Here is a 56873-nt window from a genome sequence, read left to right on the forward strand (position 1 = left end):
GGCGGTGATAGTGGATGATGCCACCGAGAGCGAGTTGACCGATCTCCTGGAGCACTTCCTGAAAGCCGCGTAAAAAGGGCCTGTCACGGCGTTTGTCGCCCACCGGCCATCTGTGTAAAATAACGTCCCCCCTCTGTCCCGGTTTCTTTTGTTGGCCGGGCTGCCGGTGTAACTTGTTGTTTTCAATTGATATTCTGGACTGACTATGAGCGCAGGCCTATTTAGACCTGAAGAGTTCCGCGACAACTGCGGATTCGGACTGATTGCCCACACTTCCGGTGACGCCAGTCACCGTCTGCTGGAGACGGCTATCGAGTCATTGACGTGCATGACACACCGCGGAGGAATCGCTGCGGATGGCAAGACTGGCGACGGTTGCGGCCTGCTTATGCAGATGCCTGCGAGCTTCATGCGCACGCTGGCTGACGAGTGTTTCAACACCCGGCTTGAAGACAGCTTTGCCGTGGGCCAGATGTTTCTTAGCACCGACGAAAGCAAGGCCGAAGCTGCCCGCAAGGCCACGGAAGTCGCGCTAACAGACCAGGGGCTCACCGTGCTGGGTTGGCGTGTGGTGCCTACGGATGACTCCGTCTGTGGTGAAATCGCGCTGCAGACCCTGCCGCGTATTGAGCAGGTATTTGTAAATGCGCCGGGGCTGACAGAGGTTGAGTTGAGTACCAGGCTTCTGGTAGCGCGCCGCAAAGCTGAAATAGCTTGTGAAGCAGACAAGGAGTACTACATCGCCAGCCTTTCCGGCCGGGTGATCTCCTATAAAGGGCTGGTGATGCCGGTTGACCTGCCGCAGTTTTACCTGGACCTCGCTGATCAGCGCCTGGAAACAGCGATTTGTGTTTTTCACCAGCGTTTTTCTACCAACACCATGCCGCTGTGGCCGCTGGCTCAGCCGTTCCGCCTGCTGGCCCACAACGGCGAAATCAATACCATTGCGGGGAACCGCAACTGGGCTGAGGCCCGCACGGCTGGTTTTAAAACGGACTTGCTGCCCAATATCAAGGATATTGCGCCACTGGTTAACCGCACCGGCTCTGATTCATCCAGCCTGGACAACATGCTCGACGTGCTGCTGACAGGCGGCGTTGATATGGCCCGCGCGTTGCGCATGCTGGTTCCACCCGCCTGGCAGAACATGGAGTTGATGGATCCTGATCTCAAGGCATTCTATGAATATCACTCCATGCATATGGAGCCCTGGGATGGCCCCGCGGGTATCGTGCTCACCGATGGGCGCTATGCTGTCTGCATGCTCGACCGCAATGGCCTGCGCCCCGCGCGCTGGGTCAGGACCAAGGACGGGTTCATTACCCTGGCCTCCGAGATCGGCACCTATGATTACAGGCCGGAGGACGTGGTCGCCAAAGGCCGGGTTGGCCCCGGTCAGATGATCATGGTGGACACCCATACGGGTGAGTTGTTGCAGACTGAGGACATTGACCAACGCCTGAAATCGCGACAACCCTATAAGCGCTGGCTGAAGGAGAAGGCCAGCCGAATTGAGGGTACGTTTGGCAGTGAAATGATTTCCGGCATCGAACGGGATCAGTTGGATGCCTATATGAAAATGTTCCAGGTCAGCTTTGAAGAACGCGACCAGGTCCTGCGACCGCTGGCTGAATCCGGGAATGAGGCAGTCGGCTCAATGGGCGATGACACGCCAATGGCGGTGCTGTCACGCAAAGAGCGATCGCTATACGATTATTTTCGGCAAAAATTTGCCCAGGTTACCAATCCGCCTATAGATCCCTTACGGGAAACCATTGTTATGTCGCTGGAGACTCACCTGGGCGGGGAGAAGAACCTGTTCGAGGAGGGGCCTGAGCACGCAGATCGGGTGATCCTTTCCTCGCCGGTTTTGTCACAGGGTAAGTTCACCAGCCTGCTCGCCCTTGAGCGACCCGGGTATACGGTGCACAAGATCGATTGTACTTACGACACGGCGACCACCCATCTGCAGGAAGGTATTGCGGCGGTGGTATCCGCTGCGGAGGAGGCGGTGCGCGGCGGTGCGGCCATCCTGGTGTTGTCTGATCGCGGCGTTGAAAACGGGCGTCTGCCGGTTCACAGCCTGTTGGCAACCGGCGCCGTCCATCACCATCTCATCAAAGCGGGCCTGAGGACGGAGGCCAATATTGTTGTTGAGTCTGCCAGTGCCAGGGACTCACACCAGATTGCCTGTCTCATCGGGTTTGGGGCGACGGCCGTCTATCCCTATCTCGCCTACAGTGTTCTGGAGGAACTGATTCGCTGTGGTGAAGTGCTGGGTGAACCCAGCACCTGTTACAAGAACTATCGCAAGGGCATTAACAAGGGCCTGCTGAAAATCATGTCCAAGATGGGCATCTCTGCGGTGAGCTCTTATCGAGGTGCACAGCTTTTTGAAGCGGTTGGCCTGTCCAGTGAGGTGGTTGATGTTGCCTTCTGTGGCGTCGCCTCGCGTATTGAAGGAAGCGGTTTTGCCGAGCTCGAGCGGGAACAGCAGGCGCTGTCTGCCCGCGCCTGGTCTGCTCGCAAGGGAATCGAGCAGGGCGGTTTGCTGAAATATGTTCACGGTCAGGAGTACCACGCATTCAACCCTGATGTTGTCATGACCCTGCAACAGGCAGTAGCCAGCGGCGACTATAGTGACTACCAGCGCTACGCGACGCTGGTCAATGAGCGCCCAGCAGCGACCTTGCGCGATCTGCTGAAACCTGTGGAGCAGGGCAGTATCAGCCTCGATGAAGTGGAGCCGATAGAGAGCATTCTGCCGCGCTTTGACTCGGCCGGTATGTCACTGGGTGCGCTTAGCCCCGAAGCTCATGAATCCCTGGCCGCAGCAATGAACCGCATCGGCGCGCGCTCCAATTCTGGAGAAGGTGGCGAAGACCCGGAGCGTTTCGGTACCGAGCGGGTATCCAAGATCAAGCAAATTGCCTCGGGAAGGTTTGGTGTGACCCCTCACTACCTGGTCAACGCAGAGGTACTGCAAATCAAGGTCGCCCAGGGAGCGAAGCCTGGCGAGGGCGGCCAGTTGCCCGGGGGTAAAGTGAACGGGTTGATTGCGCGCCTGCGTTACTCTGTTCCCGGTGTCACCCTGATTTCACCGCCCCCGCACCACGATATCTATTCCATCGAGGATCTGGCGCAGCTTATTTTCGATCTCAAGCAGGTTAATCCGCAAGCTCTGGTTTCAGTAAAGCTGGTTTCGGAGCCCGGTGTCGGTACCATCGCCGCCGGCGTGGCCAAGGCCTATGCTGACCTGATTACTATATCCGGCTACGACGGCGGCACTGCAGCAAGTCCTTTGACGTCGATACGCTACGCGGGCTCGCCCTTTGAGCTTGGCCTGGCTGAAGTGCAGCAGACCTTGCGCGGCAATAGCCTTCGCGGCGCTATTCGCCTGCAGGCCGATGGCGGTTTGAAAACCGGCCTGGATGTGGTCAAGGCGGCAATACTTGGAGCCGAGAGTTTTGGTTTTGGCACGGCGCCTATGGTGGCCCTGGGCTGTAAGTATCTGCGTATCTGCCACTTGAATAATTGTGCTACCGGCGTCGCGACACAGCATGAGAAACTTCGTGAGGACCACTTCAACGGCACCGTGCAGATGGTGGTCAACTTCTTTACCTTTATTGCTACCGAGACCAGGGAGTGGCTGGCCAGGCTGGGTGTGCGCTCCCTGGAAGAGTTGATAGGCCGAACCGACCTGTTGGAGGTGCTGCCTGGTACCACCGACAAGCAGGCTCGCCTGGACCTTTCCCCCATCCTGCACAAGGATGAGTCTGCGCAGGGCCAACCGGAGTTTTGCCAGGTGTCGTCCAACGACCCCTTCGACAAAGGGGAGAAGGCCGAAGAGATGGTCTCGGCAACGCTGGCTGCCATTGAATCCCAGTCGGGCGGCGAGTATGAATTTACTGTGTGCAATTGTGATCGCTCTATCGGTGCGCGTTTGTCGGGAGAGATTGCTCGACGCTATGGCAACCACGGCATGGATGCGAATCCGCTGGTTCTGCGCCTGACCGGCACAGCGGGACAGAGCTTTGGTGTGTGGAACGCCGGTGGCCTTCATATGTATCTGGAAGGTGACTCCAATGACTACGTCGGTAAAGGTATGGCCGGCGGCAAGCTGGTGATCTACCCGCCCAGGGTCAGTGAGTTCAAGTCCCAGGACACATCGATTATCGGCAACACATGCCTCTATGGCGCAACCGGCGGTCGTCTGTTTGCCGCGGGCATAGCAGGTGAGCGTTTCGCGGTCCGTAACTCCGGCGCACACGCTGTTGTGGAGGGTGCAGGTGATCACTGCTGTGAGTATATGACCGGCGGTAACATCACAGTGCTCGGCCCCACTGGAGTCAACTTTGGCGCTGGCATGACCGGTGGTTTTGCCTACGTGCTGGATCTGGACCGCACCTTTATCGACAAATATAACAGTGAGTTGGTGGAGATCCATCGTGTCAGCTCCGAATATATGGAGCCCTATCGCAACCACTTGCGCAGTAATATGCGCGAGTATGTCGAGGAGACCGGGTCCGAGTGGGGTGCGTACCTGCTGGAAAATTTCGAGGACTATGTCGGCAAGTTCTGGCTGGTCAAGCCCAAGGCAGCAGAGTTCGATCGTCTGCTTTCACGTCTGCGCAACACCGATTGATGCGGGTGCAGGAGTAAGTTATGAGCAATCGTCTGGCAAATACTTTTCAGTTTATTGATGTCGGTCGGAATGACCCGGACAAGAACACCATTCAATCGCGCAGAAGCGATTATGTGGAAATCTATAAGCCGTTCACCAAGGACCAGGTAGCGGAGCAGTCTCACCGCTGCCTGTCCTGTGGCAACCCTTATTGCGAATGGAAGTGCCCGGTGCACAATTTCATTCCTGACTGGTTGAAACTGGTCACCGAGGGCAACCTGTTCGAGGCCGCCGAACTCAGCCACCAGACCAATACGCTGCCGGAGGTTTGTGGCAGGGTCTGTCCTCAGGACCGCCTTTGTGAGGGTGCCTGTACGCTTAATGACGGGTTTGGGGCGGTGACGATAGGCGCTTCAGAGAAGTACATTACTGACACCGCACTGGCCATGGGCTGGCGCCCGGACCTGTCACGAGTTGTAAAGACTGATAAAAAGGTCGCAATAATCGGTGCGGGACCTGCGGGTCTTGGGTGTGCTGATATTCTGACGCGCAGCGGCGTGAAGGCAGTGGTCTTTGATCGCTACCCGGAAATTGGCGGTCTGCTGACCTTTGGTATCCCGGAATTCAAGCTCGAAAAGCAGGTCATGGTGCGCCGCCGCGAAGTCTTCGAGGGCATGGGTATAGAGTTTCGCCTGAACACAGATATTGGCAGGGATGTGCAGATCGGTGAGTTGCTGGAGCAGTATGATGCCGTGTTCATGGGCATGGGCACCTACACTGCAATGAAGGGTAACTTCCCCGGAGAGGACTTGCCTGGTGTATATGAGGCGCTGCCCTATCTTGTTGGCAATGTGAATCACAACCTGGGTTTTGAGCAGGACGCTGAGGCCTATGTGAACCTCAAAGGCAAGCGGGTCATTGTGCTGGGCGGTGGAGACACGGCCATGGACTGCGTTCGAACCGCCGTGAGACAGGGAGCGGACAAGGTGATTTGTGCCTATCGTCGGGATGAGGAGAACATGCCCGGATCGCGTCGCGAGGTGCAGAATGCCCTCGAGGAGGGTGTAGAGTTTCTGTTCAACCGGCAGCCGGTTGAGGTGGTGGAATATTTTGGTCAGGCCTGCGGTATCAAGGTGATTGAAACCGAACTGGGTGAGCCGGATGCCGGAGGCCGCCGTCGCCCGCAGCCCATTCCTGGCAGCGAGGAAGTGCTGGAAGCAGATGCGGTCATAATTGCCTTCGGTTTTCAGCCCAGTCCCCCGCGCTGGCTGGAAGAGGTCGGGGTGCAAACCAACGACTGGCAGGGTGTTGTTGCGGAAGAAGAACAAACCTATAAGTTCCAGACCAGTAATCCGAAAATCTTTGCCGGCGGCGATATGGTGCGTGGCTCTGACCTGGTAGTGACAGCTATCTGGGAAGGACGCCAGGCAGCCGAGGGAATACTTGACTACCTTGAAGTCTGATCCGGAGCCAGTACCCATGACTGAATTGAAGAACGACCGTTTCCTGCGCGCATTGCAGCGCCAGCCTGTTGATCGCACGCCTATCTGGATGATGCGCCAGGCAGGGCGCTATCTGCCCGAGTATCGGGCCACCCGTAAACAGGCGGGATCGTTTCTGGATCTGTGCAAAAATGCGGAGCTGGCATGCGAAGTGACCATGCAGCCGCTGCGACGTTATCCAATGGATGCAGCCATCCTGTTTTCGGATATTCTCACTGTTCCCGATGCCCTGGGTCTTGGACTGTACTTTGAGGAAGGCGAAGGGCCCAAGTTTCGCAAGACCGTGCGCAGCGAAGCGGATCTTGCGGCGCTGAACAGCATCAAGGCGGATGATGACCTGGCCTATGTGATGAATGCAGTGCGCACGATTCGCGCCGAGCTGAATGGAGAGGTTCCCCTGATCGGCTTTACCGGCAGCCCATGGACGCTGGCCACCTACATGGTGGAAGGCGGAGCATCCAAGGATTTCGCCAACGTCAAGGGTATGGCCTACGACAAGCCTGAACTGATGCACGGCCTCCTCTCATTGCTCGCTGATGCGGTGGCAGACTACCTGGCAGCACAGATTCGCGCGGGTGCGCAAGCCATACAGATTTTTGATACCTGGGGCGGCAGTCTTTCTGCGGCCGGGTATAAAGAATTCTCTTTGAAGTACATGCAGCGAATCATCTCGCGGTTGCAGGCTGATTCCGACACACAGAACATTCCGGTGATTGTCTTCACCAAGGGCGGTGGTCAATGGTTAAGTGCGATCGCTGGCTGCGGTGCGCAGGCCGTGGGCATAGACTGGACAACAGATATCGGTGTGGCCCGCGGACAGATTGGTGACAGCGTTTGCCTGCAGGGTAATATGGACCCGAGTATGCTGTTTGCTTCGCCGACAAGGATTCGCGAAGAAGTTGCGGCGATTCTGGCCGGATTTGGCCATGGCAGCGGGCACGTGTTCAATCTGGGTCACGGGATCACCCCCGGGGTCAACCCGGATCACGTTACCGCGTTTGTTGACGCAGTGCAGGAACTGTCGCCGCAGTATCACCAGGCCGACTGAGCCGCTGTGTCATTTGCGGTACTCTCTTGCTGCGGCTGGTGGCGTTAGCCCCCCGGTTCAGCTGGCCGCAGATACATCGTTTCCGTCGCAACAAAAATCGTGATCCATATCCAGGGCCGGCGATTCCGAGGTCGGCCGGCCGACAACCCTGGCGGGGACCCCTGCCACGGTAGTGTGAGGCGGAACATCTTCCAGTACCACGCTGCCGGCGCCGACTTTGGCGCCCTCGCCAACGCGTATGTTGCCCAGGATCTTGGCCCCTGCGCTGATCAGTACACCGTCACCGATCTTTGGATGACGATCTCCATCTTCCTTGCCGGTACCGCCCAGCGTCACAGATTGTAGGATGGAAACGTTGTTGCCGACGACGGCTGTTTCACCGATGACCAGACCGGTAGCATGGTCCAGCATGATGCCCCTTCCCATACGCGCAGCGGGATGGATGTCCACGCCGAACTTTACCGAGACACGGTTCTGGAAGAACAGGGCCATGGAGCGTCTTTCATTATTCCATAGCCAGTGTCCTATGCGGTGACTTTGCAGCGAGTGATAGCCCTTGTAGTAGAGGAAGGGGATGTACAGCTCATGGGAGGCAGAATCGCGATCCACCACTGCCAGTAAGTCTTCTCGAGCCGCCGCTGCGATGGCCGGATCTGCACGCATGGCATGCAACATCACTTCGCGCAGCAACAGTGATGTTACGGTGGGGCTGTCCAGTTGACTGGCCAGGTGAAAGCTCAGCGCACATTCCAGGCTGTCATGATTGAGGATGGTGGAGTGCAGGAAGCTGGCCAGTACAGGCTCTTCCTGAGCGTGTATTTCAGTTTCCGTGCGGATGCGATCCCATACCGGGTCTTGCTGCTTGGGCATGAATGTAACTCCTTATCGACCGAGGACTGTAGCCTATAAACCGTGATTCGTCACGGCAGGTCACAGCGAAATTGCCATAGGGAATGGCCGCTGCGCTGATATTTTTCTTCGAACAGAGTCAGGGGTGCGGCCTTGGCGATAAGTGAGATGCAGCCGCGCCGTCCCGCATGGTGCATGGCAAGACCGAACTCCTCCACATACAGTTGCCAGTTGCTGCGCAATTCGACGCCACCGCCCAGGGCGAGAAGCCAGGCGAAGCCAGGATGGCCGTGGATGCGTCGCTGCAGGTGTTTGCTCTTTGGCCAGGGGTTGGGGTAGAGCAGGTAGTGGTGTGCCAGTCGATAGCCGTCCTGCAGCAGTAGTTGCCAGATATCCTCTGCCTGGGCACGCAGCAGCAGATAGTTGTCTGTGGCCAGCGGCACATGCTTGTCGAGGCGATGCTCTGATTGGTCGATGCCCGCTACCAGGCAATCCGGGTGTTTCCTGGCGAGCAGCGCTGTGCTCATTCCGGTGCCGCAGAAGGAGTCCAGCACCAGTGGTCGCTGTTCGTGGCGGAGCCTGTCCCTGAGCACCGTATAGGCGTTGTGGGAGTGTTCTGCCACCGGCCGCCTGAAGTCGCTTTCAAGGTGCCTGGTGACGACTTCCAGCAGTCGCGGATGCAGCCCCGGCTGATTGCTGCTGACCTCGCGCGACTGGTTTTTTTCGTCATTCATCATCGGTGTTCCGGGCTTATCCATTGATGTTCATCACTGGCATTGCCATGATAACGCACCCCTGGCAATAAACACGGCGGACAAGACCCGGACATGCGTGAAGACCTGCGACCCTGGTGGCTGAAAAAATCATACCTGCGTTTCCGTCACTGGTACGCAGAATACTTCCTGCGCCCTGAATGTGAGGCGCTGGGCCCCTATCACACCATTATGAAGCCCTGGTACGTCAATATCTCTGGCAACAACATTCGTATCGGCCGCTCCTTTACCGCTATCGGTGAGCCCATGCACCAGGTAGAGATCGGCGTATGGGGTCGGGAGCAGGGTCATGGCCGGGTTGATATTGGTGATTGCGTGTTGATGAGTCCCGGTTCGCGGATCAGTGCCAGTGATGAGGTTGTGATCGGGGATGGCACCATGTTTGCAAACGGTGCCTATGTTACCGATTCAGACTGGCACATGATTTACGACCGTACCGAGCGAGACCCGCGGCCCACGCCGGTGCACATAGGCCGTAATGTCTGGCTTGGCGATGGGTCCTGTGTGCTCAAGGGGGTGACCATCGGTGACAATTCGGTGGTGGCGGCCCGCGCCGTGGTCACACGGGATGTACCGGCTAATGTGGTAGTGGCCGGCAACCCGGCGAAAGTGGTGAAGGAGCTGGATCCGGAACGCGGCTTCGTTACGCGTATGGACTATTTTGCCGACCCTGAGGCAATTGAACGCTTTTTCGATGCGATCAACGCGGAGGTGCTGGCGGGCAACAGCTTGTGGCGCTGGCTCTGGGCTGTGATCTATCCGCCTTCGAAGCGACACTAGCCGCGCCTATTCCGCGGACAGCGTCTGCACTCCTTCGCTGCTTCCCAGGAGCAGCACATCGGCGGGTTTGAGAGCGAACAAACCGTTGGTGACAACGCCGGTGATGCCATTTATCTTCGCTTCCGTGGCGAGTGGTTGTGGAATAGAGAAGTTATAGACGTCGAGGATGATATTACCGTTATCGGTAACCACGCCCTCCCTGTACACTGGATCGCCGCCCAGCTTAACCAGTTCACGCGCCACGTGACTCCTGGCCATGGGGATGACTTCCACGGGCAGCGGAAATGCGCCCAGCGTATGAACAAGCTTGGATTCGTCGGCGATACAGATGAATTCCCGGGCCACCGCAGTGACAATTTTTTCCCGTGTCAGCGCTGCTCCGCCACCCTTGATCAGCTGCAGTGAGCGATTGCACTCGTCTGCCCCATCTATATAGAAGTCGACCTGATCCACTGCATTCAGGTCGTAAACTGGAATGCCGTGTTTTTTCAGCCGCTGCGCGGTTGCTTCGGAGCTGGCGACAGTAGCGTTGATGTGGCCGCGAATTTCTGCCAGACAATCAATGAACAGATTGGCGGTAGAGCCGGTACCAATTCCGAGCACCGTATCATCGTCGATCTTTGGTTTGATATAGGCCAGGGCGGCCTCTGCTACTGCTTGTTTCAGCTCGTCCTGATTCATGTTTGCTGCTCCGGCTGTTAGGCGAGGTGGCATTATAGGCCACCCTCATATGGCGGACAGCATTATTACAGTGCCGCGGGGGTGGAATTCTTGCGGTGCTTCATTAACATGGCCGATTCGCCCGAACAGTGGATTACAAGCCCATGCCAGAGTCCTATATCAAGCGTATCCTCGACGCGCGCGTCTACGACGTCGCGAAGGAGACGCCCGTGGACCGCGCCGAGTTGATGTCGCGGCGCCTGGGGAACAATGTCTGGCTCAAGCGTGAAGACCTCCAGCCCGTTTTTTCCTTCAAGCTGCGCGGCGCCTATAACAAGATGAATCGTCTCAGCGAAGCGCAGCGTGCACTGGGCGTGGTGGCGGCATCCGCGGGGAATCATGCGCAGGGCCTGGCCATGGCGGCGCAAAAATTGAATGTCAAAGCGACCATCGTCATGCCCAGGACCACGCCGCAGATCAAGGTAGACGCGGTGCGCCGCCGTGGGGCACGGGTAGTACTGAGGGGGGATTCCTACGATGAAGCCGCAGACTATGCCCAGCAACTGGTGGCTGAAAAGGGCATGACCTATGTCCATCCTTTTGATGATCCCGATGTGATTGCCGGACAGGGCACTGTGGGTATGGAAATTGTGCGCCAGCACCAGAAGCCACTGGACGCTATTTTCGTTCCTGTCGGCGGTGGCGGTTTGCTTGCCGGGGTGGCTGCCTATGTGAAGTATGTCTGGCCGCAGACCCGGGTGATCGGTGTCGAACCGGAGGATGCGGCATGCCTCAAACTGGCGCTGGAACGCGGTCGGCGTGCAGTATTGCCTGAGGTGGGGCTATTTGCCGATGGCTGTGCTGTCGCCCAGATCGGCAAGGAGACCTTCAGGGTTGTGCGCAATCTGGTGGATGAAGTGATTACCGTGGGCACAGACGAGATGTGTGCGGCGATCAAGGATATTTTTGAGGATACGCGCAGCATCGCTGAGCCCGCAGGTGCGCTTGCCCTGGCTGGACTTAAGCTGTACGCGGATCGGGAGGGGATTGAGGGTGCCGACTTGCTGGCCATTGTCAGCGGTGCCAACACCAATTTCGATCGCCTGCGCTACATATCCGAACGTACCGAGATCGGCGAGCAGCGCGAGGCTGTCTTGTCGGTTACGATCCCGGAGAAACCCGGCAGCTTCCGCACGTTTTGTAACGCGCTGGGTAGACGCAACATTACCGAATTTAACTACCGCTTCGCCGATGCTGCGAGTGCCCAGGTTTTCGTGGGCCTGTCCGTGGTGCCCGGCGGTGATGACCTGGCTGAATTGCTGGCAGGCCTGGCACGCAAGGGCTACGACGTCGTCGACCTCACCGATAACGAAGTCGCCAAGCTCCATGTGCGTTATATGGTGGGTGGTCACGTCCCGGGAACGATAGAAAATGAGCGCGTTTACCGTGTTGAGTTTCCCGAGCGCCCTGGAGCGTTGGCTAAATTCCTGTCCGCTCTGGGGCAGCGCTGGAGTATCTCGATGTTTCATTACCGCAACCATGGCGCGGCATATGGGCGCATTTTGGTCGGTGTGGGGGTGGCGCCGTCAGAGAAGAAGGCGTTTACGGCAGCCCTTGAGGAAATCGGTTACCGCTTCTGGGACGAGTCCGACAACGTGGCATATCAGTTGTACCTCGGTCGTCGCGACGGTTAAGGCGCTCTTATTGGCTAAAAATGGCAGAAAACGTCAGTTTTCCGTCGTTGCCAGTAGACATTTCCTGCTTTTGTGAAATAATCCGCAAAGTTAGTGGTTGTTTTCAGCTAACAATAACAACGGCAAGGGCTTCCCAGAATAGCCCGGCCCCCAAGCGAGAAATCGCAAGTTTAAGAGAGTGATGAAAAGTGAAGCGTAAACCAGACCTGATGGTAGTGCTCATGGCCGTTTTTGGTATTAGCGTGGTCGTGACCTTGATGCTGCCCATGGCAGCCAACGACACAGTAGCCGCACCTGCGTCCGGACTGCAGGCAGGCGTGATCATCAACCAGTAGCTGCGTTCAGAGCCAGGAGGCCCGACTCCGTCAATACGTAGTCCAGTCGCACGTCCCAGTCTTCTCCCGGCAGGGAGCGTACTTCCTGCAGGTCATAGGCCAGGCCTATCTTTATGACGTTTTGTGCCTTTTCCAGGCTGCGGTCATAGAATCCGCCCCCCATTCCCAGCCGCTGCCCGGTTCCGTCCCAGCCGACCAGTGGCAGCAATATCGCGTCCATTTCGCGGGCCGATCGCAGCGCTGCACCTGACTCAGGCTCGCCAATGCCGAATTGATTGGGCAGCAGAGGCTCCCCTTTTACCCACGGAGCGAAGCACAGGCTGCTATCTTGTTGTATTACCGGCAGGTAAATATGCTTCCCCTGCTCCCGCAGTTTGTCTATACCGGTGCTCGGGTCGATCTCTGCATCTGCAGCGAGATAAGTGGCGATGTGGAGTGTGTCTGCGAGAATTGGCAGCGTGGCGAGTGTTTCACCCAGAGCCGTCGCGGCCCGGGCCCTGGTTTGCGCATCCAGCCCCTGCCGCATGCGTCGCAACTGTCGTCGCAAATTGCACTTGCTGTGCTCGGTTGAAAGCATGGTGAGAGATTCCCGGCGTACCGCTGACAGCGCTGCCCTTGAACCCGACGGTTCAAGGTGGAGACACCTGCACTGTATAAGGCTTTCCGGTCATGCCGGACATGCACACCAACAGCAACGAGAGGCCCCCGGATATAACATTATCGGCTCGAGGACTGTCTGCCTGGCGAATACGCCAGGGATCAGCGCATAGTATAACGCAGGGTCGGGGGGGAGTTCGCCCTTGAAATTTGGCCGAAATTAGGAGTGGGTTAGCCGATCTCGAGCTGGCGCAGTTGGTAGAGCGCGTCATCAAGCTTGCGAGTCAGGGATTCCACGGCGCCAGGGTCGGGTGTTGAACGGTCCGTCTCGCCATGCTCAGAGGCCTGTAACAGCTCGTAGCTGATGTTGAGCGCGGCCATCACTGCGATGCGCTCCAGGCCTATGACCTTGCCGGTTTCGCGAATGCCCCGCATCTGTTTGTCGAGATATTTGGCCGACACGACCAGCTCGGCCTCCTGCTCTTCAGGGCAGGCGACCTGGTAGTCCTTGTCGAGAATTTTCACCGTGACGGTATTGGCTTGGCTCACCGGGTTACTCCATTGTCCGCAGGCGGTTGATCATGGCTTCCACTTTTGAGCGGGCCAGCTCGTTCTTATCAATCAGGTCCTGACGTTCCTGTTGCCAGCCAGCGTTCTCCGCCTTGAGCAGTTGGTTTTCCCTGTTCAGCTCGTTACACAGCCCGATCAACTGGTCGATCTTCTGTTCCAGAGTCTGCAGTTGCTTGTCTGCCATGGAGTTTTACTGGTGTTAGTCTGATAGGGACTTTACTATAAGGGCGCTTCCGTTTTAGGTCAACGGAACAAAAGCAATGTAAATCAAAGGCCTGCCATACTTTGTTAGTCTGCGTTGTAGCTGCCGCAAAAGCAGGCCGTAATTCAGGAAAATGCCATGCTTGATCACCCCGGTGACGAGGTCGATGTATTTGACTTTGAGGAACTGGCCAACCACCTGCTGGAGCAGGGACATGACACCTCTCCCTCAACACTGCACGGCTGCCTGTGCGGCTTGCTCGCGGCCGGAGCGCCGCACCAGGCGGAAGCAGGGCTGGCCCTGCTGGCCCAGGCTCTGGAGCTTTCCGTTTATGGAGAGCTGGCTGGCCAGTTGCTGCAGTTATACCAGGTGTCTGCCGCCGCGCTGCTGGACGAGGAGTTTGATTTTCACCCGTTGCTGCCTGATGACGAGGTGGACATAGCGACGCGCACCGAATCCCTCGCCGCCTGGGCCAGTGGTTTTCTCAGTGGTTTCGCCCAGGTAAACCGAACCCAGGTGAGCCAGGACAGCAGCGAGATTCTCAAGGACTTTGCCGCTATCGCCGAGGCCGTCATTGATGATGACGCAGAGGAAGAAGAGTCCGAGAGCAGCTTTGTGGAGGTCGCCGAGTATCTGCGCTTCGCCTCGCTGAATGTGTTCATGGACAGCCGTGCCAACCTGGAGGACGGGCAAACTCCGTCCGTTCATTAAGCCACCCGTGCTCGCACTCAGCCTGGTTAACGACCGTTTCGCCAATGAAAATCAGTAATACGGAATATGCCCGCCGTCGCCGCAACCTCATGGCGATGATGGAGGCCAATAGCATCGCCATCATCCCCTCTGCCCGCGAGGTACAGCGCAGCCGCGACACCGAATACCCCTTCCGTCAGAACAGTGACTTCTATTACCTTAGCGGCTTCGTCGAGCCCGACTCGGTACTTGTTCTGGTTCCCGGGCGTGTGCATGGCGAGTTTGTCATGTTTTGCCGGGAGCGGGACCCGTCCACGGAGCTCTGGCACGGCAGTCGCGCCGGTCCTGACGGTGCCTGTGACCAGTTTGGTGCCGATGATGCATTCCCTATCGGGGATGTGGACGAAATACTGCCCGGCCTGATTGAGGGGAGGGAGCGTGTCTACTACTCCATGGGCCGAAGCTCCCGCTTCGACAGGGAGATTATGGAGTGGGTTAATACCATCCGCAGCAAGGAGGCGACAGGCGCTGTACCACCGGGTGAGTTCACCGATCTTGATCATATGCTGCACGACCTGCGGCTGATAAAAAGTGCAGCAGAGCAAAAACTCATGCGCAGGGCGGGAGAAATTACTGCGGGAGCGCATCGACACATTATGCGTAGCTGTGAGCCGGGTATGTATGAGTACCAGTTGGAAGGTGAACTCCATCACCAGTTTGTGCTGGGCGGCGCTCGATACCCCGCCTACCTGAGCATTGTTGGCAGCGGACGCAATGCCTGCACACTGCACTATGTGGAGAACAATGCCCGGATGCGGGACGGCGACCTGGTGTTGGTTGATGCCGGCTGCGAGTTCGAGTATTACGCGGCAGATGTTACCCGCACCTTCCCCGTAAACGGTCGTTTCAATCCTGAGCAGCGTGCGCTTTATGAGGTGGTGCTTGCCGCGCACGAGGCAGCGGTTGAGCAGGTTCGTGCGGGTAACCACTGGAACCAGCCTCACGATGCCAGCGTGCGCGTGATCACCGCTGGCCTGTTGGAACTGGGGTTGCTGGAAGGGGAGGTGGATGAGTTGATCGAAACTCAGGCCTACCGGGATTTCTACATGCACCGCGTGGGTCACTGGCTGGGCCTGGACGTACACGATGTAGGCGACTACCGGGTGGGCGACGAATGGCGACTGCTTGAAGCGGGCATGGTAATGACCATTGAACCCGGAATCTATGTGGCACCGAACAACAAGTCGGTAGCGCGGAAGTGGCGAGGTATTGGCGTACGTATTGAAGACGATGTGCTGATAACGCGCGATGGCTGCGACATACTCACTGCTGATGCGCCACGTACGGTGGAGGAAATAGAAGCCACAATGGCAGCCTGACTATGGAAGATTACAGAGATATTGTTATCGCCGGCGGAGGCATGGTCGGCATCAGCCTCGCGCTCTACCTGGCGGAAGTGCTGCCAGCGGAAACACGAATTTGCCTGGTAGAGGGCTACCCCTTTCCCGCGCCGTTGCCCGGGCATAAGCCCGATTACCACCCTGCATTCGATGCGCGTTCCACTGCGCTGAGCTATAGCAGCAAACTGATTTATGAGCGCCTTGGGATATGGGACAACCTGCAGCAATGGTTGTGCCCTATCGCCAGTATTCATGTATCCAACCGCGGGCACTTCGGCAGCACGCTGCTGCAGGCTGAGGATCACGGATGGCCGGCACTTGGCTATGTAGTTGAGAACGCCTGGCTGGGCAACAGCCTGGTGCAGGCCCTGCACCGTCAGGGCAGGGTGGAACTCATCAGCCCCGCCCGCGTGGTTGACGCGCGCTGCGCAGATGACGGGGTAAGGCTTTCTCTCGAAGGGGATGCATTGGCAGGTCTGCACACCGGCCTGCTGGTGGTGGCCGACGGCGCCGCTTCGGGACTACGCCAGAAACTGGGCTTTGCTGTCAGTGAAAAACCCTATGGACAGCATGCGCTGGTGGCCAATGTGGCGTTTGCCAAGCCTCATGCCGGCTGTGCCTTCGAGCGATTTACAGAGCATGGTCCGGTGGCCTTGCTACCCCTGCTGGGCGTAAGCGATGCCCGGCACCGCAGCGGTCTGGTGTGGACTGTTTCGCCCTCCGAGGGCGAGCAACTGATGCAGTGTTCGGAGCAGGACTTCCTGGTCGCTTTGCAGGAGCGATTTGGCTATCGCCTGGGCCGTATGCAGCATGTAGGTGAGCGCCACAGTTATCCGCTTTCACTGGTCAAATCCACAGAACAAGTGCGCCAGGGGGTGGTGGTGATGGGCAATGCAGCGCACGCCCTGCATCCGGTAGCCGGGCAGGGATATAACCTGGCCCTGCGTGACGTGGCTGAACTCGCCACGGTGCTTGCGACTGCTGTCGAGCGAGGCGAGCGCCCGGGTGATATAGCGGTATTGCAACGCTATGAGCAGCGCCAGCAGGGCGACCAGCAGCGTACTATCGAATTCAGTGACCGCCTGCCCTCCCTGTTTATGGGTGGCGACCCGGTACTCGGGCTCGCGCGTGACCTGGCGCTTGCGGGCCTGGATATAGCGCCTGCGCTGAAGCGCGGCTTTGTCAATTACGCGGCGGGTGTCGCAGCTATGGGAGATTAGCCTTGCCACAGGAGTGTACTTTTGACGTGGTCGTCATCGGCGCTGGCATAGCCGGCAGTGCACTGGCCCTGGCGCTGAGCGGGAATGGCCTCGCGATCGCCGTTGTCGAGGCGCAACCCATGGTTCGCAAGCCGCTTCCCCGGGAGCCGGGCCTGGGCGCTTTTGACGCAAGGGTAAGTGCGTTGACCCCAAAGTCGGTCTCCCTGTTGCAGGGCCTGGATGCCTGGGAAGCAATAGCCGCCTACCGGCATTGCGCCTACCGGCATATGAATGTCTGGGACGCTGAGGGCACCGGTCGAATCGAGTTTGATTGTGACGAACTGGATGTGCCTGTACTGGGACACATTGTAGAAAACCGCGCCATTGTCGACAGTCTCCTGGAGCGTATCGAGGCCGCCACCGATATCCGGCGTTGCAGTCCTGACAAGCTGGAGGCCTGCGACCGCAACCACGATGGCACGCTCAACGTGACGCTGAGCAGTGGTGAACAACTGCAGACTCGCCTGGTGGTAGGTGCCGATGGGGCGTTGTCGAGAGTTCGGGAAATGTTTGCGTTCCAGACGCGTGAGTGGGACTACGGTCATCAGGCGCTGGTGTGCACCGTGCAGGTATCCCGGGATCACCAGTCAACGGCCTGGCAGCGCTTTTTGCCCACCGGGCCGTTGGCGTTTCTGCCCCTGCCGGGCACGGAGCGTGAGCATTACTGCTCCATTGTCTGGTCTGTGCAGGATGAGGTCGCCGAAAAATTGCTGGCCCTGGACGAGCGCGAATTTTGTGATGAGATTGCCAGTGCGATTGAGCATTGCCTTGGCGACGTGGTGGCTGCCAGTCCACGTTTTGCTTTTCCATTACGCCAGCGTCATGCTGTCGATTACGTGCAGCCGGGTGTCGCCCTGGTGGCAGATGCCGCACACACGATTCATCCACTGGCAGGTCAGGGTATTAATCTTGGTCTGCAGGACGTCTCTGTGCTGGCAGAGGAGCTATTGTCAGCACATGCCAGGGATATGCCTCTGGGCCAGTTGGATGTGCTGGGGCGCTACCAGCGTCGCCGGAAGGGTGAAAATCTGCTGATGATGGGCGCCATGGATGGTTTTAAGCGCCTGTTTGAGCAACAGGCACTGCCGCTTCGTTGGTTACGTAATGCGGGCCTGCGGGGGGTTGCGCGTTTTACCCCACTGAAGCTGCGTCTGATGCGTCACGCTATGGGTATTGACTGAGCCGTATTGTTTTTCCCCTTCTGCCAGTTAGAATGAGGCGCTCAGCTCCGCCGCATTGACCGAACCGAGGACTTTTACATGAGCCAGACCCCCAGTGAATTGAAATATGCCAGCAGCCACGAATGGGCTCGGCTGGAAGAGGATGGCACGGTCACGATCGGTATTACTGACCACGCCCAGGATGCCCTGGGTGATGTGGTATTCGTAGAACTCCCTGATGTGGGGGCCAGCCTGGCAGCAGGTGAAGATGCCGGCGTCGTGGAATCGGTAAAAGCGGCGTCAGATATCTATTCCCCTGTCGGTGGTGAAGTTCTGGGGATCAACGAGCAACTCGAAGACGAGCCCGAGACAGTCAATTCCGACCCCTACAACGATGGTTGGTTTTTCCGCCTGCGTCCCACTGATGTCAGTGAGCTGGATGCGTTGCTCAATGCCGAGGAATACCAGAGCAAGTGTGACGAGGACGACTGAACCCGATGCGGTTCCCTGAGCCGTTGACACCATGACATCCGCCGACCTCTATCTGCGCAAGGGCGCAGACCGCCGCCTGCGTGGCGGTCACCTGTGGATATATTCCAATGAAATAGACAGCAAACGTAGTTCGCTTGGCAGTTTTGCCCCCGGCGAGCCGGTATGTGTGCGCAGTGCCGAAGGCAAGCTGCTGGGTTCTGCCTACATGGAGCCACAATCACTGATTTGTGCGCGCATGTTTGCCCCGGGTGAGCAGCGGTCGCTGGACTTCTCACTTATCCTGCAGCGCCTGAAGGTTGCACTTGCGGGGCGTGACGCTTTTTTTGACCAGCCCTTCTATCGGTTGGTTTATGGTGACAGCGACCTGCTTCCCGGTATCGTTATCGATCGTTTTGGCCCCTACCTGGTGGTGCAGTTGAATAATGCGGGGGTGGAACGTTACCGGCAACCTTTGCTGGATGCCCTGGTGGACCTGCTCAAGCCCGAGGGCGTGCTGTTGCGTGGCGATAGCCGTAGCCGTCGTGAGAGCGGTCTGGCGGTAGATGTAGAAGTCGTTTTGGGTGACGTACCGGAGCGGGTGCCCGTAGAGGAAAACGGGGTGAAGTTTCTCGCCCCGGTACATAGCGGACAGAAGACCGGTTGGTTTTATGACCACCGTATGGCTCGCGCCCGGTTGCAGCCCTGGGTGCAGGATAAGTCGGTGCTGGATGTTTACAGCTACATCGGCGGTTGGGGCATCCAGGCCGGGGTGTTTGGCGCCAGTTCGGTGTGCTGCCTGGACAGCTCGGCTGCGGCGCTAGAGGGGGTGATGGTCAACGCCGGGCTCAACGGGCTGGCCGACCAGGTGTCGATCAGGCAGGGTTCCGCGCCGGAGACCATGGCGCAGATGCGCACCGAGAGCTTATCCTTCGATGTGGTGATTCTGGACCCGCCTGCGTTTATCCAGCGGCGCAAGGACCTGAAGAAAGGGCTCGCCGCCTACCGGCGCATTAACGAGCTCGGCCTGCGTCTGCTCAAGCCGGGCGGTCTTCTGGTATCCGCGTCCTGTTCAATGCACTTGTCACGAGCTGACCTGTTCACCGCCATGCAGCAGGCCGCGGTGCGTGCGGACTGCCAGTTGCGTGTTGTTGAGCAAGGCGCCCAGGGGCCGGACCATCCCATTCATCCGGCGATACCAGAAACTGAGTATCTTAAGGCGGTTTTTGCTCGTCGGGTTGGGTAGAGCCTTGACTCACCAGGCCGCATAGGCTGCGGTAGCTACCCGCGTGGATTGGCGGGTAAATACCCAGCCCCGAAGATGGCCTTTAGGCCTGGCCCGTAAAATGGCAGTAAAACGCCAATAGCCTAACGTAGCGAAATCACCGGCCATCCAGCCTGGCGGGCATGGGCCAGCAGTGTGTTGTCCGGGTCCACCGCCACTGGTTTGTCTACCAGTTCCAGCAGCGGCAGGTCGTTATGCGAGTCGCTATAAAAGTAGGCGCCGGCCAGGGGGATGTCCTTTCCCGCCAGCCATTGCCGCAGCCGGGTGATCTTGCCTTCCTTATAGGAGGGAGTACCCGCCGGTTCGCCGGTGTATAGCCCGTCGATTATCTGCGCCTCGGATGCCAGAATGTCAGCTATGCCCAGTGCTGCGGCAATGGGCCGGGTGATGAACTCATTGGTGGCCGTGATGATGAGCAGGTCGTCTCCCTGGTCGCGATGCCGTTGGATTAACTGTTCGGCTCTGGCCAGCATAATGGGTTCGATCTTGCTGGCCATGAAAGCGCGGTGCCAACTGTCCAGTTCGTCCGCAGATCGGCCCTTCAGCGGCCCGAGCGCGAAGCGCAGATAGCTGAGGATATCGAGCTGACCAGCCTGGTAGTCTGCATAGAACTGGTCGTTTCGAGCAGCAAAAGATTCCGCATCCACCAATCCCTGCTCGCACACAAACTGACCCCACAGGTGGTCGCTGTCACCGCCTATCAAGGTGTTGTCGAGGTCAAAGATTGCCAGGGACATGGAGGAAGTACCGAGTGAAAGCGAAGCAGCATAACGTCTGCTAAAGGCAGAGTAAATTTCTCTGGGGGAGGAAAGTGTGGAACAATAAAAGCATCAACAGCTAATAAATAAGATGTAACGTGATCGACAAGGACGGTTTTCGACCAAATGTAGGGATAGTGCTTGCCAACGATCAGGGCCAGGTTCTGTGGGCGCGGCGGGTAGGCGGCCGCGATGCATGGCAGTTTCCCCAGGGCGGGATCAATCGCGGTGAATCTGCCGAGGAGGCCTTGTATCGCGAGCTGGAGGAAGAAGTGGGTCTGTCGCAGGATGCAGTTGAAGTGCTCGGCGTGACCCGCGACTGGTTGCGCTATAAGCTCCCCAGGCGTTTTGTGCGCAAGGGGCAAAAGCCACTATGTATCGGGCAAAAGCAAAAGTGGTTCCTGCTGCGCATGCTGGAGGATGACACTGCTGTGCGCCTCGACCTTAATGCCAAACCGGAGTTCGACCACTGGCAGTGGGTAAGTTACTGGTATCCGCTGAACCAGGTTATAGCCTTCAAGCGTGAGGTATATAGGCGTGCGATGAAAGAGCTGGCCTTGCCCATGGGGCGCCACACCGAAAAGTGGGTAGAGAGTTAGATGCTGGAAGTCCTGCGCCATATAGTACAGGAGGTCAACTCAGCCAATGGGCTGGAAGAGGCCCTGGATATCATTGTGCGTCGTGTGCAGAGCGCCATGGGCACAGAGGTCTGCAGTATCTATTTGCGCGAGCCAGGCGGTGAGCGTTTCATTTTCCGGGCTACGGAGGGACTGAATAAGGATCAGGTGGGCCGCGCCAGCCTTGCCCCCGGGGAGGGCCTTGTCGGCACGGTTGCAGAGCGCGAGGAGCCGCTAAACCTTGAGCACGCCGAAAACCATCCCAACTTTCGCTTCTTTCCCGATATCGGCGAAGAGCCATTTCACGCATTTCTCGGCGTACCCATCATCCACCAGCGGGATGTACTGGGCGTGTTGGTGGTGCAACAGGCGGAACAACGTCGTTTTGACGAGAGTGAAGAAGCTTTTCTCGTTACCATGTCGGCACAGCTTGCCGCGGTTATCGCCCACGCGCGCATAACCGGCGCAGTCCTGGCTGATATTACTACTACTGCCGCGCAGGCAAAAATTACCGGCGTTCCCGGGGCACCGGGGATCGCTATTGGCACTGCGGTGGTCATTTCGCCAATCGCCGATCTCTACGCTGTGCCACACAAAATCGTGGACAACCGGCGGGCCGAACTGCATGCGTTCCGCGTTGCCCTGCAGCGGGTTCGCGAGGACATCCAGGCCGTGGCAGATAACCTGGGCGGTCAGCTCAGTCGTGAAGATCATGCGCTTTTTGATGTCTATCTGGGCATTCTCGATGACTCTTCCATCGGTCGCGAGGTGGTGGGCCTGATTCGGGAAGGGCACTGGGCCCAGGGCGCTCTCAGTCAGGTAATGATCGAGCACATTCGTCATTTTGAGCGCATGGAGCACAGCTACCTAAAGGAGCGTGCGGTAGATGTTAAGGATCTGGGTACGCGAGTACTTGCTTACCTGCAGGCATCGGACAAACAGGTGCAGACATTTCCTGAGCAAACGGTGCTGGTGGGAGAGGAGCTCACGGCTTCCTCCCTGGGGGAAATACCTCGAGAACGGCTGGCGGGCCTGATTTCGGTACGCGGCTCTGGTAACTCCCACGTGGCCATTCTCGCCAGGGCCATGGGCATTCCCACGGTGATGGGCGCAGTGGACCTGCCATACACCCGCCTCGAGGGGCGTGAAGTTGTTATCGATGGCTACAACGGCACCGTACACCTCAACCCACGGCCCGAGGTGCTGGCGCGCTTCGAAGAGGTGCTGGACTCGGATCGGGAACTGAGCAAGGACCTGGAGTCGCTGCGCGGTGAGCCCTGTATCACACTTGACGGGCATCGGTTGCCCCTGTGGGTCAACACCGGCCTGATGGCAGACGTCACTCGCTCCCTGGAGCAGGGCGCCGAGGGTGTCGGTCTGTACCGTACCGAGGTCCCCTTTCTATTGCGTGAGCGCTTTCCCTCGGAGGAAGAGCAACGGCAGATCTACCGCAACCAGTTGGAGGCATTTGCCCCGCGCCCGGTCACCATGCGCACCCTCGATATTGGTGGAGACAAGGCCCTGCCCTATTTTCCCATCGAGGAAGACAATCCATTCCTGGGTTGGCGCGGCATCCGGGTGACACTGGACCACCCGGAGATATTCCTGGCCCAGGTGAGGGCCATGCTCAAGGCCAATGCCGGGCTGGGAAATTTGCGCATCATGCTACCGATGATCTGCAATATTCCCGAGGTAGACGAGGCGCTGGACCTGATTCATCGCAGCCACCGGGAGATTGTCCAGGAAGGCGTGGATGCCGAGATGCCGCTGATCGGAGTGATGGTCGAAGTGCCCTCGGCGGTATACCAGGCCAGGGCCCTGGCCAAACGGGTGGATTTCCTTTCGGTTGGCTCCAACGACCTGACCCAATACCTGTTGGCGGTGGATCGTAACAACGCCCGGGTGGCAGATCTCTACCACGCACTGCACCCTGCGGTGCTGCAGGCCCTGGTGCAGGTGGCTGATGCAGCCCATGCCGAGGGTAAGAATGTGGGCATATGCGGGGAGCTTGCGGGAGATCCTGAAGGCGCTGTGCTCCTGCTGGCGATGGGGTATGACGTTCTGTCGATGAACGCCACCAGTCTGCCCAAGGTCAAGAAAGCCCTGCGCAATGTCAATCTGGCAGAGGCGAAAGACCTGCTGAGGGAAGTGCTACAGATGGAGGACGCCGCAGCGATCCACAATCGACTGCAATTGTTCCTCGCTTCACACGGTATGGAGCAGTTTATCCACAACCCTGTGGAGTGAGCTCACGCCGGTGCCAGGGTTTGCTCGATCACCTGTTCGGTTAACCCGTCGGGGCTGAAATTAAGCTCCCGCCACTGCAGCCTTCCCTCTGCATCCTGCCACAGCGTCGTGGTTGCCCGCGTGCCGTAGGTAGGGTTGACGATGAACTGCGAAGAAAGCAACTGATCCATTTCGCTGTCCAGCCCCTGGGCCTGTAGCTGCTCGGGCGAGGCCAACTCCCGGCTTGATACCGCACTTGCCAGTCCATTGTGGCTGGGGATGCTGTGGATCTGGTTCTGCATGGCCTGCTTGCCCAGCAGGATCTTTGGCCAGGGAGTATCCAGGCGGGCGTTGCTCAATCCGTAGATTCCCGGCCGGAGTTGTCGAGGCCCCTCATCGTGGGTGCTGTTGCTGTAGTACCAGAGCGTGCCGGCCTCACCCAGCAGCAGATTAAATCCTGCGTAGTCGCGAGCGCGGTGCGCTACCTCCCGCAGATACGCTTCAGCGGTCTGTTTCCCGGCAAGAAAGCTGGTGGTCAGTTCCCCCCGGGTGCGAGGCCCGGGAACGGTGCGCTGGGGATCGCGATAATTGGTGACTGCGGCAAAGCGCCCATTCCTGTTGATGCCCATCCAGGTCCCCCCTGCCTGCAGATCGCGCCCCGCAAACACATCGGGATGTTCATCCCAGAAGCCGGCGGGGGCGGTAGGGCGGGCGTGGAATTCGTCCCGGTTGGCGGCGACCATCAATGGGTAGGCCGCACTGGTGCGGTAGGCGAACAAAATCAGGCACATGAGAGTGGGTTTGCTCCTCGGGTTGCGGTAAACAATTGTGTCGGATTCGATGCTGCATGATAATACGCCTTCGTTCCTCTGGTCTGCTCATGCTTCCTTATCCTGAAATTGATCCCGTCGCCCTTGCCATCGGGCCATTGAAAATCCATTGGTATGGTCTTGCTTACCTGACCGGCATCGCTGCCGGCTGGTGGCTGGCCCTGCGCCGCAGCAGCCAGGCCTGGAGTCCGGTTAGCCGAGAGCAGGTGGATGATCTCGTTTTTTTCGCCGCCATGGGCATCGTGCTGGGTGGGCGGGTGGGCTACACCCTGTTCTACGGTGGCCAGCGACTTATCGATGACCCGGGATGGGCGCTGCGTTTATGGGAAGGTGGCATGTCTTTCCACGGAGGTTTTCTCGGCGTACTGCTGGCCATGTACCTGTTCGGCCGCAAGCGCGATATTCCTTTCTGGCGGCTGATGGATTTTATCGCGCCGCTAGTGCCTATAGGCCTGGGCCTGGGGCGACTGGGGAATTTCATCGGCCAGGAGTTGTGGGGCAAGGCGACCGACGTGCCCTGGGCGATGGTTTTTCCCGACGACCCCCTGCAACTGGCACGTCATCCATCACAGCTCTACGAGTTCGCACTTGAGGGCGTGTTGCTGTTCGCCCTGTTGTTCTGGTTTTCCTCACGACCCCGGCCAGTGTGTGCTGTGTCGGGCGTGTTCTCCCTGGTCTACGGTTGTGCCCGCTTCCTGGTTGAGTTCTTCCGCGAGCCCGATGCCCATATCGGCTATGAGGCTTTCGGCTGGCTGACCCGTGGGCAAATTCTCAGTCTGCCGATGATATTCGTCGGTCTGGCCCTGTTGTTTGTCGCCTATCGCGGCGGCGCGCGAAGTGGAAAAGTAAAATGAAGCAATATCTCGGCCTGCTGCAGGACATTCTCGACAATGGCGTACAAAAGGGCGATCGCACCGGCACGGGCACGCTCTCGGTCTTCGGGCGTCAGTACCGGCACGATCTGGCCGACGGTTTCCCCCTGCTGACCACCAAAAAGTTGCATCTCAAAAGCATTATCAATGAGCTCATCTGGTTTCTGCGCGGCGATACCAATACGCGCTGGCTGAAGGAGAACGGGGTATCCATCTGGGATGAGTGGGCGACAGAAAGTGGTGATCTGGGTCCAATCTACGGTGCGCAGTGGACAGCGTGGCCAACGCGTGAGGGGGGCAAGATCAATCAGATCGATTATGTTGTCGATTGCCTGCGTAATAATCCCGACAGCAGGCGCATTCTGTTCCATGGGTGGAACGTGGAATACCTGCCCGACGAGCAGGCCAGCCCCCAGGAGAATGCAGCGGCCGGACGCATGGCGCTGCCGCCATGTCACCTGCTCTATCAGTTCTATGTCGCCGGAGGCCGCCTCTCTGCCCAGTTGTACATCCGCTCCAGCGACTCCTTCCTCGGCCTGCCCTACAACACCGCCAGCCTGGCGGTGCTGACGATGATGCTGGCCCAGCAATGCGACCTGGAGCCGGGTGAAATTATCATCAGCACTGGCGACTCGCACCTCTACAGCAATCACCTGGAGCAGGTCCGCGAACAACTCGCCAGGAAGCCGCGGTCACTGCCGCGACTGAATATCACGCGCAAACCGGACAGTATTTATGACTATCGCTTCGAGGATTTTGAGCTGCTGAACTACGACCCGCATCCACATATTGCTGCGCCCGTGGCGGTCTGAGGTTGCTATGGTTGCGCTAGCCGTCATTGTGGCCGCCGCTGAGAACGGTGTTATAGGCAGGGATAATGCGCTGCCCTGGCACTTGCCAGAAGACCTGCGCTACTTCAAGCGGGTCACAATGGGCAAGCCCATTGTGATGGGTCGAAAGACTTACGAGTCTATTGGCCGGCCTCTACCGGGCCGCGCCAACATTGTTATTACCCGCAGCAAAGGCTGGTTTGCAGAGGGCGTCAGCGTCGTGCACAGCCTCGATGAGGCGCTGCGCCTTGCCGCTGATATTGCTCGCATGGACGGTATCGAGGAATTGATGGTCATTGGCGGTGCCGAGATTTATGCCCACGCTATTCCCCGGGCAGAGCGCCTGTATTTGACCCAGGTGCACGCTGATGTGAAGGGCGATGCCCTGTTGCCCGACATTGACTGGTCGCGGTGGCTGGAGGTGTCCCGAGAGCGCTTTTACGCCAGCGAAGAGAATCCGTTTGACTATAGCTTTGTCGTCTACGAGCGCAATGTATGACCGGCGATGGCTTGTTACTGTTGGGCTGATTTCCAATTTTTGTGTTACCTATCTACTCATAAGTTCTCCGCTGGCCCGTAAGGGGAGCGCTATAATTGAAATAGCCTGCTCAATTGGTTTAAATTTCGCTACTCGGTTTACCGACTCTGGTTTATCCACTATATAAGTAGTTCAGGTACCGGTTTATCAGAGCCGTCTCTTTTTGTTGGACACAGGAAATATAATTCCCATGACTATGCATCGACTGAAAAATGCACTGATCGCTGCACTTGTTTCCGCAGGGGCCCTGGTGGGCGCCGCGGTAACTGTGCAGGCCAGTACGCTGGATTCCATTCTGGATTTGGGTGAGGCCAAGAACGCTGCCGCTCGCAAGTCCCAGGCAAAGATTGATCGCCTTGCCGATGAAACGCGCGATCTGCTCAGCGACTACAAGACGGTCAATAAACAGATTGATGGTCTTAAAGTCTACAACTCCCGGTTGCAACGCCAGATCGACAACCAGATGACGCGCATTGGCCAGATCGACAACTCCATCGATCAGGTCACCGTTATTCAGCGCCAGATGACCCCGCTGGTCATCCGGATGATTGACGGGCTGGAAAAGTTCGTCGAACTGGACGTGCCTTTCCACGTTGAGGAGCGTCAACAGCGTATTGCCTTCCTTCGCGCCAACCTGGATCGTTCTGATGTTTCGGTGGCCGAGAAATTCCGTCAGGTTCTGGAAGCCTACAAGATTGAGAACGAGTACGGCCGCAAGATCGACGCCTACAAGGGCAATGTCGAGATCGATGGTGTGGAGCGTGACGTGAACTTCTTCCGGGTTGGCAGGATAGCCCTGTTATACCAGACGACTGACACCGAGATTTCAGGAGCCTGGGACCAGTCCAGCCGCAGCTGGGTGCCACTGGAGCGCGGTGAATACCGCAACGCGATCATGAAGGGGCTGCGGATAGCGCGCAAAGAAGCCTCAATTGACCTGATGAATCTGCCTATCGCCGCCCCGGAGGCCAAATAATGAGCATTAAATTTGTGAAAGCCGCCGCCCTCGCCATGGCGGGTACGCTGGCAGTATCGGCGGGCTCCGTGCTCGCGCAGGAAGCGAAGTCCCTTGATGAGCTTCTGCAATTTGTGAAGCAGGGTCAGGTTCAGGAACAGAAAGAAAACCGCGCCCGTGAGCAGCGCTTCGCCAAGGATAAGGCCAATCAGGCTGCGGAGCTCAAGCGTGCAGAAGCTGAGCGCACTCGCCAGGAGCAGATATCCACGCAGCTTGAAGATCAGTTTGAAGAGAATGAACTGCTGGTCGCTGCCAAGCAGAAGCAGCTGAAAGAAAAGCTGGGTACGCTTGCCGAGCTGTTCGGTCACCTGACATCCACTTCCGGCGACCTCGCCAGCAACCTCGAGATGTCACTGACCAGTGCGCAGTATCCTGGTCGTGAAGTGTTCCTCCAGGAGTTGATCGCCAAGATGAGTGGTTCCGATACGTTGCCAAGCATTGAGGAAATCGAGCGCGTCTGGTTTGAGCTGAACCGGGAGATGGTTGAGTCCGGTAAAGTGGTATCGTTCACTTCCGAAGTTGCCAAGCCAAATGGTGATAAAGTCGAGCAGAAAGTGGTTCGTGTTGGTACCTTCAACATGGTGTCTGAAGACGGCCAGTACCTGCAGTTCGTGCCCGCCAAGGGTAGCCTGGAAGAGCTTGCTCGCCAGCCATCCGGTCCCTACATTGGCTGGGCCAAAGGGCTGGCAAACGCCACCGACGGTATGCATAAGTTCGGTGTTGACCCCACTGGTCCCACCGGCGGTTCGTTCCTTGCAGCTTTGATTAACAGCCCCAACCTCGAAGAGCGCTGGCATCAGGGCGGGTACATTGGCTATGCCATTACCGCCGTGGGTGCATTTGCGTTCCTGTTGGCGATCTGGCGGCTGGTCGTACTTACCGGCGTCAGCGCCAAAGTCGGTTCGCAGCTCAAGAGTGACAAGGCCAAGGAGAACAATCCGCTGGGTCGTGTTCTGAAAATCCACGAGGACAACCCGAATATGGATCCCGAAACTCTGGAGTTGAAGCTTTCTGAGGGTATTCTCAAGGAAACGCCCAAGCTGGAGTCTGGCCTCACCCTGCTCAAGATCATCTCGGCAGTTGCGCCGCTGATGGGGCTGCTGGGTACGGTAACCGGTATGATTATTACCTTCCAGGCCATCACCATCTTTGGTGCGGGTGATCCCAAGGCAATGGCTGGCGGTATCTCTGGCGCTCTGGTGACCACGGTACTGGGTCTTCTGGTGGCGATTCCCACGGTGCTCCTGCATACCATCGTGAACGGCCGCGCCCAACGCATCATCCACGTGCTCAACGAGCAGACTACCGGCATCATTGCGGAGCACACCGAGGCCAAGCAGGGGAGCTGATATATGTACTGGTTTGATAGTGCGTATGAGGCCGTCTCCCGCTTCATGGATATGGGCGGGAATGTCCTCTGGTTAATTGCCATCCTGCTGTTCGTGATGTGGGCGTTGATCTTTGAGCGGGCCTGGTACTTCAAGACAGGCTGGAAAAAAGATGTTGCGGATGCGATTGGCAATTGGGAAGGGCGCAAGGAGCGCAAGTCCTGGGAGGCTCACGCCATTCGTGAGAAGCTGATATCGCAGTGTCGCATGCGGATCAACCAATACTTGCCGGTGATCAAGACCCTGGTGGCACTGTGTCCGCTATTGGGGTTGTTGGGAACAGTCACCGGTATGATCGAAGTTTTCAACATCATGGCGGTCACCGGTGGTGGTGACGCTAAATCGATGGCCGGCGGTGTATCGCGGGCAACTATCCCCACCATGGCCGGCATGGTCGCCGCCCTGTCCGGGGTGTTCGCGAATACTTACGTTACCCGGGTTGCAGAACGCGAGAGTGCGTTTTTGGAAGACAACCTGACCACCGATCACTAAGAGAGCACAGACAATGCGCAGGAACAATCGAGCAGCTGCCGAGGACGAGGCCCAGATCGACTTGACGCCCATGTTGGACGTCGTTTTTATCATGTTGATCTTCTTCATCGTTACCGCCTCTTTTATCAAAGAGGCGGGTATCGAAGTTAACCGTCCGGAGGCATCCACTTCGCAGCCCAAGAAGAATGTGAATATCCTGGTTGCGATTAACGCCAACAATGAAATCTGGATGGACAAGCGACGTATCGATGTGCGCGCAGTGCGCGCCAATATCGAGCGCCTGCACGCGGAGAACCCCAAGGGTGCCGTGGTAATCCAGGCGGACAATAAGTCCAATACCGAGACGGTCGCAGCGGTGCTCGACGCCGCGCGCGAAGCGGGAGTTTATGACGTCTCCCTGGCCACCGAGGATGATTGACCTGTTATGAATGGTAATCTAACCAGATTGATCCTCGGTGCGCTGCTGGCGCTACCGGTTGCTGGCGGCTTGTTCTTTATCATGCAGTACTTGATTGCCACCGCTGACCCCAAGATCGATGACAGCAAGACGCGCAAGGTAGCGGACATTCACATGCCCGAGCGTGAGATCGACACCAATGTGAACGAGCCCAAGCCGGATAAGGTCGATGACCCTGAAGAGCCGCCGCCGGACCTCGATACGCCCGATCTCGACATGGACATGGATATCGACGTGGTGAACACCGCACCAACGGCGTCTGTAGATGTGGAAATCAGTACCACTGGTATGTCATCCGGCGATGGTGAGTACCTGCCCATCGTGAAGGTTGCGCCAATTTACCCACGCCGTGCGCAGACCCGGGGTATCACCGGATACTGCATTGTGGAGTACACCGTGACCACGTCTGGTGCGATTCGTGACCCGGTGGCTGTCGATTGTCAGCCCTCCGGTGTGTTCGAAAAGGCTTCAGTAAAGGCCGCCCTCAAGTTCAAGTATAAGCCCCGGGTGGTTGACGGCGAGGCGATTGAAGTGGCGGGTGTGCAGAACAAGTTCACTTATGAGCTGGAACAGTAACAAGGTTTACGCGTGATGATATTGCTGAAGAACCACATCTGGACCCGCGCGGCGCTATTGGCGCTGCCACTGGTTGTTGCACAGGTTGCAGTCACCCAGTTACAGCGTGATGCTGGATTTGCCCCCCTGTCGTCTGCCGTTGCCCAGGAAAAGCAAGCGGACACGCGGGAGACCCGGCGAACACCTGCTTTGCGCAACAAGGTCTATGAAAAGCTCGCGGAAGCCCAGGCGGAGGCGGAAGCCAAGAACCTGCCTGGTGCCGAGAAGATTCTCGACGGCATGGTGGCCGCAGGAGGCAAGAAGGCGCTCAACAGCTATGAGCTGGCCAACGTTTATAACCTCTACGCTTTCATTTATTACAGCCAGGAGAACTACTCCAAGGCTTTGAAGGCCTACGAAAATGTGGTCTCTCAACCCGACATTCCACTGGCGATGGAGATCAACACGCGTTATACCATCGCCCAGTTGTACTTCGTGCAGGAAGACTGGAAGCGAGGCATCGACGCGCTGCTCAAGTGGTTCGATATGACCGAGACGCCCAATGCGAACGCCTACGTGCTGCTGTCGCAGGGTTATTATCAGATGAAGGACTATGATAAAGCCCTGCTGAATGTCGAAAAAGCGATCAGCATGTTCAACGAGAAGGGTAAGCTTCCCAAGGAACAATGGTACAACCTCGCGCGCTTCCTCTATTTCGAGAAGGGCGATATCGACAAGACCGTTGAAATTCTGGAAATTCTGTTAACGCACTACCCCAAGAAGCAGTACTGGGTGCAGGTGTCCCATATGTACGGTGAGCAGAAAAAAGAGCCCGAACAGCTTGCGGCAATGGAGACCGCTTATGTTCAGGGGATGCTCGACAAGGGCACCGAGCAGGTCACGATGGCCTACCTCTTCCTCAACGGCGATGTACCTTATAAAGCTGCGAAGGTCATGGATAAGGGCCTGAAGGACGGCACCATAGAGGACAAGTCCAAGAACTGGGAAGTGGCGGGTAGCGCCTGGCGTCAGGCCCAGGAGGTGGACAAGTCGATTCCCGCAATGGAGAAAGCCGCGGCGAAATCCGATACTGGTGAGTTGTATGCCCGGCTTGGGAATATCTACCTTGATGGCGACGAGAACGAAAAAGCGATCTCGGCGATCAATAAAGGTCTGTCGCGAGGTGGCGTGAAGCGGCCCGACAACGCACGCCTGGTGTTGGGTATGGCCTATTTCAATACCAAGCAGTACGACAAGGCGCGGGAAGCGTTCAAGTCGGCAGCGCGGGACGAGCGCTCTTCCAAGTACGCTGCGCAGTGGATCAAGTATATGGACACTGAACTCGAGCGGCAGAGGTCCCTGGCTGAGGGGTAGCGCCGCGGCAGGACTTTGACTGTCCTGCTATATTCAAAAGTCAGGTACAAAAAAAGGAGCTCATAGAGCTCCTTTTTTTATTTCGCGTTGTTGTGTACAGCTTTACACCGCGACTACGTTCTCCGCCTGCGGGCCTTTCTGGCCATCAGTTACATCGAACTGGACTTTTTGTCCGTCCGCCAGTGTGCGGAAACCATCGCCCTTGATGGCGCTGAAATGTACGAATACGTCGGGACCGTCCTCGCGCTCGATAAAGCCGAAGCCCTTGCTTTCGTTAAACCATTTAACGGTGCCGGTTGTTGAAGACATAAATTTTACCTGTTTTGCTCGCCTCGCCATTTACAGCGTGGCGTATTATCTAAGTATTAATGGTGCACGTACCGAAGGACCTTTAGAGTCCATCGACCGCTTTCCACGACTTGCTGAAAAGTCAGCTCTTTGAGTGTAGCACCTCAAAAAAAGGTTTGCGTTGTGCTGCAAAAAATATTTTTCGGCAATTTTGCGGCTCACTGGCGGCTGTCTTTACGGCTTCTGGCAGTTTCATCTTGCCCGGGCAACGTATACCCTTTGGTCTGGTGGAGCAGGCCTGGGAAACAGCGTGCGCATATTGTTGGTGGAGGATGATCAGCAACTGGGGGAGTCCGTAGAGGCGGCCCTGCGGCTGGAGCAGTATGCTGTTGACTGGCTGCGTAATGGGGACGCGGTGCGTTCAACGGTCAGTGCGACACCGTATGACTTGTTGATACTGGATCTGGGGTTACCCGGAGTGCCCGGCATGCAGGTTCTCAGGCAGTTGCGGGCAGACAAGCATGACCTGCCAGTGCTCGTGCTTACCGCAAGGCAAACCCTGGAGGACAAGGTCGATGGCCTGGATTCGGGTGCCGACGACTATCTTACCAAGCCCTTTGAAATCGAGGAGTTGTTCGCCAGAGTGCGCATGTTGCTACGCCGCAGTGGAGAACGGCGCAGTCAGCAAATAGCGGCCGCAGGTATTTCCCTTGACCCGGTGACTCGTGTTGTCCGCTTCGATGGTGAGGAGTTGGACCTGACCGCCCGGGAATACGCAATATTGGAAATCCTGCTGCGTAACGCCGGGCGTTTCGTGTCACGACCACGGTTGGAAGAAGGGATCTACAGCTGGGGCGAGGAGGTTGGATCCAATACCGTGGAAGTCTACATTTCCCGGCTGCGCAAACGCTTTGGCAGCGAGGCGATTGAAACCATGCGTGGCGTGGGATACCGCATTCCACGATGAAGGTCTCACTGCAGAAACGACTTACCTGGATTTTGCTTGCCCTGACCCTGTTTGCCTGGGTTGCTTCAGCAGCGGTGACATACTTCTATTCCAGTCGGGCACTGCTGGAGCAGGTAGACCGTCAGCTGGAGCAATACGCGGACCTGGTGACGTATATCTCCAGGGTTTTCGCACGGCAGTTGGCCCAGGGGCAGCCTCTCTATGAGGCCTGGAGTGGGCATGATTACGACCAGGCGCATCTGCAGCCTATCCTGATAGAAGGGTTGGACAGTGAAGGCATCGCCCCGGCGATTAACGTCTGGGAAGGCGGCAGCATGATCGCACTGGTGGAAGGCTCGCCGCGCTTCCAGCAGCCTTCGACCGAAGGGCTGGGTTACCTGGAGTTAGACGGCGGCGCGAACCAGTGGCGTACATTGAGCCGCTGGGATGACACCACGGCGTTATGGATACAGGTTGGTATAGAGCTGGGTTCAGCACGCCGCGACATGCTGGGAACGCTGGGTAGTGCTCTGATGCCATTGCTGATCGTGCTGCCACTGACCATAGCCCTGCTTTACCTGGGTGTGTTCCGTGGATTGCTGCCCTTGCGTAGCCTTGCCGAGCAGATATCGCAACGCAAGCCCGGGCTACTTGACCCGGTAGCCACTGAGGATGTACCTGAGGAGCTGTCAGCGGTAGTTTCGTCCTTGAACGACTTGTTTGGGCGGCTGGCCCTGGCGATGGAGAGCGAGCAGCGCTTCACCGCCAACGCAGCGCACGAACTGTTGACGCCCCTGGCAGCTATCAAGACAGAAGTGCAGCTATGCCAGCGTCAGCTGAGCGATGGTCCGGCTGTTAACATGCTGCAGCGCATCACCGAGCGGGTTGATCGCGCCGGTCACACGGTAGAGCAATTGCTAACGCTTGCCAGGGTGGATCCTGATGCTCCGGTTGGTACGGGCCCGGTGCGGTTCGATGAGTTGCTCACCGAGGTGATTGCTGAGAACGCACACCTGGCCGCAGACAGGGGCCTGGAGGTCTCTGTCCAGGATCTGACTCCAGCAACTTTACAGGGGAATTCCGAGGCTCTGGCGATACTCATGCGCAACCTTCTGGTGAACGCCTTTCGCTATAGTAGTGGCGACCCAGTCGTTAAAATCAGTCTGGCGCTACGCCAAAATGAGGTGATTCTGGCAGTGTGCAATGATTGCATGCCCCTGTCGGCTGCGGAGCATGAGCGCCTCTGCGATCGCTTTTACCGCGTGCCCGGAAGTGCCGGCCTCGGTGCGGGTCTCGGCCTTTCTATTGTCAGTCGCATCGCGGCCTTGCATGGTGCCAGGCTGGAAACCGGGGCTGGTGATGCGGGCAGGGGCTTCTGCGCACGGGTGTACTTTCCTCAAGCTGATTGAAGTGGCGCATGTGCTGCGCCGATGAGCCCCGGGTTATCAGCGGTGATAATGTACACAGGCATGGTCTGTAGGTGGTCCCCCATCGCGCCCTTCTCATGCAGGCGCTTCAGGAAATCGCTACTACGCAGGAACGTCGCCATCCTCGGTACGATACCGCCGGCAAGGTAGAGCCCGCCATAGCAGCCGTTAGCCAGGACAAAATCGCCACATACTGAACCCAACAGCGCGCAAAAAACTTGCAGGGCCTGAACACATTGTGCATCACTGCCCTCTAACCCACGCCGGGACACGTCGGCGGGGTCCATGCTTTCCGGGCTAATACCGGCCAGCTCGGCTATAGTCCTGTACAGCAGCACAAGGCCGTTACCAGAAACCAGCAATTCGGCGTAAATGTTCCCATGGCGGCGCAGTAACAGCTCGAATATAGCAAACTCCATCTCTGAGCCCGGCGATAGGCCCATATGACCGGGTTCAGCCGCGAAGGCGATAGGCCTGCCGTTTATGTAGCGCAGGTTGGCTCCCCCCAGTCCAGTTCCCGGGCCGACTGTACATAGCCCGTCACCCCGTCCTTTACTTCCTGCGTGAAGTTGCTCGAGGTCATCCGCGTCAAGATGTGGTAGTGCGTGAGCATTGGCCTGGAAGTCGTTGATACAGGTCAGGTGCTGAAATCCAAACTGCCTGGCCAGGGCTCGACAGGAAAACGACCAACCGATGTTGATCATGGTGACGTGTTCAGTTGAGGGAGGCGCCGCAACAGCAATGCAGGCTGCCCTGGGAGCCGCCTCTTCAAGGCCTTTGAGCCAGTAGTCGATAATTGACTGCAGCGAGTCATAGTCACGATTGGTAAATTGGGCAACACTGCGGAACGTGAGCTTGGCCTGATCGAAAACCGCAAGCCGGGTATTGGTGCCGCCGACGTCGGCGACCAGGCGTGTATCTGGCGTCTTCAAACTACTGGCAGAATCTTCATTATATTGGTGGAGCCGGACTGACCCATCACTGTGCCCTTGGTCAGTAGTATAGAGTCGCCCCTTAACAGGTAGCCGCCGTCCAGCAGAAACTCAATGGCTCGGGACTCCACCTCATTCGGTTCGAAAGCCGCAGCATCGAAAAACAGCGGGATAACGCCTCGACACAGGCAAAGTTTTTGCAGGGTCTGGGCGTTGCGGCTGAGCCCGAAGATCGGCAGCCCGGAGCTGAGACGGGACATCAGCAACGGTGTGCTGCCCGATTCCGTGAGGCAGGCGATACCGCGCACATTGCTGTAGTGATTGGCTGCATAGATCGCGGACATGGCGATGGCTTCCTGGGCGTCGGAGAACTCCCTGTCCAGGCGATAGCGAGAGGTGCGCGTAACAGCCTGGCGCTCTGCGCCCAGTGCGGCCTCTGACATAGCACTCACGACTTCCACCGGATACTTGCCTACCGCTGTCTCGGCCGAGAGCATCACTGCGTCGGTGCCGTCCAGTACTGCGTTGGCAACATCGAACACCTCGGCGCGAGTGGGCATGGGGTTGTCTATCATCGACTCCATCATCTGCGTCGCGGTGATGACTACCCTGTCCATGGTGCGGGATTTGGCAATCAGCGACTTCTGGATGCCGATCAACTGCGCGTCGCCAACCTCAACCCCCAGGTCGCCGCGCGCGACCATTACGCCCATGGAGGCGTTAATGATGCCATTGAGAATTTCTTCATCCGCAACCACTTCCGCGCGCTCGATCTTGGCGATGATGTCTGCGCGCAGATTATGGTTCTCCAACAGGCGGCGAGTCTGGTGAATATCCTCCGCTGAGGAGACAAATGACACCGCAACGAAGTCAGGCTGCACCCGGCTCAGGTCGTCTATATCCGCCATATCTTTGCTGGTCAGCGCGGGGGCGGCAAGACCACCACCAAGGCGGTTTATGCCCTTGCGGGAGCTCAGCTTACCGCCTATCAGCACTGTACAGTCAACAGCCGAGTCGGTGGCTGCATCAACACGCAGGCGCAGACGCCCATCATCAAGCAACAGCGTGTCGCCGCGTGAGACGCTGCTGCACAGGTCCTTGTAGTCCAGGCCCACTGCGCGGGCGTCACCCTCTCCCTCCCCAAGATCAAGGTCCAGGCGAAAGCGGTCTCCCTGGGCGAGATGTACGCTGTCTTCACGAAAGGAACTTATGCGTATTTTTGGGCCCTGCAGGTCGGCAAGTATGCCCACATAGACACCGGCGATGGATGCCTGTTTGCGAATGCGAGCGGCGACCAGAGCATGTTGCCCGGCGGTACCATGGCTGAAGTTGAGGCGGAACACGTTGACACCGGCCATGATCAGCTTGGCGATCATGTCCTCTGATTCACTTCCCGGGCCTATCGTGGCGACGATTTTGGTGCGTCTGTTTATCTTGGGGGTCACGCTGCAATCCGGAGTCTGCTGTTGAGTGGCCGCACCCTGTTATGCAGGCGGCTGACCCGATCTTCAGGTATGCGGAAAACAAGATAATGCCTGTTTGTGTCGTCCAGTGCCAGCACAAAGCCGCCCTGTCGATGTCAGCTTCTGGTCTTGCCGTACAGAGCCTCTTTGCCGTGGGCGACTTCGAGGGACTGACGGTCGCGCAGGCGCAGACCGGCAACAACCAGTGCGAAAGAACTATCGATCATGCGTTCGATTTCGCTGTCCGGGATGCTGCCATCAAGCTCGATGGTGTTCCAGTGGCGCTTGTTCATATGGTAACCCGGGAGCACAGCCGGGAAAATATCGCGCAGCATCACGGCCTCTACGGGGTCGCACTTCAGGTTCATGCGTCCACTGTGCTCACCGTGGGACAGCGTCGCAAACATCTTGTTGCGAATTTTCATCACCGCTACCTCGGGTCCAAAGGGGAAGTCTTCCGTCGACTCGGGCTTGCCCAGCAGGTAGGCCCTGGCTTGCTGATAGTTCATTCCCGGCCCCGGTTGGCATCAAGAAAACGACGGGTCAGATCAGGAAAATCGGAAAACAGACCGTCCACTCCCGCCTCGATAAACAATGCGTGATGCAGTGCATCGACGCTGGGCACACCTCCCGGTAGTTGGTCTGCACGCATCGTATAAGGGTGCATCAATAACTGGTGCTCCCTGGCGAGCGCCACCAGGGGCGTAGGCGTCATTTGCGCGTCCAGGACATGCGGAATCCATGGGCCGATTCCCTGGGCGTACTGTGCCACGCGTCTTATCCCTTCGGGTGTACGCATGGCGTCGTAGTCAACGGCGCCATCCTCGGCCCAGGCGTTTTCGCCGATCAGTTGAATCAGCGGTAGAGACGTCTTTTTCCGCAGGGCTTGCAGAGTCAGGTCGTCAAAGCACTGTAGGAAAACCTGTTGTGGACGGTCTGCGTAACCGGTCTGCTCCAGCAGGTCCAGCACTGCGGCGGGGAGGTCGTGACCCTGCTCCCGGTGCCAGCGTGGTGCCTTGAGCTCAATGTAGAGGCCGGTTTTCACTCCGCGACTTTGGTCCAGGCCATTCAGTAGCTCAATTTCCTCCTGTAAAGTGGGGAGCCGAAAGCTGCCCTGGCCCAGGGGAAAACGCCTGGGGAAGTAGGCGAGTTCCAGGCCTTTCCCGTCGCGATAACTGCGCTCGTGCAATCGCAGTGTGCGTAGCTCCTGCAAACTGAAGTCAAGTGCGTAGAAGCGGCCGTCGTCTCTGGCTCGACCGGGAAAACGCTGTTCCACGTCCGTGGTACTTTCGAGATGGATGTCATGCAGCACCATCAGGACGCCATCTCGACTGAGCACCACATCCTGCTCGATATAGTGGGCGCCCATGGCATGCGCGAGTGCCTTGGACTCCAGAGTGTGCTCGGGCAGGTAGCCACTGGCACCGCGATGAGCAATAACAATGGGATCGCTCATCGCAGTGGCGCTTTATTTATAAGGCAGTATAAGTATTGGTAATTCACGGCCAGGCATTGCCAGCGGGGGGCGGGGGTCAGGGCAGAGCGCTGACCCAGTCACCCTGCTCGAACCACTTCTCCCGTAGTTTGGTCAGAATGCCGGTTTTTGCATATGCGCCCAGGTAGTTGTCCACCAGGTTCTTGAACTGTGGGTCATCACCGTTAATGGCGATACCTACCGGTTCTATTGTCAGCGGCTCTTTCAGGGTGACCAGCCCCGCGTCCCGGTTGCGCAATACCGCCAACTTGCAGGTGGCCATATCGGCGACCATGGCATCCACCTTGCCTGCAAGTAAACTGGCAACCCCGTCATCTGTACTGTCGACTTCCAGTAACTGCGCTTCGGGCAGATTTTCCGTTACAAACATCGCACTGGTGGAGCCTTTGAGCGCAGTGACCTTCAGGTCAGGGCGATTCAGCGCCCCGCTGTCCTGGGCTTCGGCCAGTACTGAGTTGCGTGTGAGAATGGACTTGCCTGCCATCATATAGGGGCCCACAAAGTAGGCCTTCTCAGTGCGCTCCGGAGTGATAGACATGTTTGAAATCACCATGTCTACCTCGCCTTTGTCCAGTGCATCCAGCAACTCCCCAAAAGGTATGACTTTTATATCCAGTTGCACTCGCATCGCGTTAGCCAGCGCCCTGGCCAGGTCCACGTCGTAACCCATCACTCCGCCCTGTTTATTCAGCGCTGTCATGGGAGGCTGGTCGGCGGACATGCCTACCTTGAGTGTCTTGAAGTCAATAATGCGTTGCAGTGTCTCGCCAGCATGGCCCTGAAAACAAGCGAGGGTCAAGGCGACCCCAAGCAGGAGTCGTTGCAGTAGTTTTGTCATAATGAGTATCTCTGGAAGGTTACATCACGCAGTGCTTGGCGTAACTTGCGGCTTCATCGGCTGTCCATTCGCCCTTGGGCTTACCGGCCAGTTCTTCGCACCACGCATCAGAACCGACCTCAAGGCCGTCTATAAGGCAGTGTTTGGCGTAGGTAGCGACGTCAGACCCGCTCCACTCAGACTTGGGCTGCTCCTTCTTGGCAGCGCACCATTTTTCACTGCCGGGCTCAGCGCTACAGGCTGCCAGCAGAATAATCGCGGAATATACCAGTGCTTTTTTCATCGGAGACTCTTTTCCTCAGCAGGTGTTGTGCTCAAGTATTGCACCTGTTGTGGTAAGTCGCCAGTTTAATGCCCGCCCGTTACTCTCCCGTGGACAGGGATACGTTGTAGATACCGGCTTCCCTGGACGAATCAAGCACCGAGGCGACGGTGTCAACGGTGGACTTATTGTGGGCTTTGATGATGACGGTTGCCTTGGGGTTCTCTGCCCTGAGGCGGCTGATGTTGGCGCGCACTGAGCGCTCTTCGATACGACGACCCTTTATCCAGATTTCATTGTTGGCGCTGACCTGAACTGTGATGTTCTTCGAGGGCTCATCGCTTTGTGCGCTGCTGGTATTCTTGCGCTCCACCTCGACAACCACTTCCCTGACAAAAGAGCCGGCAACAATGAAAAAGATCAGCATGATCATCACCACGTCCAGCATGGGAGTGAGGTCAATATCAAGTGTGCCATCTCCCTTGGGCGGCCGCGCACGTTTCCGATGAATGCCCCGGTCGTCGACACCGGTATGGTCCATCCACATTTCCATGCACAATCCCCTTGCCTGATATGCCATTAGGAGGCAGTTGTTCCAAAGAATAGGAGAGCTTCAGGGTTGCGCCAATGCCAAATTGGACAATTATTGATCATCATCAAGATTAAACCCGCTGCCACTCGTAGCGGCATCAACGAACTTGGCCAGGCGCGCAGGTGTTCCAACTTGGCAATCGCAGGTGGAGCTGCTAAAAGTAAGTGCATGAATCGGCCAGCTGACAAGAAAGACTCGCGAACTCCCTCGCCGCCCTACGGGTACTCACGCGAGTGTGCCTATAGTCGTGAGGAACAAATGCACATCGTGGCCGAGTTCCACGCCCATAAGATACGTCCCAGCCGTATTGCCTATCGGATAGGTATTGACATTGCGTTCATAGAGGAGCTGATTGCAGGAGAGTCGGAGGCGGAGCTGTTTCCCCGTTTGGTCGCGCATTATCGCAAGCAACGTTTTCAACAGCGAATGCGTGACACTAATACCAGGTCTGCTATCAGTCGCTATGAGCAACAACAGAAGATAGAGCTGGAGTTCCGGGAAGAGACGGAACTGTAGCTGGCCTCAGTGCGGCCCTGTCGCACCGCAGACGACGCGAAAGCCGGCGGCGGTAAAAGGAATCATGTGATTATAGGCTGCTTCAAAGTCACTTGAGCGGCACTTGCCCCCCGACAGCTTATCGATGCGGCCGGTCTGGGCCAGTGTCAGCGTGAGGGCACCTGACAGGTTGTGGTAGCACCAGTACAGATTTTCATCACTGGCTCCCGGGAGCGCCTGGCGCAGGGCTTCGATGAACTCCAGCACCAGTTTGTCAAACAGCTTGGACATCATCTTTTGTCCCCAATAGGGGGAGTTGTTGATGTAGGCAATCAGCGCAAGATAGTTCGTCCAGCCCTGGTCGCCGGTTTCCTGGGCGATTTCCAGTGGGCGCAAAAACGCTTCTATTATCTGTTCTACAGTGGGGCCCTGATCCCCTGCATTTTTCTGGCAGGCGCGCAGAGCACTCAACCGGGACTCATTCAGTTTACCGGCCCGGCGCTGGAAAACGGCGTTAAACAGGTCGAGCTTCTTGCCGAAGTGGTAGCTGGCCAGGGCAACGTCCACACCCGCCCCATTGGCGATCTGGCGCAGGGTGACGCCATCGTAACCATGCAGAGCGAACAGCTCTTCTGCTACGTCCAGTATGCGTTCGCTCTTCGGGCTGGGGGACTTCTTGCTCATGGCCTGTACTTTACTGATTCATGTTCAAAATTAGTATAGTTGAAAATTCAACGCTTGTTGAATATGCTGCCCTGCAAATAAAGCGTATAAAACACAGGTGCTCAAATGACTCCGGAAATGTTCAAATACCTATTGGTGGCCGCATACGGCCTGCTGGTGTACTGGTTGTCCTGGTTGGGTATGCGCCGCACGCGCACTGTGGAGGGCTTTGCTATCGGCAACAAGGATATGAGCCCTTACATTGTCGGTATCACACTGGCGGCCTCTATCTCCTCCACGGCGACGTTCGTTATCAATCCCGGTTTCGTATATGTTCACGGTTTGTCCGCCTATCTGCATTACGGCGTAGCCGGCTCCCTGGGTATTCTCACCGCTTTCCTGGTACTGACTCGAGGGTTCCTGCGTTTGGGGGAGAGTGGCGCTGCCCTCACCATTCCCCAGTGGATCTACTACCGCTACAACCATCGCGGCTTCAGCCTGTTCTTCGCCTTTATCAACTTGCTGTCCATAACCTTCGTTGTCTTGATACTTGTCGGCTGCAGTTTGTTGGTCACCGGTCTGTTTCCGGTGGACCAAAAGACGGCCCTGGTGCTCGTGCTGGTGTTTGTCTTCTCCTACGTACTGATGGGAGGGACCTATGCACATGCTTATACCAACTCACTGCAGGGCATCATGATGATGCTGGTCACCGCGGTACTGTTCGTGCAGGGGTGGCAATATTTCAACGGTGATTTCTTCGGGGCTTTACGCAGCATCGGCGAAGAATATGCCTCAGCCTATAATGCCGACAGCAATCTTTATTTCGATTTTTTCTCCGTATTCCTGAGCGGTTTTGTGATTACCTTCGCGCTTATGCTGCAGCCGCACATTCTCACCAAGGTGCTTTACCTGCGCAGCGAGAAAGATATCAACAAGTTTATCGGTACTACTGTGGTAGTGGGGTCGCTGTTCATGCTCATGCTGATGATTGGTTTTTACGCGCGGCTCTCCGGGCTGGAGGTGGAGACTCAGGACACGGTAGTGCGCGAATACCTGCTGCAGGAGTTTGGTAGTTCGCTATGGGGAGAGTATGTGTTGGTGTTCATTTTCATCACCTTGCTGGCAGCGGGTATGAGTACGCTGGACGGAATCCTGGTCTCGCTCTCGGCAATGGTAGTCAACGACATCGTGCACCCACTCGCAGGCGAGCGTTATGACGGCCTCGTGCTCTCACGATGGGTTCTCGTGGGTGTGGGGGTAGTGGGCGTGGTACTGGCCTGGAATCCGCCGCCGTTGATCGGACTGTTTGCCCAGAAAGGTGTGTACGGTCTGGCAGCAGCATCGCTGGTGCCAGTGCTTTTCGGGGTGCTGGTGCGCCGGCACATACCGCTCTGGGTAGTGATGGGTTCGGCCGCGATCGGGCTTATTCTGCACCTCTGGTTCAACTTGTTTGGAGGCATAGAAAACCCAGCAGTATCAGCGACCTACGGCATCATCGCGTCGCTGGTATTTGGAATAGCGGGTCTGCTGCTCACGCGCAACCAGCTCCCTGCTCAAGCAACCTGATTGATAATAGTTTATTACGGGGCTTGACAATTCAACGGTTGTTGAATAGATTTTCGATCAAATTCAACAAGCGTTGAATAGATGGCCTCCTCCGGGAGACCGGTCCATAACAAAAGCGTTTTTGTATCACCATAAAACTCGAAAAGAGGTCTCCACCATGAAACCAAGTATCGCCCGAACGCCGCTATTTGCTGCAATTGCCATGGCTACTGCAGTCACTTCTCCCGCTGTTGTAGCGCAGAGTGATGAAACCAGTTTCGCGTTAGAGGAAGTGGTTGTTACCGCACGCCGGCGCTCGGAGAGCCTGCAGGATGTGCCCATTGCGGTGACCGCCCTGTCAGGGGATGCACTGAAGCTGAGGGGTGCCGCGGATATTACCGAACTCGCCCAGTCAGTTCCCAGCGTGACGCTGGAGCCTTCACGTGCCACCAATAGCACGCTCACAGCTTTTATTCGCGGTGTGGGTCAGCAGGACCCGCTGGCCGGTTATGAACAGGGCGTAGGTCTTTACCTTGACGACGTGTTCCTGGCACGCCCGCAGGCAGCAGTGCTTGATATTTATGATGTGGAGCGCATCGAGGTGCTGCGTGGCCCGCAGGGAACCCTGTACGGCCGCAATACAGTCGGCGGCGCCATCAAATACGTAACCCGGCGCCTCAGTGATGAGCTTAGTGGCTCGCTCAAGGGTACCTATGGCTCCTATGACCAGATTGACCTGGTGGGTACGGTATCGGTGCCGCTGGGCGACAGCTTCCGCGTCGGGGGCTCGGTGGCTTCCTTCCAGCGTGACGGGTACGGCGAGAACAAAACCACCGGTGACGATCAGTATGACAAGGATATTTTCGCCTACCGCCTGAGTGCGGAGTGGCTGCCCACCGACAACATCCTGGTACGCTTTTCCTACGATGACACTCAGGATGACTCCAGTGCTGTGGCCGGGTACCGGCCCTTCGCCGGTGCAGTGTCCGGTGCCCCGGTACTGAATGACATCTACGACACCACCGCTGGAGCCAGTGACAATATCTCTACCGCGGGTATCAATGGCAACAATGAGGTGCAGGCTGAGGGCTGGATGCTCGGCGTCGACTGGAATCTGGGCGACCACTGGACCTTCCGTTCTATCACTGCCGACCGCGAGGACTACACCGAGTCGGTTATCGACTTCGACAGCCTGGCTGTGGATGACTTCGACGCCCCCGTCATCTACGACAACGACCAGTTCAGCCAGGAGTTCCAGCTGTTGTTCAACAGCGATAAAATGAATCTGGTCACCGGCTTTTACTATATTGATGCAGAAGCCTCAAACGACTTCGACGTGGTACTTGGGCAGCTCGGGCGCGCCGCTTATGGCAGCGAATTGACGGCTTATACCGGCGGGCAGGTGGACACTGAATCCTGGTCTGTATTTGCTGATCTGACCTGGAACTTCACCGACAAACTTTCCGTTGCCGTGGGTGGTCGTTACACCGAAGACAAGCGCAGTGCAGATGTGTTCCGCGGCAGCTACCTGGGTGCGGGCGGTTCGCCCTTCTTCGGCAACGACGACGCGTTCCTGCTGGCGGTGACCAGTGACTACGAAGCGGAGCGCACCTTCTATGACTTCTCGCCGCGCATCAACGTCAGCTACCTGTGGACCGATGACATAACGGTGTACGGTGGTTACAGCCAGGGATTCAAGGCGGGGATGTTTGACCCGCGCGGTGCAAACCTGGTCACACCCGCTGTTGAACAAGGCGTCGACCCGGAGCAATTGGATTCCTACGAAATTGGTTTCAAGTCGGTCTACTGGGACGGCCGTGCAATCACCAACATCGCCGTATTCTACTCCGAATACACTGACATGCAGGTGCCTGGTTCAGTAGGTATTGATACCAATGGCGATGGCATCAATGATGATTTTGTGGGCACGCTCACCAATGCCGGTGAGGCAGAGATATCCGGTATCGAGATCGAGGGTAACTTCCTGTTCACCGAAAACTTCAGCATGCAGGTGGCCGCCAGCTTCCTCGATGCTGATATCAAGGAGTGGATAGTCAACGACGTGGATGTTTCCGATCAGCGTGAGATCCAGAACACCCCCGAGGAGATGGCCTACATCGGCTTCACCTATAACACCATGGCCATGAACGGTGAGCTCACACTTAACGCCAACTGGTCATACAAGGGTGATATCACCCAGTTCGAGGCGCCTGCGCCCATTCTTGACCAGGATGCCTATGACATGATCAACGCGAGCGTGGTGTGGGTGAGCGGCAGCGAAACCTGGCTGCTGGGGATTCACGGCAAAAACCTGACTGACGAGGAGATCAAGACAGCGGGTTACTGCTTTGGCTCGGGAGGTTGTCCATCGACCCTGGGCCTCGAAGATAATACCTCGATCTTCTACGCGCCGCCGCTGACTGTGAGCGCGACAGTTGAGTACCGCTTCTGATTGTGGGTGCCCGGGGCTGCGGTGTCCCGGTTTTTTGGCCGCAGGGTAACCTGCGGCCGTTTTTTCCTAACACAATCATAGGTATCAGCTGTGAATAGAATTGATTCAGCCGCCCCGCTGCTGCCTGAAATTCTTGCCCTGCATGGCAAGTGGCGTGCCGATAAAGATGCGGTGATCTGTGGCACCCAGCGCTTTTCCTGGTCCGCGTTCTGCGCTGGCAACCATCGCTTCGCCCATGGTTTGGCCGCGCGCGGTATCCAGGTTGGCGACCGGGTCGCCATAGTGATGTCTAACGGCTTGTCCATGGTGCAGGCGCTATACGGCACGATGGCCGCGGGTGCCTGCTCGGTCCCGATCAACCTCTCGGTGAGCGACGAGGCGCTGGTGGGAATGCTTGAGGACTCAGGGGCTGTCGCGCTGGTGGCCACGGAAGACCAGGTAAGTCGAATCCACAGGCTGCGCGATACGCTGCCGTCGCCGCTCTCCCTGCTGCTGACCGATGGCGCAGGCGAGAAAGGTTGGACCAGTATCGATGCGCTGTGCGCGGGTCAGCCCGAGGTCCTGCCGGCAATAGATATTGCCGACAACAGTCCGTTGAATATCATTTACAGTTCGGGCACTACGGGTCTGCCCAAAGGCATCCTGCATACTCACCGGGGTCGTCGCGACTGGGCCTATGACCTGGCTATAGCGCTGCGCTACAACGGCTCTGCGCGGACATTGCTGACCATCGGCCTGTATTCAAACATCTCCTGGGTGGCCATGCTCTGTACCCTGCTGGCTGGAGGCACTCTGGTGATACATCCGCGCTTTGATGCCTCCGGTTTTCTGCAAACTACCGAGGCAGAGCGTATAACCCACACCGCAATGGTGCCTATCCAGTTCCAACGGGTGATCGAAACATTGAAAGCAGAGGGCGGCGATGTCAGCAGCATGCAGGCGATGATGAGCTGTGGGTCGCCGCTGCATGAAAGCCTCAAGCAGGATATTTTCACCTTGTTCCCCAGCGGGGTGATCGAGCTCTATGGACTCACCGAGGGCATCATTACGACTCTTGAGCCCGAAGACGCCGATGGGCGCTGGTCCAGCGTGGGCAAACCGTTGATTGGCACCGATATCTGCATCGTCAGTGACAGCGATGAGGTACTGGGAGCGAACCAGTCCGGTGAGATTGTTTCCCGCGGGCGCATCTCCATGCCCGGCTACTGGGGCAGGGAAGAGGCCACGCTGGAGGCCCAGTTCATTGATGGCGACGGCGTGCAGTGGCTGCGCTCCGGGGATATCGGCTATATTGATGAACAGGGTTTCCTTTACATCGTCGACCGCAAGAAAGACATGATCCTGTCCGGTGGGCAGAATATCTATCCGCAGGACATCGAGGCGGTGCTGTTTGAGCATCCCGAAATTGATGATGTGGCGGTGATCGGTCTGCCCAGTAAACGCTGGGGAGAGACGCCGGTAGCCCTGGTCGTCCCGAAAAACACTGATGTCGACTGTGCAGCCATTCTCGAATGGGCTAACAGTCGCCTGGGAAAACAACAGCGACTTGCAGAGGTCATTCTGCGACCGGAGCTGCCGCGTAATCCCAATGGCAAGATACTCAAGCGCGAGCTGCGCGTTGAATATCGGGAGAGGGAGTATGGCTAACTATAGTGATCACTATTACCTGAGTGGCGATGGCCTGCGCCTCTACGCCAGGGACTATCCCTGCAGGGATGAGGCCAATGCCAACCCGCAAACTGTGCTGTGTATGCACGGTCTCACTCGCAACTCCGCAGACTTTGCCCATCTCGCAGACCACTTGAGCGAGCGCTATCGGGTGGTTGCCGTGGACAACCGCGGTCGGGGCCTCTCCGAGTATGATGCCCATGTCGCCAACTACACACCGGCGACCTATGTGCAGGACATGTTTACCCTGCTGGCGGACCTCAACATCGACCAGGTAATACTTTGCGGTACGTCCATGGGCGGTCTGATGTCCTTTATCATGGCGGCCATGCAGCCGGCGCGCGTCCGCGGCATGATAATCAATGACATCGGCCCGGAGGTCGACCAGACCGGGCTGGACCGCATCAAGAACTACGTGGGCAAATCCAGACCGGTGAGCAGTTGGCCGGAAGCCATTGTGCAGGCAAAGGAAATCAACGCGATTGCCTTCCCTGATTTCAGCGATGCAGAGTGGGAGGATTTTACCCGGGGTATCTATCGCGATGAGGGCGGTGTGCCAGTGCTGGCTTATGACCCTGCTATCTCACAGCCGATGGAGGATGAGGAGTCAGCTGCCGTACCACCGGACCTGTGGCCGGTGTTCGAAGCCTGTTCGAGTATTCCCATGCTGGTTATACGTGGGGAAAACTCAGATATTCTAGCGTTGGACTGCGTAAAAACCATGAGCGAAAAGCACTCCGGCTTGCGCTATTTCGAGGTGCCCGGTCGTGGCCATGCGCCCACCCTGAACGAGGCTGCTGCGCGCGTGGCTATAGACGATTTCCTGAAATCCTTGTGTTGACTCGCTGCTGACCCTGCAGCCTACCCGGGCTGGTTCATATTGTTAGTACTCCCGTGAAAACGGGTGTTACCAAGATCGCTGACCGCAGCCTGCCGTGAGAAGCCTCTCGAATGTCCGCCCCGGCCGGCGCATCGCTGCCTCAACGCCCCATGCTGTGCACCTGGCCCGTTCGACATCAGGAGGGTGAGGGCTGGATCGGAGTTGTCTGGACTATGCTGTTTCTACCGCCCTGACCGGTGAAAAAGTCGGTTTTTATCGCTACTTTTAAACCAGACCAAAGCTTATTGTCGAAAAGTACTTCCCAGGGTCCCCGGCGCTTTATACTCCGATCTTCAACAGTTGTCCTGTAAGAGAGTACGCGGTGAAAAAGACATATGACGTGATTGTTGTGGGTTCCGGTGCCGGTGCATTTGTAGCTGCGATCCGGGCAGCCAGCCAGGGTGCCTCGGTCATCATGCTGGAGAAACAGGCCACCTATGGCGGCACTTCGGCAAGGTCCGGTGGTGGGCTATGGGTGCCCAATAATCGCAACATAGGGAGCGTCGGCGTCACTGACAGCGACGAAGATGCGTACCAGTACATGCGCAAGGTGATACCAGAGGACCAGGTATCCGATGACACTATTCGCAACTACATTGCCACCGCACCGAAAATGCTCGATTTCCTGTCCAGCGAAACCCTGGTCAATTATGTACCCGTACCGGGCTACGCTGATTACTACCCCAGCTATCCCGGCTGGAAAGAAGGCGGGCGCACCATGGACCCGATGCCGATTGACGGCAGGCCGCTCGGCGACTTGCTCTACAAAATGGAAGAAACACCAAAACAGAGCCGGGCAATGGGCATTTTTGGTATGAGCATCGTTGAAGGCTCGCAAATTCTGGCGACGACGCCAGGTTGGCAGAAAATCGTGGCCGGCATTTTTGCTCGCTATCTCCTGGATATTGGTGGCAGGTTGAGGGGTATGCGTGATCGCCGTCTCTGCCAGGGTAATGCGCTGATCGGGGGGCTGCTGATGGCAGCGCGCAAACACGGCGTTGAGCTGGTTTTGGAGACAGGCGTAAACGGGCTGATTAAAGAAGGAGATCGGGTGGTAGGCGTGCGAGCGCATTCCGCGAAACATGGTGATATTGAGCTTCGCGCTGAGCGGGGAGTGGTGGCCGCAGCTGGTGGTTTTGAGAACAATCCGCAAATGCGTGGCGATTACCTGCCCGGGCCCACCGATACTGACTGGAGCGCAGCCATTCCCGGTAATACCGGTGACCTCATTCGGGCTGGCCAGGAGATTGGCGCAGCCACGGGGCTGATGAACGAGGCATGGTGGGCGCCGGTAGTGAAAAATGGTGATACATCAGTGGTGCTGTTTTCGGAAAAATCCAAGCCGGGCCTGATTGTCGTCGATAAGCAAGGTCGGCGATTCATGAATGAAGCAATTACCTATAACTCCTATGGAGAGTGCTTCTACAACGCTCGCAAAGCCGGTTATGACTGCGTTCCTGCCTATATGATCTTTGACGGTAACTACCGCAAGAAGTACTTTTTCGGCGGAATTGTGCAATCAAGCATGTCACCGGACTTTATGAATCGTTCCGCTTTTGGCCCCGATGGAATGCTGATAAAGGCCGGTTCCCTGGATGAACTGGCGGACAAGCTCGGCGTGGATAAGGCTGGTCTGCGAGACACGACCAGCAAGATGGCTGAGTACGCCAGGACGGGAGTTGATGAGGAGTTCGGTCGCGGCAGTGACGCTCACGACAGAATGTACGGCGATGTAGAAGTCACCCCCAACCCCTGCCTGGGGCCGCTGGACGAAGCCCCGTTTTACGGCGCGCCGATCTATCCCGGCGACATCGGTACCAAGGGTGGTCTGGTTATAGACCACGATGGACGCGTGCAGGATGAACAGGGTAATGCGATAGAGGGCCTGTATGCGGCTGGAAACTGCACTGCCTCCATCATGGGGGACAAGTATCCGGGAGCAGGCTGTACCCTGGGGCCGGCGATGTCTATCGCCTTCCGCGCCGCCGATCACATGATGGCAGAAGCTTAGCGGTTGAGCAGGCCGCTCAGGGCTGTTTCAGGCGGGCTACGATGTCCGCCCAGCAGTGCGGATCGGGGTAGCGGTTATGGGTGAGGCTCACGCTGTCGGCGATACCGTCGAGGCGGGAATGTAGTTTAGCGGCGATTTCGTCGCGTTCACCGACCACGGCTATGGTCTCCAGCATTTCGTCACTGACCAGTTCTGTCATCTCGTCCCACCGCCCCTGCTTGGACAGTGCATTGAGTTCACGGTGCACTTCCTCCCAACCGTGGCAGCTGAGTGTGGGCAGGTAGGCCGGGGTTGAGCCATAAAAAGCCAACTGTTTTTTTGCGGCCAGCTTTGATGCCGCCATTTCCTCTTCAGTATCGGCCGTTACCACCAGCGTGGCACACATGATTTCCAGGTCTTTACGCTGGCGCTGGGAGACGGCCAGTCCCTTTTCAAGTGCGGGCAGCGTATTCTCCAGTAGTGAACGACGAGTGGTGAAGGGGTGGGCTATGAACCCGTCGGCTACCTCGCCGGCCACCTGGGTCATCAACGGGCCGAAGCCACCGGTAAAGATCGGCGGCGGCCCATAGGGGTTGGGGCCGGGATTGAAGGCGGGAATCATGATGCTGTGGGTATAGAACTCGCCGTGGAAGTCCAGTTCGCTCTTGCCCTCCCAGCAGTCCCAAATCGCCCGGATCGCCAGCACAATCTCGCGCATCCGCCTGGCAGGACTGGACCAGGTGCAACTGAATCGCTTCTGAATATGGGGGCGTACCTGGGTGCCCAGGCCGAGCACGAAGCGACCACCACTGATCGACTGCATGTCATAGCCCAGGTTGGCCAGATTCATGGGGTTGCGGGCGAAAGCAATAGCGATCGCCGTACCCAGGCGTATGTTCTGTGTATGTTCAGAGGCGACGGCGAGAGCCAGGAAGGGGTCGTGCTTGGCCTCAAAGGAGAAGCCGCCGTCGTAGCCCAGGTCTTCAAGATTTTTGTAGACACTCCGTGCGTCGCGCGGATCTTCCAGTGGTGCGGTGGTGTAGACTCTCATCGAAACCTTCCTACCTCGCTAGATTACGCTGTCCCCGCGCAGTTTCTCGACCAGAGCAGCGGCTACTTCTGCCGCAGAGCCCTGGAGGAACTCACAGTTGCCCTGAACTTCAGGTACGTATTGTTTATCCAAAACAACGCGAGGGCTAAGGTCATCTTCCGACAAGCCCAGGTCGGCGACAGAAAGGCAGGTCGGTTTTTTCTTGCGCGCTGCCATTTTTGCCTTGGCGGTCGGGAATCGAGGGTCTCCGAGTTCGTTGCTGATGGTGACAACTGCAGGCATCGCTCCGGTGACGACTTCATCACCGTCCGGCGTCGCGCGAACGACGGTCAGTGAAGCGCCATTGGCTTCCACTGCGCGGGCGAGGGGAACTACCGGGACTCCCAGTATTTCACCGACCAGGGCCGGCACCACGCCCTGGTCGTCGTCGGATGCTTGTCTACCGCAGAGTATCAGGTCGGCGCCATCGGTGCTGTTGACATAAGCGGCCAGTATGTTGGCCGTCACCTGGCTGTCCAGGGTTTGTGGATCGACTTCGATGGCGACGGTTTCATCGGCGCCCAGCGCGGCACACTGCTTGAGCAGTGCTTTCTGGTCCTGGCCGATAGAGACCGCGGTGATACTGCAGTCTACTCCGGCGTCGCGGATTCGCAGTGCCGCTTCCATGGCCTGTTCGTCGTACCCATTGATGAGGCGGGGGATAGCCGACACTTCCAGGGTCTTGCCGTCGGCACCGATATTCAGGTTGCCCGCCAGCGCGTAGTTGTTGACCGCGTCCGGGTCCAGTACTTCTTTTACGCATACAATAATTCGCATCGTTTTTCTCCCGTCAATTATCCATCAGGGTAAGGCTCTCTTCTTCGCACCACACCGCGTCTCTGGAATAGGCCTCCGGCTTTTGCGTCAGCTCCGCCAGCAGGTACCAGCGCCAGGGTGAGCCGCCGAAATTAAAGTCACGGTAATCCCCGGTCAGGGTGCCGACGAAAAACTGGCGTCCCGCGTATTTTGTCTCCGCTATGGGCGCACCGCCTTCGCACTCGGCCCGCCTGCCCCGGTAATCAGCATTGAAGCCGCTGACGAAGGGGGCATCAGGGCCTTGTTCAGTCGTCATCGTCACTCGCAAAACGATCAAACACGTCCAGGGCCTCTTCCACTATGTCGGAGAGAATCTGTCGCGCCGGTTTCATTTCGGTTACGTAGTGGATGCCCTGGCCAGCAGCCTCAGTCATCAGGTCTTTGCGTTGGTAGTCCAGCGAACCCTGGATGTAGTCTGAAGATAGCATCATTTGTAGTGGCGCCTTGAGCACAGGGGGTGCATCTGGCCCCAGCCACTCGTCATGCCAGGGGCAGCGTGTGGTGCGCATGGTGTAGCCGGAAATGCAGTTTGAGTAGACGGTGTCGGTAGCCTCGCACTCCAGCAGGCGTTCTTTCAACGGCTGGTTGAGGTCTGACTCACGGGATGCAAGCCACAGTGACCCGGTCCATACACCGGAGGCGCCAAGAGCCAGGGTGGCAGCCAGGTGGCGGCCCGTGGTAATGCCTCCGGCAGCAAGAACGGGAATACCCCGCTGCTCTGCCAGGTCCACCACCTGTGGCACGATTGACAGTGTGCCAATCTGTCCAGTGTGCCCTGCGGCATCGAAACCCTGTGCGATGATGCAATCAACGCCCGCATCGATTTGCTTCTGTGCCTGGCGCGGAGTGCCCACCAGCCCCCAGACCATCATGCCCTGGGCATGAGCTCTTTCGAGGAGAAATTTCGGTGAACCCAGGCCAGAGGCGAACACCGGAACATTCTCTTCGAATACCACTTCCAGCTGCGCCAGTGCCCGCGCCTGGTCGAGGCCTCCCCAGGTGTATAGGTCGGGAGCCTCTTTGGGGTCGGGTACGTCGTACTTGGCTTTAATTTGTTGTTCGAAATCCCGCGATTCTTTGGGAATCATCGCCATCAGTTCTTCGACGGTTCGTTCCTCCTCCACGGAGGCGGGCAGCACCAGGTCGATACCGAACTTCTTGTCGCCGATACGCTCGCGAATCCAGCGGATATCGGCCCGGATGTGCTCTGGCGGATGCATTGCCTCGCCTAGCACTGCGAAACCGCCAGCGTTGATCACCGCAACGGCAACATCTTTACAGTGGGTGAAGGCAACGATGGGGTACTCAATGCCCAGCTTCTCACATAGGAGGGTATGCAATGGATCGCTCATAGTGGAATTTCCCGTAATCAATTTTTCACAGTGAATAGCGGGGCAAACCCGCGTGCCGCCGCACCTCGTTTAATGCTCTGAAATCTACAGACTCCGATGAACAAAAGAAACTCCCTGCACGACCCATAGCCTATAGATGTCCAAAAATGAGGCGCTGTAGGCCGGAATTGATCCGCGCCTGTGACTAGAATGCTGGAGAGCCCGGGATTATTGAGCGTATGCAAAATCGCGTGGAGGAAAATCAGGTGCAATTCAGGATCGTGACCGTGGTTGAAAATCGCGTGCCACAGGGGCTGACCCCGCTGCTGGGTGAGCACGGCCAGGCGTTCTTTATCGACTGCGGAGACAGGCAACTGTTGTTCGACACAGGGCAGGGGTTGTCGTTGCTGCACAATGCTGATGCCCTGGGTATTGACCTGTGTACTATCAATGCGGTGGTGCTTAGTCACGGCCATTTTGATCATGCAGGTGGGCTGCTACACCTGCTGCAGCGCACTGCGGATTTTGACCTGTTCGCCCACCATGATGCCTTTGAGAGGAAGATGGTAAATGTGCGGGGGACACTGTTTCCTGTGGGCGTGAACGACGATCGTGCGGCGCTGGAAAATGCGGGTGTGCGGTTGCAACTTGCCAGCGGACCACAGGAGATCATGCCCGGTGTTATCGCCACCGGCAGTATTCCGCGGCGCAACGAGTTTGAGGAAATCGAACCGATTTTCTTTTGCGGTCAGCCGGGTGCTGAATGCCATGACAGTTTGGAGGATGACCAGGCGCTGGTACTGGATACGCATAAAGGTAGCGTAATTTTAATGGGATGTGCTCACAGTGGCCTGATCAATACCTTGCATCATGTCGCGGAAATCACTGGTTGCAGTAAGGTGCATGCGATTCTCGGAGGCCTTCACCTGGAACATGCCGGCCAGGACAGAATCGAGCGCATGCTCGCTCATCTGCGAGAGTTTGAAGTGGATAGAATGGTCGTGGGTCATTGCACGGGTATGCGCCCAACTGCGCAGCTGATGAACGTACTGGGTGACCGCGTATGCGCTAATCAGGTTGGCTATGAGCTGGTGATTTAGGCCGCCGCCCAATGCCCGGGGCGCTGGCCTGAAGCAACCTTATATTGTCCGTTTTTGAATTCCCTGCGGCGGCCGATTTCGCGGGTTTTCATTACACTGTTACCCCTGCGCGAGCGCGGTTAAAAAACCGGCCGTGTCCTCCACAGAGGGCCTGCGCAACACGAGAGCGGAAAGAGGTAAACGCAATGAGTGATATGACCGGTAATGATACTGACTTCAGCAATGGCCCACTGAGCGGATTGCGGGTGCTGGATTGCTCCACCATGTTAGCCGCGCCTTACGGGGCCACCCTGTTAGGCGATATGGGTGCCGACGTGATCAAGATCGAGTCTCATCATGGCGATGACAGCCGCAAGTTCGGGCCTATGCGTGGAGAAGACGCCGGGCCTTTCCTCAGTTTGAATCGCAACAAGCGAGATATGGTCCTGGACTTGCGGCAGCAGGAGGCGCAGCGGGTTTTTGCCGATGTGGCCAGCACGGCGGACGTACTGATCACCAACGTACGCGAGCCGGCCCTGAGCAAGTTGGGTATCAGTTACGAGCAGGTCAAAGCGCACAAGCCAGATATTATCTGGATTCGCGTCACCGCCTTTGGGCCCGATGGGCCCTATGACGGTCGCCCGGGTATTGATTTTCTGGTCCAGGGCTACGCCGGTGTCCTGGCGCTCAACGGCGAGCCTGACGGGGAGCCTGTGCGCACCAGTTTTCCGGCGGTAGACGTGATGACCTCCATGATGGTGGCCAACGCTGCCCAGGCAGCACTGCGCGTGCGAGACCGCACTGGTGAGGGGCAGCGCATCGAAGTGTCTCTACTGGATACGCTGGTGCATGCTCAGGCCAGCTCCATTGGTACGTACCTGACCACGGGAGAAATACCCGAGCGCACCGGCAACCGCAGCCTGGCTTTTGCTCCCTCCGGCTGTTTCCCGACCCGTGACCGTCACCACGTGGTCATCACCACGCCGGGTGAGAAGTTTTTCGCGAATATCTGCCGTGCGCTGGCAACAGACTGGGACAGTGACACACGATTTGCCAATGCTGCCGCCCGCAAGGCCAACGAAGACGAACTCGACCGCTTGATTAGCGAGCGTACGTGCCAGTTCGACCGCCAGGATCTGGTGGAAAAACTGGTGGCCGCAGACGTGCTGGTAGCGCCTATCAATACGCCCGCGGAGGTACCCCTGGACCCGCAGATCAGGCATAACAATATGCTGGTGGATGTCGTCCATCCGGAGTACGGGGAAGTCACGGTCACCGGTATACCCATTCGCTTCTACGGTACACCCTGTGAGGTGCGTCAGCACCCCCCGTTGCTTGGGGAGCACACCCGGGAGTTGCTAGCGGAGGCCGGTTACGGCGCCGGGGATATCGATGAGCTGATCCGCAAGGGCCTGGCTGCTGACAACGCGGACATCAAGCGCAGGCGAAAGCAACGACGCGGCTGATGAACGAGAGTGTTGCCGGCTGTGCTCACAGGGGCAGTGAAGTGCTGTGTGGCTTTACCTGGCACACTACACTTGATCGGCCCTAGGTCGGATCCGAGCTGAATTTGCTGATCACTTCATCCGCATAGCGATAGACGGCGTCCAGCTTAACCGCCAGGGACGGTTGCTGTTGCATGATGGCACCCACACCCATTTCCGCCAGAATGCGCTCGCTCCACGGGGTAACCTGCAGGTCGGTGACGCCCATGGATTCCAGTCGACGAATATCTTCCACTGAAGCGGCATCGGGGCAGTGCATCATAATGTCGAAGGCTTCATTTTCCCGCCCGTATTCGCGGCGGTAATCATTCAACTGATCGATAATTGCGGCTACCTCATCAAGGTTATGAATCACACTAACCCAGCCATCGCCATACTGCGCCGCCCGGCGCAAAGCGGGCTGAGTTGTGCCGCCCACGTAGATCGGTATTTTCCGCTTTGGCACGGGTGCCATGATCAGCCTGTCGAAATCGTAATACTTGCCATGAAACTCCACCATCTCGCCACTCAGGAGCAGGCGGATAATCTGGATGGCCTCATCCTGGCGCGCGCCGCGCGTTTTCTTCTCCTGTCCCAGCCACTTGAACTCCTCGGGCATCCACGCCAGGCCCACGCCCAGCGCTACCCGGTCGTTGGATATAGCGGCGACAGAGCAGAGACTCTTCGCTTCGAGCAGGGGCTGGCGGATAGCCAGGCGTAAAACCGACGGCAGAAAGCGGATGCGCTGGGTCACTGTGGCCATATTGGCGATCGCAACCCAGGGGTCCAGTACAGGCGTGTCCAGCGGCCAGAACCGCTTCCCGTCCGGTGTATAGGGATAGGGAACGGAGATTTCTTCCGGGAAAAAGGGCGCGTCCGCCACCTGGATGCTGTCCCAACCCGATTTATCAGCGGCGCGAGCGATCTCCTGGTGCTCAGCAGGATCAACCATAAACATATGAAAACCGAACCTCATCGCCGCGCCCCCGCTTTTACTTGTGTGCCTGTCTCAGATGGTAAGGCCGATACTTGCACCGTGACTGGTGGCCTCCGCCATATGCCTGGGTAGCCACGCCGATCCGGCCAGGTAGGTTTCGCCGATACTGCCGTCGGCTTTCAAGGCGTCATAGAGTTCGTGTCTGGAGACAGACCCATATACCAGGACTACGCTGTCGAAACCTGCGAACTCATAGGTTTTGTCACCCCAGGAGGATACCAGTTCGATGCCCCCCGCGGTCACCGCGTTCAAGATCAGGTTTGGGTGTATCACCACGCCGCATTGTTCCATG

Annotated in this window: 57 protein-coding genes and 1 other RNA gene (2 of these 58 cut by a window edge); 34 read left to right on the forward strand and 24 right to left on the reverse strand. The window is 57.5% G+C overall.

All coding sequences use genetic code 11. The features are described 5' to 3' along the window. From aroB to hemE, 4 genes are all read left to right on the forward strand, one after another. Window positions 1-73: the 3' end of a 3-dehydroquinate synthase gene (gene aroB / locus C0039_RS08600; protein WP_101517931.1), read on the forward strand. It extends 1016 nt beyond the left edge of the window; 73 of the gene's 1089 nt are visible here — the last part of the coding sequence; the start codon falls outside the window, past its left edge; its stop codon occupies window positions 71-73. A 132-nt stretch (window positions 74-205) separates the two neighbouring features. Beyond that, window positions 206-4645, forward strand: a complete 4440-nt coding sequence (gene gltB, locus C0039_RS08605; RefSeq protein WP_101517854.1) for a glutamate synthase large subunit — start codon at window positions 206-208, stop codon at window positions 4643-4645. A 20-nt stretch (window positions 4646-4665) separates the two neighbouring features. Next, complete coding sequence (locus C0039_RS08610; RefSeq protein WP_101517855.1) at window positions 4666-6087, forward strand: FAD-dependent oxidoreductase; 1422 nt, start codon at window positions 4666-4668, stop codon at window positions 6085-6087. A gap of 16 nt (window positions 6088-6103) precedes the next feature. After that, window positions 6104-7174, forward strand: a complete 1071-nt coding sequence (gene hemE / locus C0039_RS08615; protein ID WP_101517856.1) for a uroporphyrinogen decarboxylase — start codon at window positions 6104-6106, stop codon at window positions 7172-7174. A 57-nt stretch (window positions 7175-7231) separates the two neighbouring features. Here the strand turns inward: hemE and cysE are convergent, their stop codons facing one another. Together cysE and trmB are read right to left on the reverse strand one after the other, a co-directional pair. Then, window positions 7232-8044 (reverse strand): serine O-acetyltransferase, encoded by an 813-nt coding sequence (gene cysE, locus C0039_RS08620; RefSeq protein ID WP_075999896.1) that lies wholly within the window; start codon window positions 8042-8044, stop codon window positions 7232-7234. Between the two features lie 50 nt (window positions 8045-8094). Further along, window positions 8095-8781, reverse strand: a complete 687-nt coding sequence (gene trmB / locus C0039_RS08625; protein WP_243391584.1) for a tRNA (guanine(46)-N(7))-methyltransferase TrmB — start codon at window positions 8779-8781, stop codon at window positions 8095-8097. A 69-nt stretch (window positions 8782-8850) separates the two neighbouring features. On the opposite strand from trmB, the gene C0039_RS08630 reads away from it, so the two are divergent. Further along, on the forward strand, window positions 8851-9576 hold the full coding sequence (locus tag C0039_RS08630) for an acyltransferase (RefSeq protein ID WP_101517857.1): 726 nt from the start codon (window positions 8851-8853) through the stop codon (window positions 9574-9576). A 6-nt stretch (window positions 9577-9582) separates the two neighbouring features. Here C0039_RS08630 and rpiA read toward each other — a convergent pair whose 3' ends face one another. Beyond that, window positions 9583-10257: a ribose-5-phosphate isomerase RpiA gene (gene rpiA / locus C0039_RS08635; protein ID WP_075999899.1), complete on the reverse strand. Its 675-nt coding sequence runs from the start codon at window positions 10255-10257 to the stop codon at window positions 9583-9585. A 143-nt stretch (window positions 10258-10400) separates the two neighbouring features. On the opposite strand from rpiA, the gene ilvA reads away from it, so the two are divergent. Further along, window positions 10401-11930, forward strand: a complete 1530-nt coding sequence (gene ilvA / locus C0039_RS08640) for a threonine ammonia-lyase, biosynthetic (protein WP_075999900.1) — start codon at window positions 10401-10403, stop codon at window positions 11928-11930. 188 nt (window positions 11931-12118) lie between these two features. Then, window positions 12119-12265, forward strand: coding sequence for a hypothetical protein (locus tag C0039_RS21055; RefSeq protein ID WP_157516112.1), 147 nt, complete (start codon window positions 12119-12121; stop codon window positions 12263-12265). On the opposite strand, the gene C0039_RS08645 is transcribed toward C0039_RS21055, so the two are convergent. The 4 genes from C0039_RS08645 to C0039_RS08660 form a co-directional block, all read right to left on the reverse strand. Then, window positions 12255-12842: a 5-formyltetrahydrofolate cyclo-ligase gene (locus tag C0039_RS08645; protein WP_101517858.1), complete on the reverse strand. Its 588-nt coding sequence runs from the start codon at window positions 12840-12842 to the stop codon at window positions 12255-12257. The two genes, C0039_RS21055 and C0039_RS08645, sit on opposite strands and share 11 nt — an antisense overlap. 5 nt (window positions 12843-12847) lie before the next feature. After that, a non-coding RNA gene (gene ssrS / locus C0039_RS08650) (6S RNA) lies at window positions 12848-13027 on the reverse strand. A gap of 66 nt (window positions 13028-13093) precedes the next feature. Then, window positions 13094-13411, reverse strand: coding sequence for a cell division protein ZapA (locus tag C0039_RS08655; protein ID WP_075999902.1), 318 nt, complete (start codon window positions 13409-13411; stop codon window positions 13094-13096). A 4-nt stretch (window positions 13412-13415) separates the two neighbouring features. After that, window positions 13416-13616 carry a TIGR02449 family protein gene (locus C0039_RS08660; RefSeq protein ID WP_101517859.1) on the reverse strand — a complete coding sequence of 67 codons (201 nt, stop codon included), beginning with the start codon at window positions 13614-13616 and terminating at the stop codon, window positions 13416-13418. A gap of 156 nt (window positions 13617-13772) precedes the next feature. Here C0039_RS08660 and C0039_RS08665 point away from each other — a divergent pair, with 156 nt between their 5' ends. The 6 genes from C0039_RS08665 to C0039_RS08690 all read left to right on the forward strand — a co-directional run bounded on the left by C0039_RS08665 (window position 13773) and on the right by C0039_RS08690 (window position 19857). Next, the gene (locus C0039_RS08665) at window positions 13773-14345 is read left to right on the forward strand and encodes a UPF0149 family protein (RefSeq protein WP_075999904.1); all 573 of its coding nucleotides are present in this window, start codon (window positions 13773-13775) and stop codon (window positions 14343-14345) included. Between the two features lie 44 nt (window positions 14346-14389). Then, entirely contained in the window at window positions 14390-15703 is a 1314-nt protein-coding gene (gene pepP / locus C0039_RS08670; RefSeq protein WP_075999905.1) for a Xaa-Pro aminopeptidase, read from the forward strand. A gap of 2 nt (window positions 15704-15705) precedes the next feature. Beyond that, window positions 15706-16944 (forward strand): 2-octaprenyl-6-methoxyphenyl hydroxylase, encoded by a 1239-nt coding sequence (ubiH, locus tag C0039_RS08675; protein ID WP_075999906.1) that lies wholly within the window; start codon window positions 15706-15708, stop codon window positions 16942-16944. Window positions 16945-16946: 2 nt separating this feature from the next. Beyond that, the gene (locus tag C0039_RS08680; protein WP_101517860.1) at window positions 16947-18164 is read left to right on the forward strand and encodes a UbiH/UbiF/VisC/COQ6 family ubiquinone biosynthesis hydroxylase; all 1218 of its coding nucleotides are present in this window, start codon (window positions 16947-16949) and stop codon (window positions 18162-18164) included. A 78-nt stretch (window positions 18165-18242) separates the two neighbouring features. Beyond that, on the forward strand, window positions 18243-18635 hold the full coding sequence (gene gcvH / locus C0039_RS08685) for a glycine cleavage system protein GcvH (protein WP_075999907.1): 393 nt from the start codon (window positions 18243-18245) through the stop codon (window positions 18633-18635). A 31-nt stretch (window positions 18636-18666) separates the two neighbouring features. Continuing rightward, window positions 18667-19857 carry a class I SAM-dependent rRNA methyltransferase gene (locus tag C0039_RS08690; RefSeq protein WP_101517861.1) on the forward strand — a complete coding sequence of 397 codons (1191 nt, stop codon included), beginning with the start codon at window positions 18667-18669 and terminating at the stop codon, window positions 19855-19857. 122 nt (window positions 19858-19979) lie between these two features. On the opposite strand, the gene C0039_RS08695 is transcribed toward C0039_RS08690, so the two are convergent. Beyond that, the gene (locus C0039_RS08695; RefSeq protein ID WP_101517862.1) at window positions 19980-20633 is read right to left on the reverse strand and encodes a histidinol-phosphatase; all 654 of its coding nucleotides are present in this window, start codon (window positions 20631-20633) and stop codon (window positions 19980-19982) included. A gap of 119 nt (window positions 20634-20752) precedes the next feature. Between C0039_RS08695 and C0039_RS08700 the strand changes: the two genes are divergently transcribed. Then, window positions 20753-21253, forward strand: a complete 501-nt coding sequence (locus tag C0039_RS08700) for an RNA pyrophosphohydrolase (protein ID WP_084179489.1) — start codon at window positions 20753-20755, stop codon at window positions 21251-21253. Beyond that, complete coding sequence (gene ptsP / locus C0039_RS08705; RefSeq protein WP_075999911.1) at window positions 21254-23518, forward strand: phosphoenolpyruvate--protein phosphotransferase; 2265 nt, start codon at window positions 21254-21256, stop codon at window positions 23516-23518. A gap of 2 nt (window positions 23519-23520) precedes the next feature. Here ptsP and C0039_RS08710 read toward each other — a convergent pair whose 3' ends face one another. After that, window positions 23521-24288, reverse strand: a complete 768-nt coding sequence (locus tag C0039_RS08710; protein ID WP_075999912.1) for an NRDE family protein — start codon at window positions 24286-24288, stop codon at window positions 23521-23523. Between the two features lie 89 nt (window positions 24289-24377). On the opposite strand from C0039_RS08710, the gene lgt reads away from it, so the two are divergent. The 9 genes from lgt (at window position 24378) to C0039_RS08755 (ending at window position 31848) form a co-directional block, all read left to right on the forward strand. Then, on the forward strand, window positions 24378-25181 hold the full coding sequence (lgt, locus tag C0039_RS08715) for a prolipoprotein diacylglyceryl transferase (RefSeq protein WP_075999913.1): 804 nt from the start codon (window positions 24378-24380) through the stop codon (window positions 25179-25181). Further along, window positions 25178-26011, forward strand: a complete 834-nt coding sequence (locus tag C0039_RS08720) for a thymidylate synthase (protein WP_075999914.1) — start codon at window positions 25178-25180, stop codon at window positions 26009-26011. The genes lgt and C0039_RS08720 overlap by 4 nt, the downstream gene beginning before the upstream one ends. A 7-nt stretch (window positions 26012-26018) precedes the next feature. Next, on the forward strand, window positions 26019-26528 hold the full coding sequence (locus C0039_RS08725) for a dihydrofolate reductase (protein ID WP_101517863.1): 510 nt from the start codon (window positions 26019-26021) through the stop codon (window positions 26526-26528). 229 nt (window positions 26529-26757) lie between these two features. Beyond that, window positions 26758-27543 (forward strand): DUF3450 domain-containing protein, encoded by a 786-nt coding sequence (locus tag C0039_RS08730; protein ID WP_075999916.1) that lies wholly within the window; start codon window positions 26758-26760, stop codon window positions 27541-27543. Then, on the forward strand, window positions 27543-28931 hold the full coding sequence (locus C0039_RS08735) for a MotA/TolQ/ExbB proton channel family protein (RefSeq protein ID WP_075999917.1): 1389 nt from the start codon (window positions 27543-27545) through the stop codon (window positions 28929-28931). Before C0039_RS08730 ends, C0039_RS08735 begins: the two co-directional genes overlap by 1 nt. 3 nt (window positions 28932-28934) lie before the next feature. Beyond that, window positions 28935-29462, forward strand: coding sequence for a MotA/TolQ/ExbB proton channel family protein (locus C0039_RS08740; RefSeq protein WP_075999918.1), 528 nt, complete (start codon window positions 28935-28937; stop codon window positions 29460-29462). Window positions 29463-29475: 13 nt separating this feature from the next. Next, complete coding sequence (locus tag C0039_RS08745) at window positions 29476-29880, forward strand: ExbD/TolR family protein (RefSeq protein WP_075999919.1); 405 nt, start codon at window positions 29476-29478, stop codon at window positions 29878-29880. 6 nt (window positions 29881-29886) lie between these two features. Next, on the forward strand, window positions 29887-30495 hold the full coding sequence (locus C0039_RS08750; protein WP_075999920.1) for an energy transducer TonB: 609 nt from the start codon (window positions 29887-29889) through the stop codon (window positions 30493-30495). A gap of 15 nt (window positions 30496-30510) precedes the next feature. Continuing rightward, window positions 30511-31848, forward strand: a complete 1338-nt coding sequence (locus C0039_RS08755; RefSeq protein ID WP_075999921.1) for a tetratricopeptide repeat protein — start codon at window positions 30511-30513, stop codon at window positions 31846-31848. Window positions 31849-31950: 102 nt separating this feature from the next. Here C0039_RS08755 and cspE read toward each other — a convergent pair whose 3' ends face one another. Beyond that, a complete protein-coding gene (gene cspE, locus C0039_RS08760; protein ID WP_075999922.1) occupies window positions 31951-32157 on the reverse strand; it encodes a transcription antiterminator/RNA stability regulator CspE in 207 nt (68 codons plus the stop codon). 289 nt (window positions 32158-32446) lie between these two features. Between cspE and C0039_RS08765 the strand changes: the two genes are divergently transcribed. Next, the gene (locus C0039_RS08765) at window positions 32447-33103 is read left to right on the forward strand and encodes a response regulator (protein ID WP_165787073.1); all 657 of its coding nucleotides are present in this window, start codon (window positions 32447-32449) and stop codon (window positions 33101-33103) included. Next, window positions 33100-34491 (forward strand): histidine kinase dimerization/phospho-acceptor domain-containing protein, encoded by a 1392-nt coding sequence (locus C0039_RS08770; protein WP_075999924.1) that lies wholly within the window; start codon window positions 33100-33102, stop codon window positions 34489-34491. Before C0039_RS08765 ends, C0039_RS08770 begins: the two co-directional genes overlap by 4 nt. Here the strand turns inward: C0039_RS08770 and glk are convergent. The 7 genes from glk to C0039_RS08805 all read right to left on the reverse strand — a co-directional run bounded on the left by glk (window position 34479) and on the right by C0039_RS08805 (window position 40052). Continuing rightward, complete coding sequence (glk, locus tag C0039_RS08775; protein ID WP_101517864.1) at window positions 34479-35441, reverse strand: glucokinase; 963 nt, start codon at window positions 35439-35441, stop codon at window positions 34479-34481. The genes C0039_RS08770 and glk overlap by 13 nt on opposite strands. Then, the gene (gene pyk / locus C0039_RS08780) at window positions 35438-36886 is read right to left on the reverse strand and encodes a pyruvate kinase (RefSeq protein WP_075999926.1); all 1449 of its coding nucleotides are present in this window, start codon (window positions 36884-36886) and stop codon (window positions 35438-35440) included. Before pyk ends, glk begins: the two co-directional genes overlap by 4 nt. 134 nt (window positions 36887-37020) lie before the next feature. Continuing rightward, window positions 37021-37413, reverse strand: a complete 393-nt coding sequence (locus C0039_RS08785) for an MmcQ/YjbR family DNA-binding protein (RefSeq protein WP_101517865.1) — start codon at window positions 37411-37413, stop codon at window positions 37021-37023. Further along, complete coding sequence (glpQ, locus tag C0039_RS08790) at window positions 37410-38360, reverse strand: glycerophosphodiester phosphodiesterase (protein ID WP_101517866.1); 951 nt, start codon at window positions 38358-38360, stop codon at window positions 37410-37412. The genes C0039_RS08785 and glpQ overlap by 4 nt, the downstream gene beginning before the upstream one ends. Window positions 38361-38436: 76 nt before the next feature. Next, entirely contained in the window at window positions 38437-39237 is an 801-nt protein-coding gene (locus C0039_RS08795) for a transporter substrate-binding domain-containing protein (RefSeq protein ID WP_232334932.1), read from the reverse strand. A 19-nt stretch (window positions 39238-39256) separates the two neighbouring features. Further along, a complete protein-coding gene (locus C0039_RS08800) occupies window positions 39257-39520 on the reverse strand; it encodes a DUF3012 domain-containing protein (RefSeq protein ID WP_075999930.1) in 264 nt (87 codons plus the stop codon). 79 nt (window positions 39521-39599) lie between these two features. Beyond that, window positions 39600-40052, reverse strand: coding sequence for an ExbD/TolR family protein (locus C0039_RS08805; protein ID WP_232334933.1), 453 nt, complete (start codon window positions 40050-40052; stop codon window positions 39600-39602). A 207-nt stretch (window positions 40053-40259) separates the two neighbouring features. On the opposite strand from C0039_RS08805, the gene C0039_RS08810 reads away from it, so the two are divergent. Further along, entirely contained in the window at window positions 40260-40607 is a 348-nt protein-coding gene (locus C0039_RS08810; RefSeq protein WP_076002218.1) for a hypothetical protein, read from the forward strand. Between the two features lie 6 nt (window positions 40608-40613). Here C0039_RS08810 and C0039_RS08815 read toward each other — a convergent pair whose 3' ends face one another. Next, a complete protein-coding gene (locus tag C0039_RS08815; protein WP_101517867.1) occupies window positions 40614-41270 on the reverse strand; it encodes a TetR/AcrR family transcriptional regulator in 657 nt (218 codons plus the stop codon). A gap of 105 nt (window positions 41271-41375) precedes the next feature. Here C0039_RS08815 and C0039_RS08820 point away from each other — a divergent pair, with 105 nt between their 5' ends. The 5 genes from C0039_RS08820 to C0039_RS08840 all read left to right on the forward strand — a co-directional run bounded on the left by C0039_RS08820 (window position 41376) and on the right by C0039_RS08840 (window position 49805). Further along, a complete protein-coding gene (locus C0039_RS08820; RefSeq protein WP_101517868.1) occupies window positions 41376-42815 on the forward strand; it encodes a sodium:solute symporter family transporter in 1440 nt (479 codons plus the stop codon). A gap of 157 nt (window positions 42816-42972) precedes the next feature. Beyond that, window positions 42973-45246, forward strand: a complete 2274-nt coding sequence (locus C0039_RS08825; protein WP_075999933.1) for a TonB-dependent receptor — start codon at window positions 42973-42975, stop codon at window positions 45244-45246. Window positions 45247-45336: 90 nt separating this feature from the next. Further along, entirely contained in the window at window positions 45337-46893 is a 1557-nt protein-coding gene (locus C0039_RS08830) for a class I adenylate-forming enzyme family protein (RefSeq protein ID WP_101517869.1), read from the forward strand. Continuing rightward, window positions 46886-47755, forward strand: coding sequence for an alpha/beta fold hydrolase (locus C0039_RS08835; protein ID WP_101517870.1), 870 nt, complete (start codon window positions 46886-46888; stop codon window positions 47753-47755). Before C0039_RS08830 ends, C0039_RS08835 begins: the two co-directional genes overlap by 8 nt. Window positions 47756-48116: 361 nt before the next feature. Continuing rightward, window positions 48117-49805 (forward strand): FAD-dependent oxidoreductase, encoded by a 1689-nt coding sequence (locus tag C0039_RS08840; RefSeq protein ID WP_075999935.1) that lies wholly within the window; start codon window positions 48117-48119, stop codon window positions 49803-49805. Window positions 49806-49821: 16 nt separating this feature from the next. Here C0039_RS08840 and C0039_RS08845 read toward each other — a convergent pair whose 3' ends face one another. The 4 genes from C0039_RS08845 to C0039_RS08860 are packed head-to-tail and all read right to left on the reverse strand — an operon-like array spanning window position 49822 to window position 53042. Then, window positions 49822-50835, reverse strand: a complete 1014-nt coding sequence (locus C0039_RS08845) for a TIGR03617 family F420-dependent LLM class oxidoreductase (protein WP_075999936.1) — start codon at window positions 50833-50835, stop codon at window positions 49822-49824. An 18-nt stretch (window positions 50836-50853) separates the two neighbouring features. After that, on the reverse strand, window positions 50854-51651 hold the full coding sequence (locus C0039_RS08850) for an electron transfer flavoprotein subunit beta/FixA family protein (protein WP_101517871.1): 798 nt from the start codon (window positions 51649-51651) through the stop codon (window positions 50854-50856). Window positions 51652-51664: 13 nt separating this feature from the next. Then, a complete protein-coding gene (locus tag C0039_RS08855) occupies window positions 51665-51946 on the reverse strand; it encodes a hypothetical protein (protein WP_075999938.1) in 282 nt (93 codons plus the stop codon). Next, window positions 51936-53042, reverse strand: a complete 1107-nt coding sequence (locus C0039_RS08860) for an NAD(P)H-dependent flavin oxidoreductase (protein WP_101517872.1) — start codon at window positions 53040-53042, stop codon at window positions 51936-51938. Before C0039_RS08860 ends, C0039_RS08855 begins: the two co-directional genes overlap by 11 nt. Before the next feature lie 245 nt (window positions 53043-53287). Here C0039_RS08860 and C0039_RS08865 point away from each other — a divergent pair, with 245 nt between their 5' ends. Both C0039_RS08865 and C0039_RS08870 read left to right on the forward strand, forming a co-directional pair. After that, window positions 53288-54121, forward strand: a complete 834-nt coding sequence (locus C0039_RS08865; protein ID WP_165787074.1) for an MBL fold metallo-hydrolase — start codon at window positions 53288-53290, stop codon at window positions 54119-54121. A 185-nt stretch (window positions 54122-54306) separates the two neighbouring features. Next, window positions 54307-55566: a CaiB/BaiF CoA transferase family protein gene (locus C0039_RS08870; RefSeq protein WP_084179500.1), complete on the forward strand. Its 1260-nt coding sequence runs from the start codon at window positions 54307-54309 to the stop codon at window positions 55564-55566. Window positions 55567-55648: 82 nt separating this feature from the next. Here C0039_RS08870 and C0039_RS08875 read toward each other — a convergent pair whose 3' ends face one another. Next, entirely contained in the window at window positions 55649-56560 is a 912-nt protein-coding gene (locus C0039_RS08875; RefSeq protein WP_101517874.1) for a TIGR03619 family F420-dependent LLM class oxidoreductase, read from the reverse strand. A 33-nt stretch (window positions 56561-56593) separates the two neighbouring features. Beyond that, window positions 56594-56873: the 3' portion of an oxidoreductase gene (locus C0039_RS08880; RefSeq protein ID WP_101517875.1), read on the reverse strand. It continues 1718 nt past the right edge of the window; only the last 280 of its 1998 coding nucleotides appear in the window; its start codon lies beyond the right edge, outside the window; the stop codon is at window positions 56594-56596.

It is taken from the genome of Pseudohalioglobus lutimaris (assembly GCF_002866825.1).
GTDB classification, from domain to species: Bacteria; Pseudomonadota; Gammaproteobacteria; order Pseudomonadales; family Halieaceae; genus Halioglobus; species Halioglobus lutimaris.

What these genes read in the sequence shown, in the direction of transcription:
- gltB (WP_101517854.1), top strand. Translation starts at nt 206, where the DNA reads ATGAGCGCAGGCCTATTTAGACCTGAAGAGTTCCGCGACAACTGCGGA.
- C0039_RS08610 (WP_101517855.1), top strand. Translation starts at nt 4,666, where the DNA reads ATGAGCAATCGTCTGGCAAATACTTTTCAGTTTATTGATGTCGGTCGG.
- hemE (WP_101517856.1), top strand. Translation starts at nt 6,104, where the DNA reads ATGACTGAATTGAAGAACGACCGTTTCCTGCGCGCATTGCAGCGCCAG.
- cysE (WP_075999896.1), bottom strand. Translation starts at nt 8,044, where the DNA reads ATGCCCAAGCAGCAAGACCCGGTATGGGATCGCATCCGCACGGAAACT.
- trmB (WP_243391584.1), bottom strand. Translation starts at nt 8,781, where the DNA reads ATGGATAAGCCCGGAACACCGATGATGAATGACGAAAAAAACCAGTCG.
- C0039_RS08630 (WP_101517857.1), top strand. Translation starts at nt 8,851, where the DNA reads ATGCGTGAAGACCTGCGACCCTGGTGGCTGAAAAAATCATACCTGCGT.
- rpiA (WP_075999899.1), bottom strand. Translation starts at nt 10,257, where the DNA reads ATGAATCAGGACGAGCTGAAACAAGCAGTAGCAGAGGCCGCCCTGGCC.
- ilvA (WP_075999900.1), top strand. Translation starts at nt 10,401, where the DNA reads ATGCCAGAGTCCTATATCAAGCGTATCCTCGACGCGCGCGTCTACGAC.
- C0039_RS08645 (WP_101517858.1), bottom strand. Translation starts at nt 12,842, where the DNA reads ATGCTTTCAACCGAGCACAGCAAGTGCAATTTGCGACGACAGTTGCGA.
- C0039_RS08660 (WP_101517859.1), bottom strand. Translation starts at nt 13,616, where the DNA reads ATGGCAGACAAGCAACTGCAGACTCTGGAACAGAAGATCGACCAGTTG.
- C0039_RS08665 (WP_075999904.1), top strand. Translation starts at nt 13,773, where the DNA reads ATGCTTGATCACCCCGGTGACGAGGTCGATGTATTTGACTTTGAGGAA.
- pepP (WP_075999905.1), top strand. Translation starts at nt 14,390, where the DNA reads ATGAAAATCAGTAATACGGAATATGCCCGCCGTCGCCGCAACCTCATG.
- ubiH (WP_075999906.1), top strand. Translation starts at nt 15,706, where the DNA reads ATGGAAGATTACAGAGATATTGTTATCGCCGGCGGAGGCATGGTCGGC.
- gcvH (WP_075999907.1), top strand. Translation starts at nt 18,243, where the DNA reads ATGAGCCAGACCCCCAGTGAATTGAAATATGCCAGCAGCCACGAATGG.
- C0039_RS08690 (WP_101517861.1), top strand. Translation starts at nt 18,667, where the DNA reads ATGACATCCGCCGACCTCTATCTGCGCAAGGGCGCAGACCGCCGCCTG.
- C0039_RS08695 (WP_101517862.1), bottom strand. Translation starts at nt 20,633, where the DNA reads ATGTCCCTGGCAATCTTTGACCTCGACAACACCTTGATAGGCGGTGAC.
- ptsP (WP_075999911.1), top strand. Translation starts at nt 21,254, where the DNA reads ATGCTGGAAGTCCTGCGCCATATAGTACAGGAGGTCAACTCAGCCAAT.
- C0039_RS08710 (WP_075999912.1), bottom strand. Translation starts at nt 24,288, where the DNA reads ATGTGCCTGATTTTGTTCGCCTACCGCACCAGTGCGGCCTACCCATTG.
- lgt (WP_075999913.1), top strand. Translation starts at nt 24,378, where the DNA reads ATGCTTCCTTATCCTGAAATTGATCCCGTCGCCCTTGCCATCGGGCCA.
- C0039_RS08720 (WP_075999914.1), top strand. Translation starts at nt 25,178, where the DNA reads ATGAAGCAATATCTCGGCCTGCTGCAGGACATTCTCGACAATGGCGTA.
- C0039_RS08725 (WP_101517863.1), top strand. Translation starts at nt 26,019, where the DNA reads ATGGTTGCGCTAGCCGTCATTGTGGCCGCCGCTGAGAACGGTGTTATA.
- C0039_RS08730 (WP_075999916.1), top strand. Translation starts at nt 26,758, where the DNA reads ATGACTATGCATCGACTGAAAAATGCACTGATCGCTGCACTTGTTTCC.
- C0039_RS08735 (WP_075999917.1), top strand. Translation starts at nt 27,543, where the DNA reads ATGAGCATTAAATTTGTGAAAGCCGCCGCCCTCGCCATGGCGGGTACG.
- C0039_RS08740 (WP_075999918.1), top strand. Translation starts at nt 28,935, where the DNA reads ATGTACTGGTTTGATAGTGCGTATGAGGCCGTCTCCCGCTTCATGGAT.
- C0039_RS08745 (WP_075999919.1), top strand. Translation starts at nt 29,476, where the DNA reads ATGCGCAGGAACAATCGAGCAGCTGCCGAGGACGAGGCCCAGATCGAC.
- C0039_RS08750 (WP_075999920.1), top strand. Translation starts at nt 29,887, where the DNA reads ATGAATGGTAATCTAACCAGATTGATCCTCGGTGCGCTGCTGGCGCTA.
- C0039_RS08755 (WP_075999921.1), top strand. Translation starts at nt 30,511, where the DNA reads ATGATATTGCTGAAGAACCACATCTGGACCCGCGCGGCGCTATTGGCG.
- cspE (WP_075999922.1), bottom strand. Translation starts at nt 32,157, where the DNA reads ATGTCTTCAACAACCGGCACCGTTAAATGGTTTAACGAAAGCAAGGGC.
- C0039_RS08770 (WP_075999924.1), top strand. Translation starts at nt 33,100, where the DNA reads ATGAAGGTCTCACTGCAGAAACGACTTACCTGGATTTTGCTTGCCCTG.
- C0039_RS08785 (WP_101517865.1), bottom strand. Translation starts at nt 37,413, where the DNA reads ATGAACTATCAGCAAGCCAGGGCCTACCTGCTGGGCAAGCCCGAGTCG.
- glpQ (WP_101517866.1), bottom strand. Translation starts at nt 38,360, where the DNA reads ATGAGCGATCCCATTGTTATTGCTCATCGCGGTGCCAGTGGCTACCTG.
- C0039_RS08795 (WP_232334932.1), bottom strand. Translation starts at nt 39,237, where the DNA reads ATGACAAAACTACTGCAACGACTCCTGCTTGGGGTCGCCTTGACCCTC.
- C0039_RS08800 (WP_075999930.1), bottom strand. Translation starts at nt 39,520, where the DNA reads ATGAAAAAAGCACTGGTATATTCCGCGATTATTCTGCTGGCAGCCTGT.
- C0039_RS08805 (WP_232334933.1), bottom strand. Translation starts at nt 40,052, where the DNA reads ATGGAAATGTGGATGGACCATACCGGTGTCGACGACCGGGGCATTCAT.
- C0039_RS08810 (WP_076002218.1), top strand. Translation starts at nt 40,260, where the DNA reads ATGAATCGGCCAGCTGACAAGAAAGACTCGCGAACTCCCTCGCCGCCC.
- C0039_RS08815 (WP_101517867.1), bottom strand. Translation starts at nt 41,270, where the DNA reads ATGAGCAAGAAGTCCCCCAGCCCGAAGAGCGAACGCATACTGGACGTA.
- C0039_RS08820 (WP_101517868.1), top strand. Translation starts at nt 41,376, where the DNA reads ATGACTCCGGAAATGTTCAAATACCTATTGGTGGCCGCATACGGCCTG.
- C0039_RS08825 (WP_075999933.1), top strand. Translation starts at nt 42,973, where the DNA reads ATGAAACCAAGTATCGCCCGAACGCCGCTATTTGCTGCAATTGCCATG.
- C0039_RS08835 (WP_101517870.1), top strand. Translation starts at nt 46,886, where the DNA reads ATGGCTAACTATAGTGATCACTATTACCTGAGTGGCGATGGCCTGCGC.
- C0039_RS08845 (WP_075999936.1), bottom strand. Translation starts at nt 50,835, where the DNA reads ATGAGAGTCTACACCACCGCACCACTGGAAGATCCGCGCGACGCACGG.
- C0039_RS08850 (WP_101517871.1), bottom strand. Translation starts at nt 51,651, where the DNA reads ATGCGAATTATTGTATGCGTAAAAGAAGTACTGGACCCGGACGCGGTC.
- C0039_RS08855 (WP_075999938.1), bottom strand. Translation starts at nt 51,946, where the DNA reads ATGACGACTGAACAAGGCCCTGATGCCCCCTTCGTCAGCGGCTTCAAT.
- C0039_RS08860 (WP_101517872.1), bottom strand. Translation starts at nt 53,042, where the DNA reads ATGAGCGATCCATTGCATACCCTCCTATGTGAGAAGCTGGGCATTGAG.
- C0039_RS08870 (WP_084179500.1), top strand. Translation starts at nt 54,307, where the DNA reads ATGAGTGATATGACCGGTAATGATACTGACTTCAGCAATGGCCCACTG.
- C0039_RS08875 (WP_101517874.1), bottom strand. Translation starts at nt 56,560, where the DNA reads ATGAGGTTCGGTTTTCATATGTTTATGGTTGATCCTGCTGAGCACCAG.